We start from the raw sequence: 56,189 nt of genomic DNA on the forward strand, positions 1-56,189 counted from the left end.
GATAATGTATGAAGAAGCACAAAAAGCAAAAGTAAAAACACTCGTTGGTTTCAATTATATAAAAAACCCAACAACCCAATTAGCTCGTGAAATTATATCGAAAGGAGAGATTGGTGAAGTAGTTCATTTTTATGGTACACATAATGAGGATTATTTAGCTGATTCTAATACACCTTTAGATTGGCATTGTATCAAAGAAAAAGCAGGATTAGGTGCATTAGGTGATCTTGGTGCTCATATTATTCAAATGGCACAATTTTTAGTAGGAAGCGATATCAAAAGAGTGATTGGAGATATGGAAACTGTAATAAAAAAACGACCCAATCCAAATGATATAGCAGAACTACTTGATGTTGAAAATGAAGATCAAGCAAGTGCTTTAATTCGCTTTGATAATGGTTGTATGGGGAGCATTGAAACATCTAGGATAGCCTGTGGTCGTAAAATGGGATTAAGTTATGTTATTACTGGTACAAAAGGTAGTATTGTATATACACAGGAAAGAATGGCGGAATTAAAACTTTATTTACATAATGAAGAGCCTGCTCGTCAAGGGTTTAAAACAATTTTAACAGGACCATTACACCCTGATTATAAAAATTTTTGTATTAGTGCTGGACATGGTATTGGTTTTAATGACCAAAAAACGGTTGAAATTCGGGATCTGATCAACGGTATAGCGAGTGATTCTATCATATATCCTGATTTTGAAGAAGGATTTAAAGTATCGAGAGTGCTAGATGCAATTGCATTATCTCATCATAAAAAATGCTGGATTGATGTTGATTCTATAGCATAGTAATTATTCAGTAAAATATGATATTCAGTTGCAAAGTATTTTACTGAATAAATTGAAATTATTTATTTTAAAAATAAAATTAATGAAATTTTTAATCCAAAGTGAGATCTATTTCACAAATATTTAACTTCCTTGTTGTGTATAAATTACCTTAATGTTACATATATAACAGAAGATAAATTTCAAAAATACATCATTTGAAATTTGTATTTCTATTTGTTTTGTTGCCTATTTCTAAGGTAAATAATTAATTCCAATTTAAAGGAGTAGCATTATGAAAAAAACATTATTAGCGGCATTATGTGGAGGGTTATTACTTATCTCTCAATCTTCTATGGCAAAGAATTTAGTTATTGGTGCCCCGATGGTATCCTTTGCAGATAAATGGCAGACCTATGTACAAGATGCTATTCGTAAATTTGATGAAGAGCATGATGATGTAGAAATTAAACTTTCTGATGCTAACGCAGATCCTTCTCGTTTATTAAATGATGTTGAAACTTTTATTGACCAAGGTGTTGATGCATTATTAGTTGTACCAACGGATCCTAATATTGTTAAAGTCATTGGTCGTAAGGCTAAGAAAGCTGGCGTTCCTTTAATTATTGTTAATCGTAAACCAAATGATGAAGATATGAAATATGTAACTAGTTATGTTGGTTCTGATGAAGTTGAAGGTGGAAAAATTCAAGCTAATTACATTGTAAATAGCTTAAATGGAAAACAAGGAAATACCCTTATACTTCTTGGACCACTAGGCCTTGATGCAGTAACTAAACGCACCGAGGGTAATAAAAATATTTTTAAAGATCATAAAAATATTACTGTTGTAACAGAGCAAGAAGGTAAATGGGATAGAGCAAAAGGGATTGAAATTGCAGAAAATGTTTTAGCCGCTAAAAAGGAAATTAATGTGGTTGTGAGTAATAATGATGAAATGGCTATTGGCGCAATATTAGCAAGTCGTAAGTTGGGTCTAAAAGATGAAGATTTAATCATTGTTGGACTTGATGCGACACCTGATGCACTTGAATATCTAGGACAAGGCCTAGATGCTACTGTTTTCCAATCCGCACAGGGACAAGGTTATACTGGTGCTGAAATGGCATATCTTGCTGCTAAGGGACAAAAAGTACCAGAAGTTAAATGGGTTCCTTTTGAATTAGTGACTCCAGAGAATAAAGAAGAATATCAAGCAAAATATAAATAATTTGTGTCTATTGAGAGCAATATAGAACTATATTGCTCTTTGAAATAGTCTCATTTTATTTTTGATGAATTTAAGGAGTTATCAATGAAAGAATTAACCCCTTCTCCCTATATTTTAGAAATGTGCAATGTTTCTAAAACATTTCCAGGCGTAAAAGCCTTAGATTGTATTAATCTAAAAGTTAAACGAGGCACTGTTCATGCTCTTATGGGAGAAAATGGTGCAGGAAAATCTACATTAATGAAAGTGTTGTACGGTATTTATATCCCTGATGATGGAGGAGAGCTTATTCTTGATGATAAGCCTTTTAAACCACGCCGTCCGATTGATGCAATTAATAGTGGTTTAACGATGGTTCCTCAGGAGATTTCTCCTGCTGCTAATCTTAGCATTGCTGATAATTTTTATTTAGGTCGAGAAATTACAAAAAATAAATTTTTTGTTAACCAAGAAAAAATGAATAAAAGGGCGGCAGAAATTCTGGAAGAACTTGGTGTGCCAATGGATGTTACTGTTAAAATGGCAAATGTTTCTGTTGCCAAAGCTCAGCTAGTTGCGATTGCAACTGCTGTTTCTAATGACGCCAAAATTATTATTATGGATGAACCTACTACAGCGTTAACAGAAACTGAGGTAGAGCAACTATATAAGATTATTGAAACGGTAAAGCAACGTGGTATTGCTATTATTTTTATTTCTCACAAACTAGATGAAGTTTTTAAGGTATCTGACGAAATAACCGTTATTCGAGATGGGCAATATGTTGATACAAAACCAACATCAGAAGTAACAAAAGATGAATTAATTTCGATGATGGTTGGTAGGGATATGTCAGAAATGTTCAAAAGAGAGCGTTTTGATTTATCAGATGAAATAATGCTTGAAATAAAAAATTTTACTCGGGAAGGCAAATATTACGATATTAATTTTTCTGTTCGTAAAGGTGAAATTTTTGGCATAGCAGGCTTAGTTGGTGCGGGTCGTTCAGAAATTGTTGAAGGGTTATTTGGATATAAACCAGCTGATTCTGGTGATATTTATGTCAGAGGAGAAAAGGCTGAGATTCATAATCCACTTGATGCAATGAAGTATAAAATTGGTTTTGTAACGGAAGATAGAAAATTAACAGGGCTCTTTTTAAATTTAAGTATTACCGACAATATGATTATGCCTAAGATGTCTCCCTATTTGGAAAATTTACTTGTTTCAGTTACAAAAGCTAAAAAAATAGCAAATTTGCAGAAAGATAAATTAAAAATTAAGACACCAAATGTGGATGTTATCACAAATAATTTATCTGGGGGCAATCAACAAAAAGTTTTACTTGCACGTTGGTTACTTTTGGAACCTGATGTTTTAATTCTTGATGAACCGACTAAGGGGATTGATGTTGGAGCTAAGGCTGAGTTATATAAACTTATGGTGGAGCTATCTAGACAAGGTAAAACGATAATTATGATTACATCAGATATGCTTGAGTTATTGTCTATGAGTGATCGTGTTATGGTAATGCACGAGGGGCATCAGGTAGGAATTATTCCATACAACGAGTTAACTCAAGAACGTGTGCTTGAGCTAGCGTCAGGTTAGTTATTTTGAATTAAATAGTATTTAACAAAAATAAATGAGGTATCTATTATGTCACAGGTTACATTAAGGAAGATATTGAATACTTATGGAATGGTTTTTATTCTTATAGGATTATTCTTAGCATTATCTGTTTCCATTGATGGTTTTTTCTCTCCACGAACAGTATGGAGTATTGTTGAGCAAGTTTCTATGTTTGGTATTATTGCAATTGGTGTTACTTTTGCGATTGTTACTACTGGTATTGATTTATCATCAGGATCAATGGTTGCATTAACTGCGGTTGTATCTGCGTCTGTTGTTACAGGAGGGGATACGGTTAGTGCTGCGATACTTGCTTTTGCTATTTCTATTGCTTTAGGGGCATTACTTGGAGCAGTTAATGGTGGATTGACAGCCCTTGGAAAAATACCACCTTTTATTGCTACTTTAGGTATGATGATTATTGCTCGTGGTGCAGCACAGCTATATTCTGAAGGTCGCCCTATTGATGCTTCTTCAGAGGCATTTACTTGGATTTCGGATGTTGATTTCTTTGGCTTACCAGGTTTAGTTGTTTTATATGTGATTATTGTTATTGGTTCTCATATTCTTCTAAGTCGTTCAACTTTTGGTCGTCATGTGTATGCAGTAGGCGGAAATCTAAATGCAGCTAAAATATGTGGTATTAACACAACCAAGACATTAATTTGGGTTTATGTTGTTGCTGGTGCGTTATCAGGGCTTGCGGGGGCTTTACTCGCTTCTAGAACTTATGCTGGTAATCCTTCTTATGGATTAGCTTGGGAGCTTGATGCGATTGCGGCGGCGGTTATTGGTGGTGTTTCTCTTAGCGGCGGATTTGGTACTATTCCTATGTGTGTAATAGGTGCATTGATCATAGGTACCACAAATAAAGGGCTTAATATGCTAGGTGTAGATCCTTACTGGCAACAAATAGTAAAAGGATTGATTATTGTTGTAGCTGTGTTGTTGGATACATTAAAAAGACGTAAAAAAGCGAGCTAATTGAATAGGAATAGGGCAGCAGATTATGTAATGTTGTCCTATTTTTATATATTTATATCTTATCAAAAATCAATATTTATATTCTATCACTGTTCTTTATTTTCAAAAATGTGATCTATTCCATAAAAATGAAATTTATTTTTCATTTTTGTTTATTTTGAAATTTTTTTGTGATTATATGTTCAAAGAATTAGGATAAATCGGAGAATATAGAAATGAAAACAATCCGTTTAACAGTGGCGCAAGCATTAGTTAAATTTCTAGATAATCAGTATGTTGAATGTGATGGTCAAATTACGAAATTTGTAGAAGGTATATTTGGTATTTTTGGGCATGGAAATGTACTAGGATTAGGTCAAGCATTGGAACAAGATTCTGGAAATTTAATTGTTCGTCAAGGGCGTAATGAACAAGGTATGGCACATGTGGCCATTGGGTTTGCTAAACAAAATTTGCGTAAGAAAATTTATGCTTGTACTTCATCAGTAGGGCCTGGGGCGGCTAATATGATTACTGCTGCCGCAACAGCTACCGCAAATAGAATACCACTTCTTTTATTACCTGGTGATGTGTTTGCGACAAGGCAACCTGATCCAGTTTTACAACAAATAGAACAATATCATGATTTGAGCATTAGTACTAATGATGCTTTTAAAGCAGTAAGTAAATATTGGGATAGGGTTAATCGCCCAGAACAATTAATGAGTGCCTGTATTAATGCAATGAGAGTATTGACCGATCCTGCAGAAACGGGAGCTGTAACTATTTCACTTCCTCAAGATGTTCAAGCTGAAGCCTATGATTTTCCAGAATATTTTTTACAAAAACGCGTTCATCGTATAAATAGAATACCTGCAACAGATACTATGTTACAGGAGGCTATTAGATTAATTCAAAGTAAGAAAAAACCTTTGATTATTTGCGGTGGTGGTGTTCGTTATTCACAAGCTACAGAACAATTGAAAGTTTTTGCTGAAACCTATCATATTCCATTCGCTGAAACTCAAGCAGGAAAAAGTGCGGTTGTTTCTGAGCATAGTTTTAATGTCGGTGGTGTTGGTGTTACAGGTTGTTTGGCAGCAAACCTATTAGCGAAAGATGCGGATTTAATTATTGGCATAGGAACAAGATATACTGATTTTACCACTTCATCTAAGTGGATCTTTAAAAATCAAGATGTCGATTTTTTAAATATTAATGTTGCTCGTTTTGATGCTTATAAGTTAGATGGAATACAAATTATTGCTGATGCTAAAGAGGCATTAGGTCAATTAAATCAATTACTAGCACCAACAAATTATCAAGCTCAATGGGGAAATAAGATTGTAGAAGCTAAAGAAGCGTTAAAACAGGAGTTAGAAAGAATTCATAATGTAACTTATACAGGAAAAGATTTTATACCTGAAATTGATGACCGTTTGGATCGTGAGCGTGTTTATGATGAATTTATCCGATTGACAAATTCTTGTTTAACGCAAACAAAAGTACTAGGTATTTTAAATAAGCATTTAGATAAAAATGACATTATTGTTGCTGCTGCTGGAAGTTTACCTGGTGACTTACAGCGAATTTGGCAAACAAAAGGAGAAAATACTTATCATTTAGAATATGGTTATTCTTGTATGGGATATGAAGTAAATGCTGCTTTAGGGAGTAAGTTAGCTAATCCAGATAAAGAAGTTTATGCTTTACTTGGTGATGGCTCTTATATGATGCTTCATTCTGAATTAGTTACATCTATTCAAGAGAATAAAAAAATCAATATTATTCTTTTTGATAATATGGCAAATGGTTGTATTAATAATTTACAAATTGGTCATGGAATGGATAGCTTTGTAACTGAATTTCGCTTTAGAAATACTGATACGAATCAATTAAATGGTGGATTGATTCCTATTAATTTCGCTATGAATGCCGCGTCTTATGGATGTAAAACTTATCAAGTTACCACAGAGGAAGAACTGCTTTTTGCCTTGAACGATGCAAAAAAACAATCAGTATCAACCTTAATTGATATTAAGGTTTTACCGAAAACAATGGCAAATGGTTATGACAGTTGGTGGCATGTTGGGGTACCAGAAGTATCGGACAAAGAAACGGTGCAACAGGCTTATAGCACATCAGTTGTAGAGATTGATAAAGCTAGACGTTATTAGTGTTAGTCATATGGTTATATTAATTAAGCATTATTATTTTAGTAAAAAGGAAAAAGTATGAAAGCTGAAAATGTAAAATTAGGAATTGCTCCTATTGGTTGGACTAATGATGATCTTCCTGAATTAGGAGCGGAAAATACATTTGAACAATGTGTGAGTGAAATGGCATTAGCAGGCTATACGGGGTGCGAAGTTGGTAATAAATATCCTCGTGATGTTGCAGTGCTTAAACATAAACTAGACGTACGAGGTATTCAAATTTGTAATGCTTGGTTCAGTACCTTTTTTGTAGATGGAAAAAAAGAAGAAACAATTAAAGGATTTATTGAACATCGTGATTTTTTACATGCTATGGGGGCTAAAGTTATTGGTTGTTCAGAACAGAGCCGTAGTATTCAGGGTACATCAAAATCTATTTTTAAAGAAAAAACAATTTTTACTGATAACGAATGGCAACTTTTAGCTGAAGGTTATAATGAATTAGCAAAACTTGCAGCAGAAAAGGATATGAAAGTTTGCTTACATCATCATATGGGAACAGGCATTCAGACACCTGAAGAAGTTGATCGCTATATGAATGTTGTTAATGATGATGTTTATTTATTATTTGATTCTGGTCATCTTTATTACTCTGAAGGTTCACAACAAGCAATGTTAGATGTTTTAGATAAATATATTGACCGTATTGTTCACGTTCATTTAAAAGATGTAAGAGATGAAGTTGTAGCTGAAGTGAAAAATAATGATCTTAGTTTTTTAGAGGGTGTTAAAAAAGGGACTTTCACTGTTCCTGGTGATGGTGTTATTGATTTTAGACCGATTTTCGATATTTTAGAAAAACATAATTATAAAGGATGGATGGTTGTTGAAGCAGAACAAGATCCTGCATTAGCTAATCCATTTGAATATGCTTTAAAAGGCCGTAAATACATTAAAGAAGTAGCAGGAGTTTAATATGATTAAAGTTGGTATTATTGGTGCTGGACGTATAGGTCGAGTTCATTCTGAAAGTATTACTAAATATGTAAAGGGTGCTGAAATTAAAGCAATTTCAGATATTCGTGTTACAGATGAGTTAAAAGATTGGGCTAGAACAATGGGGATTCCAAATGTTTATGATGATTATAAACAGATTCTTCAAGATCCTGAAATTGATGCGGTGTTAGTTTGTTCTTCAACGAATACTCATGCACCAATATCAATTGAGGCCGCTCAAGCGGGTAAGCATATTTTCTGTGAAAAGCCAGTTGATGCAAATGTCGAAAGAATTAAAGAGGTGTTATCTGAAGTTGAGAAGGCTGGAGTTAAATTCCAAGTCGGATTTAACCGCCGTTTTGATCATAATTTTAAGGCTATTAAAGATCATGTCGTTTCAGGTAAAATTGGAGAACCGCATCTTATTCGTGTTACTTCAAGGGATCCAGATGCTCCGCCTATTGAATATGTAAAAGTTTCAGGTGGTATGTTTTTTGATATGACAATTCATGATTTTGATATGATTCGCTATTTATCTGGTAGTGAAGTAATAGAAGTATATGTGGCTGGTGGTGTTTTAGTTGATCCTGAAATAGGAAAGGCAGGAGATATAGATACAGCCGTTATTACATTAAAACTTGCTAATGGAGCTATAGGTGTGATTGATAACAGTCGCAAAGCTGTTTATGGATATGATCAAAGAGCGGAGGTTTTTGGTTCAAAAGGAGCCGTTCAAACAGCAAATGATACAAATTCAACTGCTATTTATTCTAGCGATACTGGTGTAATTGCTGAGAAACCAAAATATTTCTTTTTAGAGCGTTATATGCAATCTTTTGCCGATGAGATGATTTGTTTTGTCGATTCTGTTGTAAATAATAAACCAACATTGGTAAATGGTAATGATGGGTTACAACCAGTTTTAATTGCTATTGCTGCAAAAAAATCATTAGATGAAGGGCGTCCAATAAAACTTAGCGAAATCATTTAATCTTTTCGATAATATAGATAATTAGTATGAAGTCGGATTTAATTATTCGACTTTTTTATTTCTGTTTGCTGTATTAGAAGTGTTAGTCTAAGATAAAATTATTATGATTTTAGGCAAGCAAAGTATTATAGCTATATGTATATTTTATTGATTTAAAAGTTACTATATGGCTTAAAATTTAGAAAAATTTTAGAATTTTGTAAAATTAAGGATTAATTTCGGTTGAATTTTAGGCGGGCGTAGCTTTTTATATGTCATTCTCTCGACTGATAGTAAATGTATCGTTATAATTCAAGGTCTTTAATCTAGATTTATTTAATAACGTGTTCGGTGCGTGTGTTTCGCCGAGTGCAAATTCATTTTGAGGTAACATAATGTCATTTAATATTGAAACAACTCAAGGGCTTGAGCGTCGTGTAAACATCTCTGTTCCAGCTGAAACAGTAGAGCAAGCCGTTCGCGAAGAATTAAAACGTGTTTCTAAAAACGCTCGTGTTGATGGATTCCGTAAAGGTAAAGTTCCAGCTCAAATTATTGAAAAACGTTTTGGGGCATCAGTTCGCCAAGATGTGTTAGGTGATTTATTGCAAAAACATTTTTTTGAAGTAATGTTTGAAAATAAAGTTAATCTAGCTGGTCGTCCAACATTTTCTGTTGAACAATTTGAAGCAGGTAAAGAATTAAAATTTACGGCAACATTTGAAGTATACCCTGAAGTAAAATTACAAGGTTTGGAAGAAATTAAAGTAGAAAAACCAGTTGTTGAAATTGCTGATGCTGATATTGATAAAATGGTTGATGTGTTACGTAAGCAACAGGCTACTTGGGCAGAAAAAGCTGATATAGCTACGGCTGAAGATCGTGTTGTTATTGATTTCTTAGGCACTGTTGATGGTGAAGCATTTGATGGTGGAAAAGCAGAAGATTTCACTTTATTAATGGGACAAGGTCGCATGATCCCTGGATTTGAGGAAGGCATTGTTGGTCATAAGGCTGGTGAACAATTTGATATTGATGTTACTTTCCCTGAAGAATACCATGCTGAAAATTTAAAAGGTAAAGCTGCTAAATTTGCTATTACATTGAAAAAAGTTGAGGTAATGGTATTACCAGAATTGACAGATGAATTTGTTGCTAAGTTTGGTCCAAATACAAAGACAGTCGCTGATTTAAGAGTTGAAATCGCAAAAAATATGCAGCGTGAATTAAAAACTGCTTTAGTTTCTAAAGTAAAACAACAAGTTATTGATGGGTTATTAGCTCAAAATCCGATAGATGTTCCTACTGGTGCAATTGAGCAAGAGATTGAAGTTTTACGTAACCAAGCAGCACAACGCTTTGGTGGTAATAAAGAACAAGCAGCTCAATTACCACGTGAATTATTCGAAGCTGATGCAAAACGTCGTGTGCAAGTTGGCTTGTTATTCGCAGAAGTGATTACTTCTAACGAATTAAAAGCAGATGAAGACCGTGTTAAAGCAATGATTGAAGATATTGCTTCAGCTTATGAACAACCATCAGAAGTTGTTGAATATTATTTGAAAAACAAAGAGTTAATGAATAATATCCGTAATGTTGTGTTAGAAGAACAAGCAGTTGATGCTGTTTTATCAAAAGCGCAAGTTACTGAAAAATCTGCGACATTTGATGAAATTATGAATCCAAAAGCATAATTAATTATTTTTGTAAGTATAAAGTGCGGTCGTTTTATAAATAAAACTGACCGCATTTTTGTTATATAGTAAGTTTTAAGTGCTTTTTAGCGGTATTTTAAGTTAATATAGAAGTAGTGTTGTCTTTATAACAAATAATAATAGAAAGGGGTTAGTTATGAGTGTTATACCTATGGTTGTAGAACAGACATCTCGTGGAGAGCGTTCGTACGATATTTATTCTCGCTTATTAAAAGAGCGTGTAATTTTTTTAAGTGGTGAAGTTGAGGATCGTATGGCGAATTTGATTGTTGCTCAACTTCTTTTTTTAGAATCTGAAAGTCCAGAAAAAGACATTAGTATCTATATTAATTCCCCTGGTGGATCAGTTACTGCTGGAATGGCTATTTATGATACAATGCAGTTCATTAAACCTGATGTGAGAACATTATGTATCGGACAAGCTTGCTCTATGGGAGCATTTTTACTTGCGGGTGGTGCAGAAGGAAAAAGAGCAGCTTTACCTAACGCAAGAGTAATGATTCATCAACCTTTGGGTGGTTTTCGTGGACAGGCATCAGATATTCAAATTCATGCACAGGAAATTCTTAAAATTAAGCATACATTGAATGAGCGTTTAGCTTTTCATACGGGGCAATCTCTTAAGAAAATTGAAAAAGATACAGATCGTGATAATTTTATGTCTGCGGAAGAAGCTAAAAATTATGGGCTTGTTGATAAAGTTTTGGATAAAAGATAAATATTGGACGATATAATGACAAAAGAAAAAGATTTACATTGTTCTTTTTGTGGTAAAGAACAAAAAGAGGTCGATAAATTAATTGCAGGTACTGATGGTTATATTTGCAATGAATGTATTGAACTTTGCCATAATATGTTAGTTGATGTAGAAGAAGATGGGGAATCAGCAGCGATTGAGTCAGTAGAGACAAAAAAAGAAGAAAAATTATTGACTCCTCACGAGATTCGAGCACATTTAGACGATTATGTTATTGGACAGGATTATGCTAAGAAAGTATTGGCAGTTGCTGTATATAATCATTACAAACGTTTAAGAAAAACAGAAAAAACAATTGATGTAGAGCTAGGCAAGAGTAATATTTTATTAATTGGTCCTACGGGAAGTGGTAAAACATTATTAGCTCAGACATTGGCTAGAATGTTGGACGTGCCATTTGCTATGGCTGATGCAACAACCTTAACTGAAGCTGGTTATGTTGGAGAAGATGTGGAGAACGTCTTACAAAAATTACTTCAGAACTGTGATTATGATGTAGAAAAAGCGGAACGAGGCATCATTTATATTGATGAAATCGATAAAATTACTCGTAAATCAGAAAATCCATCAATAACAAGAGATGTATCTGGTGAAGGTGTACAACAAGCATTACTTAAATTAGTCGAAGGTACGGTTGCTTCAATACCACCACAAGGTGGTCGTAAGCATCCTCAGCAAGAAATGTTGCGATTAGATACATCAAAAATTTTATTTATTTGTGGTGGTGCTTTTGCTGGATTGGATAAAATAGTTGAGAAGCGTACAGCTAAAGGAAATACTGGGATTGGTTTTGGTGCAGATGTAAAAACAGAAGAGAATCAAGTTAGTTTAAGTGAACTGTTTAGTCAAGTTGAGCCTGATGATTTAATGAAGTTTGGTTTAATTCCAGAGTTTATTGGACGTTTACCCGTTATCGCACCATTAAGCGAACTTGATGAAAAGGCACTTATTCAAATTTTGACTGAGCCTAAAAATGCTTTGGTTAAGCAGTATCAAGCATTATTTGATTTAGAAGATGTTCAATTAGAGTTTACTCAAAAAGCATTAGTAGCAATGGCGAAAAAAGCACTTCAACGTAAGACTGGTGCTAGGGGGTTGCGATCAATTCTTGAAGGATTATTACTTGATACAATGTATGATTTACCTTCTTTAAACAACTTGAAAAAAGTTGTTGTTGAAGAGAAAACAATTACTAAAAATAAAGCACCTAAATTAGAATATCATTGATAATTTTATAAAAATAAAAAATGTGCGGTATTTTGTCCGCACTTTTCTTTTATTACTTGATATTAGTCACTCCTAACCCAATATAACAATTAATAATAATTTTACTAAAAGAGAGTATATATGAACGCAAAACGGAGTAAACAAAAGGTCATTCCTGTTCTACCATTGCGTGATGTGGTAGTTTTTCCTTATATGGTTATGCCATTATTTGTTGGTAGACCAAAATCTATTCGTAGTCTTGATGAGGCAATGGAAAATAATAAACAGCTATTGTTGGTATCTCAAAAGCAAGCCGAATTAGAAGATCCTACAATAGATGATATTTATAATGTTGGAACAGTAGTTAATATTATTCAATTATTAAAGTTACCTGATGGTACGGTAAAAGTATTAGTTGAAGGACAATATCGAGCAAAAGTTAATTCTTTGAATGAAAATGATGATTTCTTTTCTGCCAATATTGATATTATTAAAACTGAATTTAATGATGAGAAAGAATTATCAGTATTGAAAGATACGGTATTGGCTGAGTTTGAAAAATATGCAGAGTTAAATAAAAAAATTCAACCTGATGTGGTTTCTGCATTACAACGTATTAATGATTTTGATCGTCTTAGCGATACAATTTCAGCTCATATGCCAATTACTGTAAAGCAAAAACAAGAGTTGCTTGAATTACCTAATATTATGGATCGTTTTGAGCATTTACTTACGTTAATGGCGGTAGAAGCAGATATTTTGCAAATAGAAAAACGAATTCGTAATCGTGTTAAAAAACAAATGGAAAAAAATCAACGCGATTATTACTTGAATGAACAAATCAAAGCATTGCAAAAAGAGCTTGGTGGCGAGGGGGATAATCCTTCCGTTGATGAGATTGAGCAGCTAAGTCAGAAAATCAAAGAGGCTAAAATGCCAGTTGAAGCTCGTGAAAAAGCTGAGTCTGAGTTACAAAAATTAAAAATGATGTCTCCAATGTCTGCTGAAGCAACTGTTGTTCGTAGTTATATTGATTGGATGTTACAAGTTCCCTGGTATAAACGTAGTAAAGTAAAGAAAGATCTTGTGAAAGCAGAAGCGGTTTTAGATGCAGATCACTATGGTTTAGAACGTGTAAAAGAGCGTATTTTAGAGTATTTAGCGGTACAGGCTCGTTTGAATAAATTAAAAGGCCCTATTTTATGTTTAGTGGGACCACCAGGGGTAGGTAAAACATCATTAGGTCAATCTATCGCAAATGCGACAGGGCGTAAATATACTCGAATGGCGTTAGGTGGTGTTCGTGATGAGGCGGAGATTCGAGGACATCGTAAAACTTATATTGGTGCTTTACCAGGTAAGTTGATTCAGAAAATGGCAAAAGTAGGCGTAAAAAATCCATTATTTTTGCTTGATGAAATTGATAAAATGGGAGCCGATATGCGAGGAGATCCTTCTTCTGCTTTATTGGAAGTTCTTGATCCTGAACAAAATACTAAATTTAATGATCACTATTTAGAAGTTGATTATGATTTATCAGATGTGATGTTTGTTGCAACTTCTAACTCGATGAATATTCCAGGACCATTGCTTGACCGTATGGAGATAATTCGTCTTTCTGGTTATACGGAAGATGAAAAATTGAATATTGCTTTAAAACATTTGTTGAGCAAACAAATGGAACGAAATGGTTTGCAAAATGGGGAGTTATCAATTAAAGAAAGTGCAATTCTTGATATCATTCGTTACTATACTAGAGAAGCTGGTGTTCGTGGGCTTGAGCGTGAAATATCCAAAATTTGCCGTAAAGCTGTGAAAAATTTACTTTTAGATAAAAAATTGAAATCTTTAAAAGTTGATTCAAGTAATTTACAAGATTATTTAGGTATTAAACGCTTTGATTTTGGACAAGCTGACTCTAAAAATCGAATTGGTGAAGTGACAGGACTTGCTTGGACAGAAGTAGGTGGAGATTTATTAACTATTGAAACCGCTTCTGTCGTAGGTAAGGGAAAATTAACTTATACTGGTTCACTTGGTGATGTGATGAAAGAATCTATTCAAACTGCAATGACTGTTGTCCGTTCTCGAGCTGAAGGGTTAGGTATTAATAATGAGTTTCATGAAAAACGTGATATTCATATTCATGTTCCTGATGGAGCAACGCCAAAAGATGGTCCTAGTGCGGGGATTGCAATGTGTACCGCTTTAGTTTCTTGTTTAACTGGAAATCCAGTTAAATCTGAGGTGGCAATGACAGGGGAGATCAGTTTGAGGGGTAAGGTATTACCTATTGGTGGGCTGAAAGAAAAGTTATTGGCTGCACATCGTGGTGGAATTAAAACAGTTATTATTCCAAAGGAAAATGTTAAAGATTTGGAAGATATTCCAGATAATGCTAAAAATAATCTTGTAATTCATGCAGTGGAAACTATTGATGAAGTTTTAACGATAGCATTAGAAAATCCACCGTTGGGTGTAGAGTTTGTTAAATTATCACCAATTAAGAAAGTGAAAACTTCTACTGCCCGTAAGCCAAGTTCTAGAACTCGTTCTATTAATTAAAGTGCGGTTATTTTTTTAGCCAGATTTTTAATTTGGCTTTATTTTATGGTGCGATATATTCAATTTTAGATTATAATTCATCAAGTTAAACTTAACCTAAATTTTGTAGGGTAACAACAATGTTAATGGAAAAAATTCATGCTGCTTCAAACAGCATTATAATTAAGATTATTTTTGGTTTTATTGCAGTATCATTTGTACTGAGTGGTGTTGCGGGATATATGTTCACCCAAATAGATACTTCAGTGGCAAAAGTTAATGGGGAAGAAATTTCACAGCAGACTTTTTCACAGCAATATAATAATGCTTATCAGAATGCGAGTCAGGAATTAGGCTCTCAGTTTGCCGCCGTTGCCGATAGTCCCGAATTTATTAATTCATTAAGAATGCAAGTCTTAAATCGCTTAATTGATGAAGAATTATTGCGTCAATATACTAATGAATTGAAGTTAGGGATCAGTGATGATCAAATTAAGCAAGAAATTGTTAAGATTCCTTCTTTTCAAAAGGATGGAAAATTTGATAATGATCTTTATAAGCAGTTTTTACAAATAAACGGTATATCATCTAATACTTATGCTAGTTATATTCGTGAAGCATTAAAGGTCTCACAAATTCAATCGGGAATCGCACAATCTGATTTTTTAGTTCCTTCACAGTTTCAAAATTTAGAAAATCAATTTTTTCAAAAACGCCATGTTCGTTTAGCTACCTTACCGATAGAGCAGGAGATTGACAAACAAGTAGTATCAGACAAAGAAATTGAAGATTATTACAATGCAAATAAAAATGCATTTTCTGTACCTGAATTGGTAAAAGTACAATATCTTGATTTAACACAAACTGTGGCAGAAAAAAATGTTAAGGTTTCAGATGTCGAAATTGCACAATATTACCAAGATAATAAGCCACAATTTATTACTCAACACCTTTCTCATATTCAAGTTGCAACAGAAAATGAAGCAAAGGATATTTATAATCGTTTACAAAAAGGTGAAGAGTTTGAAAGTTTAGCTAAGTTATATTCAATAGATAAATTGTCAGGTAAAAATGGCGGTGATCTTAACTGGATAGTATCGGGTATGATGCCAGCTACATTTGAGCAAGCGGCAGTAAGCTTATCTGTAGGGGAGTATTCTCAACCTGTAAAAGTTGATAATGCCTACCATATTATTAAAGTAAATGAAGTAAAAACACGTGACTTAGATGAAGTTAAAAGTGAAATTGAACAAATTGTTAGGAACACATTAGCAGTGAATGAGTTTTATTCAATGGAAAAAATTGCTAATGAAAAAGCATTTGAACATCCTGAATCTTTGTCTGAAGCTGCAAAAGCTGTTGGTGTGGATATACAAGAAACAGATTACTTTTCTCGTAAAGATTTACCGAATGCATTGAACTATGCTAATTTAATTAGTACTATTTTTGATTCAGATATTTCTCAAGGTGGCGTTAATTCAGAGGCTATTAATGTTGGAACCCAGCATTCAATCATAGTGCGAGTTTTGGAGCACAAGCCTCAAGGTATTCGTAGTTTAGAAGATGCTAAAACAGATATAATTACTTATTTGAAAAAACAGAAAGCTGAATTGATGCTTTTGAGTCAAGCAAAAGAAATAGCAGATAAACTTACATCAAATTCTAAAGATTCAGCCGTTAATATTCAGTTTGGTGAATTGGAAACTTGGGTATATGCAGAAAATAAAGATAGTTTATTAAATCAAGCTATTTTCTCTATGGTTAAGCCAATCAATAATTCGGTGTTCTCTGTTTCAAGAGATTCTTTAGGCAATGTGGTTATTATTGAATTAACTAATGTTGAAGATCAGATCAGTGTTAGTGAAAATGATTTGCTTGCTTTTAGAGAGCAATTAAAGAGAGTAAACCAATTAGAGTTGGTCTCCACCTTGTCTAAAGCATTAAGAGAAAAAGCAAAGGTAGAAATTAATGAAGATTTTATGAAAGATCTTCAAGAATAATTATTTTTGTTCATAAAAATTTAGGTGCTAGCATTGTTGGCACCTTTTTTCATAAAATTTTCTAGTTTTTGAGTCTATTTTATGATATAAAACGCAAGTTATTTTGAGTCTTTCAAGATAATAAATTTTAATACTAAATCACACACATACTCTTTAGAGTAAATCGGGGTGCCAAACGGTCGATTTACTTAGTATGTGGAGGCTAAACCCAAAAAAAGGAAAACATATTATGGCACAAGTTTCAATGCGCGATATGCTACAAGCAGGCGTTCACTTCGGTCACCAAACTCGTTATTGGAATCCAAAAATGAAACCATTTATTTTTGGACCACGTAATGGTGTTCACATTATCAACTTAGAAAAAACAGTTCCTATGTTTAATGAAGCATTAGTTGAATTAAACCGTATTGCTAGCAATAGAGGAAAAATTTTATTTGTTGGTACAAAACGTGCAGCGTCAGAAGCAGTAAAAGCAGCGGCATTAGATTGTAAACAATTTTATGTAAATCACCGTTGGTTAGGTGGTATGTTGACAAACTGGAAAACTGTTCGTCAATCAATTAAACGCTTAAAAGATTTGGAAGCTCAATCTCAAGATGGTACTTTTGATAAATTAACCAAAAAAGAAGTATTAATGCGTACTCGTGAGATGGAAAAACTTGAGTTAAGTCTTGGTGGTATTAAAGATATGGCTGGTCTTCCAGATGCAATTTTTGTTATTGCAGCAGATCACGAGCATATTGCTATCAAAGAAGCAAATAATTTAGGCATTCCTGTATTTGCAATTGTTGATACAAACTCAAATCCAGATGGTGTTGATTTCGTTATTCCTGGTAACGATGATGCGGCTCGTGCGATTCAACTATATCTTTCAGCAGCATCAGCTGCCGTTAAAGAGGCGAGTAATCAAGAATCCGTAACTGAAGAAAACTTCGTTGCAGTTGAAGAATCTGCAACTGCAGAAGTTGTTGCAGAATAATTCAGGTAAATAAAGGCGTGAGCCCTTATTAATCATAACGATTAATTAGTAGCAGGGGGCTCTATATGCTCCCTGTTTTTTTATGATATAAGTAAAAGTGCGGTAGTTATCGTACGAGATTAAATGGATAGAGGATTTTAATATGGCTGAAATTACAGCAAAATTAGTAAAAGAACTTCGTGATCGTACTGGTGCAGGTATGATGGAATGTAAAAAAGCATTAGTAGAAGCGAATGGAGATATTGAATTAGCAATTGATAATATGCGTAAATCAGGTCAAGCGAAAGCCGCTAAAAAAGCAGGGCGTGTAGCTGCTGAAGGCGTGATTATTTCTCGTTTAGCTCAAGGTTTCGGTGCTTTAGTTGAAATGAACTGTGAAACTGATTTCGTTGCAAAAGATGCTGGATTCTTAGAATTAGCAAATGAAGTTGCAGATTATGCTGTAGCAAATAAAGGTGTAACGATTGAAGCATTACAAGCTCAGTTTGAAGAAAAACGAGCTGCACTTGTTGCTAAAATTGGTGAAAATATGACAATTCGCCGTGTTCAATTTTTAGATGGTGATGTTTTAGGTGCATATTTACATGGTGCCAAAATCGGCGTTTTAGTTGCTGGTGTAAATGCTGATGAAGATTTATTGAAAAAAGTTGCTATGCACGTTGCTGCAAGTCGTCCTGATTATGTTAAACCTGAAGATGTGCCAGCTGATGTTGTTGCTAAAGAACGTGATATTCAAGTAGCGATAGCAATGGAATCAGGTAAACCTCGCGAAATAGCAGAGAAAATGGTTGAAGGTCGTATGAAAAAATTCACTGGTGAAGTTTCATTAACTGGCCAACCGTTTGTAATGAATCCTTCTGAATCAGTTGGTGATTTCTTAAAAGCAAATGGTGCTGATGTTACTAATTTCATTCGTTTAGAAGTTGGTGAAGGTATTGAAAAAGCAGAGTCTGATTTTGCTGCAGAAGTCGCGGCAATGACAAAATAATGATCTGATTATTTAAATTAAAAAACAGGCTTTAAGCCTGTTTTTTATTGGGTTAATTTATATCTAAAATGTGCGTAAATTAGTATTTATAGATAAGTCTTTATATTATTGTTGTGGATTATATCCTATATCTGGCTGTGTTGGATGTTCTGCGCCTTTTCTTGCAAGTTGATCGCAGATTTCATTCTCCTTATGCCCATTATGCCCCTTTACCCAAATCCATTCTATTGAATGTAGGCTAGTTAATTTATCTAATTGGAGCCATAAATCTTGATTTTTAACTGGTTTTCCATTGCTTGATTTCCAGTTATTTTTTTTCCAATTAAAAATCCATTTTGTGATACCATTTTTCATATATTGACTATCACTATGTAAATGGATTAAACAAGTCTCTTTTAAACTATTTAGTGCCTCTATTACAGCCAATATCTCCATTCGATTATTTGTCGTTTGAAAATAGCCTTTTGAAATTTGTTTCTCATGTTTTTGATAACGTAATAAAATACCTATCCCCCCTGGTCCAGGATTACCTAAACAAGAGCCATCAGTAAAGATTTCAACATTTTTTTGCATATTTTTTCTATTCTTTTTTATTAAATGAGGCGATAATACCTTAAATTCTACAAAAGAGATAGTATGAGAATATGACAAAAGAAAAAGATATTCAAAGACAAATTGTATTGGATACTGAAACCACAGGGATGAATGAATTCGGTGCTCATTATGAGGGGCATTGCATTATTGAAATTGGTGCGGTAGAGATTATTAATCGTCGCTATACTGGAAGAAAATTACATTTATATATAAAACCAGACCGATTAGTCGATCCAGAAGCCATAAAAGTACATGGAATTACAGATGATTTTTTAAAGGATAAACCAACATTTTTGGAAATTTCGGAAGAGTTTATTGAGTTTATAAAAGATGCTGAACTCATTATTCATAATGCTCCATTTGATGTGGGTTTTATGGATTATGAATTTAAAAAGAATAATATTAACTTAAGAACGGAAGATATTTGCTTTGTTACCGATACATTACAAATGGCAAGAAAAATGTATCCAGGAAAGCGAAATAGTTTGGATGCACTCTGTACAAGATTACATGTAGATAATACAAAAAGGGAATTACACGGTGCTTTACTTGATGCGGAGATCTTAGGTGATGTTTATTTGACAATGACAGGAGGTCAGAAGAGTTTATTTGATGAACATGATGTTCATCAATCTTCGGAATTAGATGTAAATAAAGTGAATGGGATATCACGTACAGATGTAGTCGATAGCGTTAAAGATATTATTATAGAAAGTCGGGAAGATATAAATGATTCGCTTGTGGAACATAATATTATGGATCTGAAATTAATTCTACCCACATTAGAAGAACAGGAGGCACACCAGAAACTCTTGAAAGATATTAATAAGAAAAGTAAAGGGAATTGTTTATGGGTGAATTTGTTAGAGGAAGAGAATATACATTAATGACTAGCAATTAATCAATTAAATAGTAAAATAAAAAAATGCCTTGACCTTTGGTCCATTCAACATTATTATTCGACACACAAAGCGGAGTGGTAGTTCAGCTGGTTAGAATACCTGCCTGTCACGCAGGGGGTCGCGGGTTCGAGTCCCGTCCATTCCGCCAATCAATTCTAATTCGGAGCGGTAGTTCAGCTGGTTAGAATACCTGCCTGTCACGCAGGGGGTCGCGGGTTCGAGTCCCGTCCGTTCCGCCATTTTTCTTTTAAATTCTTTATTTTACAATAGTATAAATAAGAGCTTTTTTACCTAAAGAACAAAATTATTTTTTAAATGGTAGTGTTTTATTAATTACTACATGATTTTGTTTTTTTATTCTCTATTGTTATGTATTTAGGTACTTAACAACCTCTTCATATTAAAATACCCCTTTAATTAAATCAACAATAATAACTATTTTAAATTCATTATATTCATTATTTTGAGATATTTTTTCCTTAAAATTAGACATTAAGTGCTAATTAAGGATAAATATAGTCTTTTAAGTGCATTGTATGACAGTGATTCATTCCTTTAAAAAATGTTTTACTTTAAATTTATTTTAATTTTTATCTATTAAATTTTATGTAGTTAATAGTATTTATAAAAATGTATAGGTCAAATTATGAGTACAGCTAAAATCATCTCTTTCATTTCCACAAAAGGTAGCGTAGGTAAAACTTCACTTACTATTCATATGGCTGGTTACCTTGCTTCTTTAGGTAAAAAATTCTATTGATTGATGCTGATTCTCAGCAATCACTATCTCGTTTTTTCGATATAGACAACCACTTAGAATCTAATAACGGATTTTCATTATTTCTTATGGGTAAATTATCTGCTGATGAGGTTATTCATAAAACAACGAATCATCAGAATATCGATATTATTATTAATGATGATCCTAATAAGCTATTGGTTGCTCATTTTTAAGGAATAGTTCTGATGGTGTTTTTAGGTTGGCTTTTTTATTAGAGCCTTTAAAAGATAGGTATGATTATATATTTATTGATACAGAAGGTACTGATGGTCGTTCTGTACAAAATGCAGCATTACTTGCACGTCCAGATTTAGTCCTTTCTGTCACTAAACTTAAAATGCTTTTTGCAATGGAAACAGCAAGAGTTGTTGATGTATTTAATTCAGCGATTAAAGAATATGAAAATATTGGTAATCCTTATCCTCCTTCTTTAACCTTTATCATTAATGATTTTGATCGCAGTTTAACAACAGATAGTTTATTACTTAAAGAATTACAGACTGCTTTTATTAATGATGAAAATTTAAAAACGACACATTTATTACAAACCGTTGTACCCACCAAACGTAAATTTTTTGAATCTTATTTTTTAATGAAAACATTTGCACATCAATACAAAGATCCTAATAAGTATGACCATTTAAATATTGTTATCCAATCTTTATATAAAGAAGTCTTTCCTGAATTAGTGGAGAAGAAAAATGAGTAGTGGTTTTCTCAGTTTTCATAAAAATAAAGCATCACTTTCTACAGATGAGATTAAGAATACACCTATTGATGGACAAGTATTTATGCTTGATATTCTAAGTATATTACCCTCTCCGCCTTAATCCTAGACAAACATTAGGAATGAATTATCAAGAACATTATGAAAATCTTAAAGAGTCTATAAGGAATATTGGATTACAGTCTATCCTTACAGTAACAAAGTATCCTAATAACGATAAATATGAGTTATATAACGGTGGAAATACACGTCTTAAAATTCTGACAGAACTTTATCAAGAGTATCAACAGCAAGGTGAATTAGATAAGGCTTGAGCAATTTTTAGATCAAAGAATTGTATTTACAGCAATATAGTAATGATGATATTTCAAATAGAAAGCTTGCTGATCTGATTAGCCAACTAGGTTGGTCGAGTGTTAAGCATCAGGTAATAACAGAGTTAAGTTTTGCTTTTGAAAAATTGGATTTGGTTATACCACTTGCTTTAAATAATGGAATGGGAAGACCTAAAGTTAAGCAGTTACGACAGTGGCTTAAAAGTAATAAAGGGTACGATATCGATTTTAATGAAGTGGAAACGCTTTATTTTCAGCTTCTAAAGCAATTTGATGATGATATTGATCCAATTAATTTAGACATTTTTTATCAATTATTTCTTTTTCAACTATCAGATTATTTAGCTAATTTTGATGCAACTATTAAAGCAGAACCTACTACATTTGTAATAAGTAATCTTAGTGAATTTGGTTATATTCCAAGTTCTGTATTACCTAAAGAGAATACCTCTGTAATATTTGATACAGAGAAAAACATTCAAACAAAACAAGATACATCCAATCATTTAGATGCTCCTATTAATAGAGGAACTGAGTCTTGGGAAGATTTAAAAGACTTTTAACTCCCCCCCCCTCCAAGCCTAAATAACTATTTAACCCTCCTCATGAAAACCTAATTAAGTATTATTTGACTTCTTGTAAAATGAACTGCGAAATAGATCACAAATTTAAAAACCTCCTCTTTCCCAAATTTATTAGATATGCTATAGATAAGAAAAATTTTAACGACCTATTCACATTGTAATTAACCTATGAAACTTGATAAAAAGAAAATAACAAAGATTGGGCTATTAAAAGCTGTTGTTTTATTAGTCTATATCGCTCTTATTTTTCTTATACAAGACGATAATCCATCAATTGTGGAAAGAAGAAAAATGCACTGCGAAAGAATTGAAAGAGACGAAGAATATAGATTAAAAGCTGCGATTAATTATTATTTTAGAGATATTTTTTTGAAACTCAAAAAAGATAAAGACAGCTATCAATGTAGACTCAGCCCCAACAATAAATTTCCTGAACTTATGGATTGTGAATTATCTATTACCAGAAAAAATATTGATGAAAATGTGCTTAATAGCTTTATTGGAAATCTTATTTTACAACATCATATGATGGCATCATCAGCAGATTTAGATGATACTTTTGTACAATATAGTGAAAATATATTATCTCAAATGGATCCTGTTGAATTTTGGAAACTAGATTTTATGGAGATTCTAAAGAATCATAATATAATGTATCTTTTTTATGGTACAGAACTTTCTTTATATGAAAAATCTTCCTTTAGCTTAGGAGGAGAACAAAAAAAACAGTTGATTATTCATTCGAAAGTTGGAGGTTTCTCTGATAGTCAATATATGTGGAATACGATAAGAAGAACTAGAGTAGATAGATATAAAATAGAAGAGTGTGGCGTATTGACTTATTTATTTAATCTAGATTAAGTAGGAGATTAATATGAGTGAAAAATTTATTAAACTAAATGTAAATGATGAAAATTTGGTTGCTAAAGTTTTAGATATTAGAGAACTAGGTCATCATGTTGAAATTTCTCAATCTGATTATTTTAAATACACTGCAGCTAAAAACATTACTGCTGCCTCTTTTCACAAGCCTTGAAACGGTTTTAAGTGCGAATTGGAGATAATTTACTTCTTGCAATAAAAAAACGTGAGGCGAATCACAAATTTAAAAACCTCCTCTTTCCCAAATTTATTAGATATGCTAAAGATAAGAAAAATTTTAACGACCTATTCACATTGTAATTAACCTATGAAACTTGATAAAAAGAAAATAACAAAGATTGGGCTATTAAAAGCTGTTGTTTTATTAGTCTATATCGCACTTATTTTTCTTATACAAGACGATAATCCATCAATTGTGGAAAGAAGAAAAATGCACTGCGAAAGAATTGAAAGAGACGAAGAATATAGATTAAAAGTTGCAGTTAATCGTTATTTTAATGATATTCTCTTAGACATCAAAATGGATAAAGACAGGGATTGGTGTGATCCTGATCCTAATGATAAATTTCCCAACCTTATGGATTGTGAGTTAGCTATTACTGGAAAAAATATTGATGAAAATGTGCTTAATAGCTTTATTGGAAATCTTATTTTACAACATCATATGATGGCATCATCAGCAGATTTAGATGATACTTTTGTACAATATAGTGAAAATATATTATCTCAAATGAATCCTGCTGAATTTTGGAAACTAGATTTTATGGAGATTCTAAAGAATCATAATATAATGTATCTTTTTTATGGTACAGAACTTTCTTTATATGAAAAATCTTCCTTTAGCTTAGGAGGAGAACAAAAAAAACAGTTGATTATTCATTCGAAAGTTGGAGGTAACTCTGATAGTCAATATATGTGGAATACGATAAGAGAAACTAAAGTAGATAGATATCAAATTGAAAACTGTGGTAATTTAAGATATTTATTTAACTTAGAATAAATAAGGAATTAATTATGACAGATAAATTTATTAAACTAAATGTAAATGATGAAAATTTGGCTGCTAAAGTTTTAGATATTAGAGAACTAGGTCATCATGTTGAAATTTCTTAATCTGATTATTTTAAATACACTGCAGCTAAAAACATTACTGCCGCCTCTTTTAAAATTCTGTCTCGTTTTTTCTCAGGAGTTGATACTGAGGGTAATAAAATAGACTTTTCTGCTTATAAAGGAAAAGAAATTAGTTATGAAAAAATAGTCAAGCTTATCTATAAATATCCATCAAATCCTCTGTCAGTAAAAAATATACAGACTGGCTATGAATTTGCAGCTATAGCTAATCAAAAGGAATATAGAGGCTATTTAGAGAAAAAATCTTTGCATGATAAAGCCCTGAAGGGAGAACTAGCATTATCTCACTACGAAACAAATACTAATGATGATAAATATGCAACTAATGCTTTGATTTTTGGTTCTGCTAGTATTGCAATTGAAAAAGAAATGGTTAAATTTTATATTGATGAAAATGGAAGACCAAGTGAGGTTCGCAACTTTTCATTTAAAGCTCAAGAAGATAACTATGATTATAGCAGTAAAAACATATCTTGGTTAACCAATAGAATAGTTAAGTATACTCTAAGGGATACCTCTGATGCGACAACAAAAATTCATATTACTGAAGACAGAGGTAATACTCGTTTTACTACGGTAAATCGCACAGAATTTGACAAGCTTAAACGCAATACGCCTCAAATTAATAATGAAAGCATGAATATAGATAAATTTATTACTGAGGCAGATAAAATAGTTAATGCTAGATTTTACACAGGCTCAAGTATTATCCCTGCAGTTGGATATATTAGAAAACCCAATATGTTTAAGAATTTTTCAGAGCATACTTCTGATACGCCTACTGTAACGTTCAAACCGACAACTTTAGCTGAAATATCTCGTAAACAAGCTAGATTTATCATTGATCAATTAAGTAGATCTCATATAGAAAATACTGATGAAAACAAAACCCCAACCAATAAATTCAACATCTCCACTACCCCAATCCTAGATAAAAACTCTGATAATGACGCTGTTTCTCTTTCTCCTGCACTCTATGCTTTACTAAATAAAGATATATTAAATAAACATAACGATCCGTTTTCAGTTTCCATGTCACATATTACCACTAATGGTTTTAGAGCATCTAACTATAATCTCTCCAAAGGTATTTTTGACAATGATAATAAATCCGTTCTTAATGAAAAATTTTCTTTTATTAAAGATCCAAAACTGCTTAATAAAGTAAAAGGTTTTGGCTATTCTCGCTTACCTGTCGATCCGCTTATCTTAGATTTAAACGGCGATGGGGCAAGAGCGGTGAGTTATAACGAAAAATCGGTGTTATTTGATATTGATAATGACGGGGGGGCTTTGGAGGAAACCGGTTGGGTAAATAATCAAGATGGTTTGTTGGTGAAGGATTTAAATAACAACGGCAAAATCGACAATATGTCAGAAGTGTTTTCTGAATATTATGCTGGCAAAGCAGGACGTAATGGCGAAGCGGGAGAAAAACGTTTTGCTAATGGTTTTGAAGCATTAAAAAGTTTAGACAGCAATAAAGATAATGTATTTGATAAAAAGGATAGGGATTTTAATGCTGTACGAGTATGGCAAGATAAAAACCATAATGGCGTGACGGATTCTGGGGAGTTAAAAACCCTTAAACAATTAGGTATTACTGCTATCAAATTAGATTATGAAGAGAAAGGCGGACAACTTTTTAATGGCAATGAATTATTAGCAAAGGGCAGTTTTACTCGTAAGGGGAAACAACAAGAAGTGGTGGCGGTGAACTTTTTAGCCAATCCAAGAGGGCATCGTATTAGCAATGCTAATGGGGGTAAGAAAACAGTGACGGAAGCCTCTGGTTTAATTGAGAGCACGACAGGTTGGACAGCTGTTGATGATGTGAATCGGGATTTAAGTGTGGCTAAATTAGGCGTTGAAAATATCCAAGCTGGTAATGGTAACGACACGCTACGAGGCGATGGGCGAGATAACTGGCTTGCTGGTGGAGGCGGTGCCGATATTTTCTTTGGCGGCGATGGTAATGATGTGTTACTGATTGATGGTGATGATTTGCCAGAGAATATTCACGGTGGCAAAGGCGATGATATTGTACAAGTGGTGGGCAATAAAGGGGTCAGTTTAGACCTTGGTGTCGCTGAAATTGAAATCGCTCACGGAGGAAGGGGCAATGATGTATTTGTTTCTTCAGGCAACAGCTCTATTTTTGTGCGTGGAGGCGATGGCGACGATGTGATTGTAGGCAGTATTGCTAATGATGCCTTATCGGGCGAAAATGGCGATGACTTTATTTCAGGTAATGCAGGTAAGGATTTAATCCGAGGACATCGAGGCAATGACCGTTTATTTGGTGATGAGGGCGATGATGTGCTTTTCGGTGGCTCTGATGATGATATGTTATACGGTGGCGAAGGGACAGATACCTTGCTTGGCGAGGGGGGCGATGATTATTTAGATGGCGGTGAGGGTGAAGATATTGCTGAGTTCTCAGGTAATTTTGCCGACTATAAAATCACTAAAATGGGCGGTGGTTTATTAATTAGCGACACCAAACAAGGACGAGATGGCACGGACTTTTTACGCAATATTGAGAAGTTGAATTTTAAAGATTTGACTAACTATGCTGCACCTTCAACAGAGACAGAATGGGAAAACCCAATGCCTGTAGAGGATATTCTTTATCAAGACAGCAAAGGGCGACGTTTTGACGGCTCACGCCCTTACATTATTAAACAATCTCAACTCTTAAAAAATGATATTGATGTTCAAGGCGATAAAATTAGTATCTATCAAGCTTTCAATATTCGAGGTGGTTCGTTAAGAGTATTAGATAATGGTGATATTGAATTTACGTCGACCAAAGGGTTTAAAGGGATTGCCAGTTTTGAATATTCCATTCGGGATGCCAAAGGTATTAAGGCAATTAGCACCAATGGTAAGGGAGAGCTAACAGGAAAAGTCTATTTAGTCCCACCGCACTTACCGCAAGACCCCGATATTATTCGTCAATATTATTTGGAAGCAGATAATATTCTGCCTGTTTGGACAAATTATACGGGTAAAAATATCCGCATTGGGCAGTTTGAACCTAGCGGGCCTTTTTCTGTGGCAGAAGAAGTAGCGGATTATCGTCACCCTGAATTACGCCACCAAATGGATAAGCAGTGGTTGCACGATTACGAATATAAACGCCAAGAAGATGATAAGGTGTTCAGCAAGCATGCCACGGAAGTCGCGGGTATTATGGTGGCGGAGCGTAATGGTGAAGGTGGAGTGGGTGTTGCCTATGATGCGAGAGTGGCTAGCCATTGGGTCGGAGAAAATATCACCAGCTTAAATAAAATGAAAAACTATGATGTAGCCAATCACAGCTGGGGGCATAAACAAAACTTCGTTCAACAAATCAACTTTACTGATAAAAGTAAAACCCTGTTTGATATTTATAAACCTGCTTTAATGGAAGGACGTAATGGACTCGGCACGGTAATTGTTAATTCTGCTGGTAATGAACGAAGTGCGGGCGGAAATACCAATTATTCTGAACTCACTAATGTACGTTATGGTATTGCGGTTGCCTCTGCTCAACAAAATAGTGCGTTTAAAACCACTATTGCACCTTATTCAAATCAAGGTGCTAGCATTTTGGTTACGGCACACGGTTCCAATACTTACTCAAGCTCTCGTGAAATTGTCAATGAAAATGGCTCAACATTAGGGAATGAATATGCTCGCAATAATGGTACGAGTTTCTCTGCCCCTGTTGTTTCAGGCATCGTTGCCTTGATGTTAGAAGCCAACCCTTATCTTGGTTATCGTGATGTACAGGAAATTCTTGCCCTCACAGCTACCACAAAAGACATTACCGACAGTCAATGGCAACGTAACGGGGCGAAAAATTGGAATGGTACAGGGATGCACGTCAGCCACGACTATGGTTATGGTGTTGTTGATGCACAAGCAGCGGTGAGATTAGCCCAAGATTGGCATACGCAACACACTTATGAAAATGAAGTGAAATTAGAGGATATTTATCAATCTGGTAATATCAACCAAGCTATCGAGGATAATAATGGTAGACAGTTCTCTGTTAATGTTGAAAGTGCCACTTTACAGCTTGAAAATGTTTCTGTAAAAGTCAATTTAACCCATTCTCGTGCTAGTGATTTAATCATTAAGTTGATTTCCCCCTCAGGAACAACCTCTTTATTAATGAATAGACCTGGAAAAAATCCAAATGAAGAGAAGGCTCATGGGGATATTAAATTCGGTGAATCCAATACCTTAGATTACCGTTTTAACACAGCACTTTTAAAAGGTGAAGACCCTAATGGGCAATGGAAATTACAGGTTTTTGATGTAGCAACAGGGCAAACAGGGACATTAAATCATTGGTCATTGAGTTTTTATGGACGGGTTTATGGCACAGGAGATACTTACGTCTATACTAATGAATTCCATAATCATCAAATGGGTAATACGCTTAATGATACCAATGGAGGAATAGATACTATTAATGCTGCAGCAATGAATGGTGTGATTGAAGTTAATCTTTCCACTGGCAAAGCGAATTTAGCGGGAAAAGCCTTAACCATCAATAATCCAGCACAAATTGAAAATGTTACAGGGGGCGATTATAACGATAAGCTGACTGGGAACAATGCTATTAATGTGCTTATTGGTGGACGTGGCGATGATACATTATCTGGACTAGAAGGGAATGATATATTGGCGGGAGGTTTAGGGAATAACCGCTTAACGGGTGGTCAAGGTAGCGATACTTTTATTATTGATAAGAAATCAAATAGCCAAGATGTGATTACGGATTTTACGGTGGGGCATGACCGCCTTGTTTTCACAGGCTTTAACGCTTTTTCTTGGACTAAGCAACAACAGGGATCTGATACCCTGATTTCTTTAGGTAGTGGGCAAACAGTTAGATTAAACAATATTCAAGCCAGCCAGCTTACTGATAACAATATTGTTGTTACTGCGGAAGTATTTAAACCTTATTGGTTAAATCAAACGGGTGGCTATGGATTTTCGAATAGCAATGAAGAGGTTGCGTTACCTGACTTTGGGGTAGCTTTCTGGGGAACAAGAGGGGAAGATAGGATTTTCGGTGGTAATGGTAATGATATAGTTAAAGGTGGGGCGGGTAATGATGTTATTGTGGGAGAACACTCATCAAATTCAGTAACTGGCGGAGACGATATTTTGTATGGCGGTAGGGGGAATGACCAGCTTCTAGGGGGAGGCGGTAATGATACACTCTATGGCGGTGAGGGTGCGGATTATCTGTCAGGCGGTGAAGGCAATGATGTACTTTATTTAGAAGGTGATGAATCTGCAGAGTCCACGAGTTATCATAACCAGCAATATATAAAGTTAAATCAATACCATAATGTCAAAGTCAATGAAGCAAGAGCTGAGGGTGGCAAAGGTAGTGACCGTTTTGTGGTGGTAAAAGATAGCTCACCAAATGCCTCTCAAGGTCTATTGAAAAATCTGATTTGGGACTTTGATATCAATGACAAAAACGAGAAAATTGATATCTCTCAGTTTAATGGTGTGAATACTATCAACTTCTCTAGTTTCTCAGTCAATAATGAACTTTACACAAGAGTTTGGTTAGGCGAAGCTAAAGCAGGTACTCAGTACATCACGTTAAAAGGTGTGAGAACTGATAAGCTAAAAGCTGATATGTTTATTTTCTCCAAAGAACAAGCGGATTTACCGCAGCTTAAGCAAGTGATTTTAGGTAGTAATAGCAATGACAGATTAAGAGGTAATGCGGTTGGCAATCTGATTGATGGTAAAGTCGGTGCTGATACAATGTCAGGTGAGTTTGGTGACGACACCTACATTGTGGACAACGCAGGCGATAAGGTCATTGAAATCAAAGATGGTGGCTATGATATTGTGAAATCTTCCGTCAGTTATACCCTATCAGCACATACCGAAGAGCTACAACTCACAGGCTCAGCCTCAATCAATGCGGTAGGTAACAGTGAAAATAACCGATTGGTAGGGAATTCAGGTAATAACCGTTTAGACGGTAAAGCAGGGTTTGATACCATGATTGGCGGTTCCGGAAATGACACCTATATAGTCGATTCTCATCTTGATAAAGTGATTGAGAAAGAAAATCAAGGTACAGATAAAGTAATTTCATCGGTTTCCTACACCTTACCTGAAAATGTAGAAAACCTCCAACTTAACGGCAGTAATCCTATTTCAGGAACAGGTAATGATGGCAATAACTCATTGAAAGGAAATGCTGCTAATAACCGTTTAATTGGCTATGGTGGAAATGATACCTTAAATGGAATGAAGGGTAATGATTTCTTGATGGGGGGTAAAGGTAACGATACTTATCTGTTTAATCGAGGGGACGGTATTGATAGCATATATGATGAACAGGGTACAGATACCTTACGCTTCAGCAATGTTAACCATAACCAACTTTGGTTCCGTAAGCTAGATACTGACTTAGAAATAAGTGTAATTGGCACCGAAGATAAAACGATTATTACTGATTGGTATGGTAAAAACTACAAGCTCGAAAAGATTGTAGCGTTCAATAATAAATCCTTAACGCATAGTAATGTGGATAAATTAGTGAGTGCGATGGCAGCATTCTCGCCACCTGCGGCAGGGCAGATTTCATTACCAGCAGCACTTAACACAAGCCTTGAAACGGTTTTAAGTGCGAATTGGAGATAATGCCTCGGTTCTTAAAGCCTCACTTTTCATCATAGATGAGTGAGGCTTTTGAGTGTTATATAGTTGCGACGTAATGATTAAATGACGAAGTTTTGTAGGGATACCACGCTGGTATCCGCATTTCTGGTATTTATTAATAGGTTTATGTTATGGATAGACAAGATTTAGCCCTTTCTGCTTTGAATATATTTGCTCAGTTACACCAAATTCCAATGAGTATTGAGCAAATTAAGCATAAATTTGCCATACAAACCCTAATGAGTAAAACACAGCTTTTACTGGCAGCAAAAGAAATTGGCTTTAAGGCAAAAGCCACCGAAAAGCCAATATCACGTTTGGCATTTGTTCATTTGCCTGTATTGGTTTGGTGTGATGATGGTCAGCATTTTATTCTAGCTAAAATTGATAATGAACATCGTCGCTTTTTGATCCACGATTTGGCAACAAATCAGCCTTTAGTTCTCTCAGAAGCAGATTTCAACGCAAGATATTCGGGCGAAATTATTCAATTTGCTTCCCGTGCGAGCCTAATGGGACAACTGGCTAAGTTTGACTTTACATGGTTTATTCCTGCGGTAGTCAAATATCGTAAGATTCTTGTTGAGGTGCTATTTGTTTCTGTTATTTTGCAAATTTTTGCCTTAATCACACCGCTCTTTTTTCAGGTTGTTATGGATAAAGTCCTTGTCCATCAAGGTTTTAGTACGTTAAACGTAGTGGCTGTGGCACTTTGTATCGTCATTCTTTTTGAAATTATCCTTTCCGCTATTCGCACTTATGTGTTTTCCCATACAACCAGCCGAATTGATGTTGAACTCGGTGCAAAATTATTTCGACATTTGCTTTTACTGCCAATCGCCTATTTCGAAGCAAGACGTGTTGGTGATACAGTAGCAAGAGTGAGAGAATTAGAGCAAATTCGTAATTTCTTAACTGGGCAAGCATTAACCTCTGTATTAGATTTGCTCTTTTCATTTATCTTTTTAGCGGTAATGTGGTATTACAGCCCTTGGCTAACCTTGGTTGTCCTGATCTCATTGCCTTGCTATGCACTATGGTCAGCATTTATTAGCCCTATTCTCCGTCGACGGTTAGATGAAAAATTTGCTCGAAATGCAGATAATCAAGCATTTTTGGTAGAAAGCGTGGCGGCGATGAACACTATCAAATCTATGGCAGTTGCCCCTCAAATGACAGAACATTGGGATAAACAGCTTTCTGGCTATGTGCAAGCGAGCTTTAAAGTAACAAAAATTGCAACTATTGGTCAGCATGGCATTCAGCTTATTCAAAAAATTGTGATGGTGGTAAATCTATGGCTAGGTGCTCATTTAGTCATTAGTGGCGATCTCACTGTTGGTCAGTTGATCGCTTTTAATATGTTAGCTAGTCAAGTGGCTGCACCTGTTATTCGTCTAGCTCATCTTTGGCAAGATTTTCAGCAAGTAGGTATTTCGGTAAGTCGTTTAGGCGATATTTTAAATACTCCAACAGAAAACCCACAAAATAAATTAGTGCCACCTGAAATTAAGGGGGATATTAGCTTTAAAGAGGTTAGCTTTCGTTATCGTCCTGAAGGTAAAAATGTATTAAATCATGTTTCATTATCCATTAAGGCTGGTGAAATTATTGGCATTGTCGGGCGTTCTGGTTCAGGTAAAAGTACACTAACAAAATTGATCCAACGTATGTATGTCCCCTCTCAAGGTAATATTTTTATTGATGGTAATGATATTACATTGGTAGAGCCATCTTGGTTACGTCGTCAAATTGGCGTGGTGTTGCAGGATAATATTCTGCTTAATCGCTCAATTCGTGACAATATTGCACTTACCAATCCAGCGATGCCAATTGAACGAGTTATGCAAGCCGCACAGCTTGCTGGTGCTCATGATTTTATTTCCCAGTTACCTGAAGGCTATGACACCTTAGTAGGAGAACATGGAGCCAATCTATCTGGTGGACAAAAGCAACGTATCGCTATTGCTAGGGCTTTAATCAATAATCCTAAAATCCTTATTTTTGATGAAGCAACTAGTGCTTTAGATTATGAATCTGAGCATATTATTATGAAAAATATGCAACATATTTGTCGTCACCGAACAGTGATTATCATTGCTCACCGCTTATCCACAGTAAGTCAAGCTCATCGTATTATTGTCATGGATCAAGGGGAAATCGTTGAACAGGGAAGTCATCAAGCGTTACTAGAGGCGAAAGGGCTTTATCACTATTTGTATCAACTTCAGGCGACGACAGGGAGGGGATAATGCATTGTTTGACTGGACTTTGTGGATTAATTAAAGGCTATATTCGAGTATTTCGAGAAACGTGGGAAGTAAGAAAATCACTAGACACACCTTATCGGCAAGAAGATGAACATGCCTTTTTACCTGCTCATTTAGAATTAATTGAAACGCCCGTTTCTGCTTTACCAAGATGGATCGGGCGGTTGATTATTTTATTTTTATTGACCGCTCTTTGTTGGTCATATTTTGGAAAAGTTGAAATTGTAGCTGTTGCAACGGGGAAAATTTTACCTAGCGGGAGAAGTAAAATTATTCAACCGATAGAAACGGCTATTGTTAAGCAATCCTATGTAAGAAACGGGCAGGTAGTAAAAAAAGGAGAACTGTTACTTGAATTAACCACCTTAGGGGTGGAATCTGATTTATCTAAAGCCAAATCAGCACTGAAATTAGCTAGTCTTAATCAGCTACGACAAGAAGCGATACTGTTAGCCATTCAGGAAAACACTGTTCCGCAACTAAAAAATAGTAATGAACAAGTTACTTTTAATATTGAAGATAGATTATTCAAAGGTGAGCAACAGTTAGCATTGAGTCAATATCTGACATGGGTTGCAGAAAAGCAAAAATTGTCAGCGACAATTCTCCAAAAAGAGACGGAGAAAAAGACGATTAATATCCAAATTCAAAAGCTCATCGCAATGCTAAAACACGAAAAAGAACGTCGTAATGATATATATGGCTTATACAAAAAGGGACATGTTTCAAAACATGAATATTTTTCTCAGGAAAATCGGGTGATTGAGCTAGAAAATGAGAAGAATATTCAACAGAGCAAAATCTATGAATTGGAGGCTCAGTTAGAACAGGTGCACAAAGAATATAAAGTCTTTGAGCAATCTTTCCAACGCAATGTGTTAGATGAGCTACGCAAAGCTAATGAGCAAGTTGAGCAATTCATCTTAGAGGTAGAAAAAAGTCAGCAACGTCAAACATCAAGTAAAATTTATGCGCCTGTAGATGGAACCGTTCAGCAATTACAAACTTATACTATCGGTGGGGTTGTTACTACTGCTCAGCCACTAATGACGATTGTTCCACAAGGAGAACAGTTCGAAATTGAAGCGATGTTATCAAATAAAGACATTGGCTTTGTAAATGAAGGGCAAGATGTCACTATTAAGGTAGAGGCTTTTCCATATACTCGTTATGGATATATCAAAGGTAAAGTCAAATATTTCAGTTTTGAAGCTATACAGGATGAGAAATTAGGATTGGTATTTCCAGTAACTATTTTGATGGATAAAAGTTACTTAAATATTGATGGGAGGAGTGTAGAACTTATCGCAGGGATGGCTGTATCGGCAGAAATTAAGACGGGAGAAAGACGAGTAATTGATTATTTATTAAGTCCATTAAAAACAACTTTGGATGAAAGTTTTAAAGAACGGTAAAATTTAAGGGCTAATGGAGTAGATAGGATCCTATCCAACATTCTGTGTAAACACTCATTTCAACTTAGAGACTCCACAACGTAAAAACTATAAAGAGCGTTTTTTACTAAAAATTAGCTGTAGAAGATCAAACTCATCTAATAATCCATCAGGTAGCTCACTTTCTGGTTTTATAGATAAAGTTTTATGATTTTTAGGTTTTGGCTCTTTAATTAACCTAATCAGTTTCGTCAATTTTTCGATATATTCGTTGGATACATTAATTACTTTAGATAGAAATAATATGTATTCTGAAAGCCTTATTAGTCTATTATATTGATGACTACGAGATACAGAAGAATAAATATCAATAAATTGAGTTCCGTCCTTCATTAACACACTTTTTTGTATTGATTACATTCTTTTGCTTTTTTACATTTATTCTCATATGTCGAATAAGAGATTCCAATTGGTTTTCTGTTAAGAGTATTTCTCCATGAATTAGATCACTAATAACAAGATTATTATGTTTTTCCCAATTCATTATCCATTGTATAGTTCCCAGCTTATTTCTAATTGTATTTACTGCGGGTTGATTACGTAGTTATACAGTTACCCATAATGTTGAATAAAAATCAAGAATACCAGTTTCCTCATTAACTAATAGAGGAAAACGTTCTCCATTTGAAAAAAAGGATTGTTTCTAGTCTATGCATACCTATTTAGTTTTACAAAACTTCCATATATAAATACTAACAAATTAAGTTTTTAGCGTTAAAAAAATGTAAAAAAAGAGAGACCTTAAAATAAGGGACTCTCTGTATTATAGAGGTTTATATTTTACATTTTTAAATTATATGTAACTCAAAATGGAATATCATCGTCCACATCAAATATTGCAGGCTCGGATTGTTCCATTTTTGGTGCTGGCTTAGGTTGATTATTATATGATGGCGTAGGGTTTGGATTTACTTGTGTATTGTAACTACCAGTATTACTATAATTATTTGCTTGGTAGTTATTAGCTGTACGTTCTGCTCGACTGTCTAACATTTGCATCACATCACCGATAATTTCGGTAGTATAACGATCTTGACCACTTTGATCTTGCCATTTACGGGTTCTTAAACGACCTTCCACATATACTTTTGAACCTTTGCGTAAATATTCACCAACAATTTCAGCTTGACGACGATAGAATACGATTCTATGCCACTCAGTAATTTCACGGCGTTCATTTGTATTCTTATCTGTCCAACTTTCACTCGTTGCAACGCTAATATTAGCTACGGCTTCACCATTTTGCATAGTACGAATTTCAGGATCATTACCTAAATTTCCAACAATAATAACTTTGTTTACTCCAGCCATAATATTCCTCTAGCTTATTTTATATAAAATGTTTATTTATGATGTTTATTTTGCCTTAAATTTTTAGAAAAATCTATATATAAACTGGATATTTGCACAGTTATTTGAGAATGTGCGATAATGATCGTATATATTAAATAATGGTACTTAATTTTAGAAATTTATGGAAAATATTGATGTTCGTGGGGCGAGAACTCACAATTTAAAAAATATAAGTTTAAAAATTCCAAGAGATAAACTTATAGTAATTACTGGATTATCGGGATCGGGAAAATCTTCTTTAGCATTTGATACGTTGTATGCAGAAGGCCAGCGTCGTTACGTTGAATCTTTATCGGCGTATGCTAGACAATTTTTATCTTTGATGGAAAAACCAGATGTGGATCATATTGAAGGATTATCTCCAGCAATTTCTATTGAACAGAAATCAACGTCGCATAATCCACGTTCTACCGTAGGGACGATTACGGAAATTCATGATTATTTACGTTTGCTGTTTGCTCGAGTTGGAGAGCCTCGTTGTCCTACGCATAATGTACCACTATCGGCACAAACGATTAGTCAAATGGTTGATAAAGTATTAACGTTGCCGGAGTCCAGTCGGATGATGATGTTAGCACCAATAGTGAAAGAGCGTAAAGGTGAGCATATTAAGGTATTGCAAAATATCGCGGCACAAGGTTATATTCGAGCAAGAATTGATGGTGAAATTTGTGATTTGTCCGATCCTCCTACTTTGGAATTACAAAAAAAACATACTATAGAAGTTGTTGTTGATCGTTTTAAGATTAGAGATGATGTAGCTACAAGATTAGCTGAATCCTTTGAAACCGCTTTAGAACTTTCTGGAGGAGTGGTTGTTGTAGCCTCTATGGATGATCCTAATGCTGAGGAATTAATGTTTTCAGCCAATTTTGCTTGCCCTCATTGTGGTTATTCTATTCCTGAATTAGAACCTCGTTTATTTTCGTTTAATAATCCTGCTGGTGCTTGCCCTACTTGTGATGGATTAGGGGTTCAACAGTTTTTTGATGAAAATAGGGTGATTCAAAATGCTTCCGTTTCTTTAGCTAGTGGGGCAATAAAAGGATGGGATAGACGTAATTTTTATTATTATCAAATGCTTACCTCTTTAGCAAAACATTATAATTTTGATATTGAAACACCATTTGAGGATTTACCTAAGAAGATTCAAAAAATTATTTTACATGGTTCTGGTAAAGAAGAAATAGAATTTCAATATGTTAATGATAGAGGTGATGTTGTATTAAGACATCATACTTTTGAAGGTATTTTGAATAATATGGCTCGTCGTTATAAAGAAACAGAGTCAAATTCGGTGAGAGAGGAGTTAGCGAAAAATATTAGTAACAGACCTTGTGAAGATTGTTGTGGATCGAGATTACGACCTGAAGCAAGACATGTTTACATTGGTGAAACGAATTTACCTGAGATTTCAGAAAAAAGTATTGGGGAAGCTTTAGAGTTTTTTGAGCATTTAACGCTAACAGGACAACGAGCCAAGATTGCTGATAAAATTTTAAAAGAAATTAAAGAAAGATTACAGTTTTTAGTTAATGTTGGATTAAATTATTTATCTCTTTCTCGATCGGCCGAAACATTATCGGGGGGAGAAGCACAGCGTATTCGTTTAGCAAGTCAGATTGGTGCTGGATTAGTTGGTGTAATGTATGTGTTAGATGAGCCTTCAATTGGTCTACATCAGCGTGATAATGAAAGATTATTAAATACTTTGGTTCATCTTAGAAATTTAGGTAATACTGTCATTGTTGTAGAACATGATGAAGATGCGATTAGAGCGGCAGATCACATTATTGATATTGGTCCAGGTGCAGGGGTACATGGTGGTGCGATAGTTGCGGAAGGAAATGCTGAGGAAATTATGGCAAATCAGTCTTCGTTAACTGGAAAATATTTATCAGGTGAAGAGAAGATAGAAATTCCGAAAAAAAGAACCGCACTTGATAAGAAAAAAATTCTAAAATTAAATGGTGCAAAAGGGAATAATCTTAAAAATGTTAATCTTGAAATTCCAGTTGGCTTGTTTACTTGTGTTACTGGAGTATCTGGATCGGGTAAATCGACCTTAATTAATGATACGTTATTTCCTCTTGCCCAAAATGCATTGAATCGAGCAGATAATACGCAATATGCACCTTATGAGTCTATTGAGGGATTAGAATTCTTTGATAAAGTAATTGATATAAATCAAAGCCCTATTGGACGTACGCCACGTTCTAATCCTGCTACTTATACAGGATTGTTTACACCTATTCGTGAATTATTTGCAGGAGTGCCAGAATCGAGAGCTAGAGGTTATAATCCAGGGCGTTTTAGCTTTAATGTTCGAGGCGGACGTTGTGAGGCTTGCCAAGGTGATGGTGTTATCAAGGTAGAAATGCACTTTTTGCCTGATGTGTATGTGCCTTGTGATCAATGTAAAGGGAAACGTTACAACAGAGAAACCTTAGAAATACGTTATAAAGGTAAAACAATTCATCAAGTATTGGATATGACGGTAGAGGAGGCAAGAGAATTTTTTGATGCTATTCCAGTTATTGCTAGAAAACTCCAAACCCTTATTGATGTGGGGTTATCTTATATTCGTCTTGGTCAGTCTTCGACAACATTATCTGGCGGTGAAGCACAACGAGTAAAACTTGCAACTGAGCTTTCTAAACGAGATACAGGAAAAACCTTATATATTTTAGATGAGCCTACTACAGGGTTGCATTTTGCTGATATTAAGCAATTATTAGCCGTGTTACATCGTTTACGAGATCAAGGTAATACAATAGTTGTTATTGAACATAATTTAGATGTAATAAAAACAGCAGATTGGATTGTTGATTTAGGTCCAGAAGGGGGCAGTGGAGGTGGAAATATTATTGCTGTTGGAACACCAGAAAAGGTTGCTGGAGCAAAAGGATCGCATACAGCGAGATTTTTAAAATCTATATTAAATAAATAATTTTAATTATTGTTTTTTTATATAGGATAAGGATTTTTTCTATTTTTTACTTAGATGTCTAAAAAAATCTGTTATAAAGTGCTTTTTTTTGTTACATTTAACACAATTTTCTGGAACTCAATACTGAGTTTTTTATATACAAATTATTTTATGGAATTCCTATGTTATTTAAAAAAATTCGCGGTTTATTTTCTAATGATCTTTCTATTGATTTAGGTACAGCAAATACACTGATTTACGTGAAAGGGCAAGGTATTGTTTTAGATGAACCATCTGTTGTCGCTATTCGTAAAGATAGAAGCGGTTCATTAAAAAGTATTGCTTCTGTCGGTCGAGATGCAAAATTAATGTTAGGGCGTACACCAAAAAGTATTGAAGCGATTCGTCCTATGAAGGACGGCGTAATTGCTGATTTCTTTGTAACAGAAAAAATGTTGCAATATTTCATTAAGCAAGTCCATAGTGGCAATTTTATGCGTCCTAGTCCGCGTGTTCTAGTTTGCGTACCTGCTGGAGCGACACAAGTAGAGCGTCGTGCTATCCGAGAATCAGCTATTGGAGCAGGGGCTCGTGAGGTGTATTTAATTGAAGAACCTATGGCTGCTGCTATTGGTGCAAAACTTCCCGTTTCAACGGCAACAGGATCAATGGTTATTGATATTGGTGGTGGTACAACAGAAGTTGCGGTTATTTCATTGAATGGTATCGTATATTCTTCTTCTGTTCGTATCGGTGGCGATCGTTTTGATGAAGCGATCGTTTCTTACGTACGTCGTACGTTTGGGTCGATTATTGGCGAGCCAACAGCAGAGAGAATCAAAAAGGAAATAGGTCTAGCTTACATTCAAAATGATGATGAAGTGCTTGAGATGGAAGTACATGGACATAATTTAGCTGAAGGCGCACCTAGAACTTTTAAATTAACATCTCGCGATATTTTAGAGGCATTAAAACAGCCGTTAAATGGTATTGTTACGGCAGTTTCTACTGCGTTAGAAGAATGTCAACCAGAACATGCAGCGGATATTTTTGAGCGTGGTATGGTATTAACTGGTGGTGGAGCATTATTACGCAATATTGATATTTTATTATCTAAGGAAACAGGGGTTCCTGTTATCATTGGTGAAGATCCACTAACTTGTGTAGCAAGAGGGGGCGGAGAAGCTCTTGAGATGATTGATATGCATGGTGGTGATATCTTTAGTGATGAAATTTAGTAATAACATTGTTTATGATATATCTGTTATATCATCATGATTAAGTTAGTATAAGCTATTATGAAACCCATATTCGGCTCGGATTCACCCTTAGGGCTTCGTTTAATTATTGCCGTTATTTTTTCTATTTCATTAATTATATTTGATGGAAAAAAGACTGACACAATGATTAAATTACGGAGTTTTTTGGAAACTTCGGTAAGTAGTTTATATTACTTTGCAAATGCACCAAGAATAGTATTAGATGGTTTGTCAACTAATTTAGTTGATACTAATAAATTACAAATTGAAAATGAAGTATTAAGAGAGCAGTTACGAAAAACAAATGCCGATCTTTTAATTCTCGATCAACTAAGTGTAGAAAATCAACGTTTACGTTTATTGCTTAATTCCCCTTTAAGAACAGATGAATACAAGAAAATAGGTGAGGTTTTAACTGCTGAAACAGATATTTATCGTCAACAAGTTATTATCAATCAAGGGGAAAAAGATGGGGCTTATGTTGGCCAGCCAATTATTGATGATAAAGGGATTGTCGGACAAATAATCTCGGTAGGACGTGATACAAGCCGAGTGCTTTTATTGACCGATATTACCCATTCTATTCCAGTACAAATATTACGTAATGATGTACGAGTTATTGCAAGTGGTACAGGTCGTAGCGATGAATTAACATTAGATAATGTTCCGCGTTCTGTTGATATTGTTAAAGGAGACCTTTTAGTTACTTCTGGATTAGGTGGACGCTTTTTAGAAGGTTACCCTGTCGCTATTGTCCAAAGTGTTTCTCGTGATGGTAATAATTATTTCGCAACAATAGTGGCAAAGCCTTTAGCTTCTCTTGATAGATTGCGTTACATTCTATTATTATGGCCGACTAAAGAAGATATGCATAAAGCTCAATCTATTACCCCTGAAATGGTACGTGAGGCCGTTCAACAGCGTTTGGAGCTTCAAGGTTCAGAGGGAAATAGGGTTAAAAAAACGCTAGTTTTAGAGGAAAATAAAACGAATGTGCCACAAATTTCAGACTCTAAAGAAAATAATGATACAGAATTTACGCCAGTAGAAGATATTATACCTTCTAATATTGATAATAATATACAACAATATAGAGAGGAAGATTAGTGAAAGGGCATTCTTTAATTCAACTTTTTGTTGTTGTAAGTCTTTTTATTATTACCTTAGTTCTTGAAATTGCACCTTGGCCTATTTCTTTGCATAATTTTAAACCATCTTGGTTGATATTAGTTTTAACTTATTGGGTATTAGCTATTCCTAATAGGCTAAGCATTGGTACTGGATTTATTTTAGGTATTCTTTGGGATGTAACATTAGGTTCTGTTCTTGGCGTTCATGCTTTAGTTTTATCTATTTTTACATATTTAATCGCAAAAAATCATAGAATATTACGCAATATGTCTTTATGGTTTCAAAGTTTATTGATGATATTATTTGTTTTTATGCTTCGTTTTAGTATTTTCATGATTGATTTGTTTTTAAATAACGCATTTTTTGAGTGGCAAATTATTTGGGGAGCAATGATAAGTGGGCTTCTCTGGCCTTGGATTTTTCTACTATTAAGAAAGATTAGACGTTATTTAAATTTAAGATAAATTAATCCTATGTAATTTTCTTGTTACATATATTCCGATAATATGCTGTATTATCCATATCACTATTAATAAATATAATGGAATATTGCCTAGTACTGAATAAGGCGTTTTTCCCTTTGTTGTAAAGATCTCATGAGTTAAACTTGTTTCGATAAATTGTGGTGCTTGAGATATTATTTTTCCTTGGGCATTGATAAATGCAGTAATTCCTGTATTTGTTGCTCTAATTACTGGTTTCCCTAGTTCTAAAGCACGCATTCTTGCCATTTGTAAATGCTGCCATGGACCAATACTGTCACCAAACCAGGCATCATTGGATAAGGTTAGAATAAAATCGCTATCTTTTGTGATATTTTCTTGTAATTGTTTACCAAAAATTATTTCATAACAAATAGCTGGGGTAAATTTAAAGTTTTTAGCTAAGAAGTGCGGTTGAATTTCACTACCACTTTGAAAGTTTGACATCGGTAAATTAAAGACATTCCCTAATGGTCTTAGGATTGTTTCAATAGGGACATATTCTCCAAATGGCACAAGGTGATGTTTGATATAGCGATTTTCTGTTGTTAAATTATAAGGTAAGTCTTGTTTGCCAATATTTATCATGGAATTAAATAATTTATTAGTTGTTGTATTATGATAAATAGATCCAATAATTATTTCGGTGTTAGACTTTTCAGCTGCCTCTTGTAATCCAGTTAAAAAAGGCTGAATATTATTTTCAGTTGTTGGAAAGGCTGCTTCGGGTAAAATGATGATATCAGTCTTTCCGAGTGAATTGGCTATCAATCTTTGATATATATCCATTGTATTAAAAAAGTATTCTGGATCCCATTTTAGTTGTTGCGCTATATTGCCTTGTAATAGTGTTACCTTAGTACTTTTTTGTTGATTTTCTTCTGTAAATTTTATTGAAGAAGAAAAATATGCACTTGTTACCACCAAGAATAAGATAACAATATGTGTTAAAATAATAGGATGTGTTTTAGGATTACTTATTATAGAGGTGCAAAGTTGTAATAGGACAGCACTGACCCATACAGTAAAAAATGTTAATCCTTCTACACCAAAAATTGGTGCGATACCATTGAAAGGACTATCAATTTGTGTATAACCAAATTGTAGCCAAGGAAATCCTGTAAATATTGTGCCTCTTAGGTATTCTGTAATAATCCAAACAGAAGGGATAAGAGCTAAGTTATTTATTTTAAATTTTTGGATGATATAGGTAAATAACAGAGGATATAGTGAGAGATAAGCAGAAAGCAGTATTACTAACGCATAACTAATAAAAATAGGCGTACCACCAAATTGATGGATACTAACATTTAGCCAATTTATACCGATACTAAAGTAGGCAAGTCCCCAGAAAAAACTACCGATAAGTGCGGTCTTTTTATGAGGATTTTTAGCAATCCAAATTAACCCGCATAATGATATATAAGCAATTATCCAAATATCAAAAGGGGAGTAAGCAAAAACGCCAATTCCCCCTGTTATTAGGGCAAGAATATAAACTACGTAGGATCTCATTTATGCTTCTTTTGATTCATCAGAATTATTTTTATCTACTGCTATATCAGTAATATCGGGAATTGTTACCCGTAATTGAATAATACGGCGACTATCGGCAGCTGTAACCTTAAAATGAAAGTTTTGTATGATTATTTCTTCCCCTCGTTTTGGTAAGTAGCCAAAAGCTTGCATAATTAATCCACCAATAGTATCAACTTCTTCATCTTCAAATTGGGTATTGAATTGTTCATTGAAATCTTCTATATCAGTTAATGCTTTGATAGCGTAAGTGTGACGAGATAGTTGTCGGATATCCATTGTATCTTCTTCGTCAAATTCATCTTCAATATCGCCTACAATTTGTTCTAATATGTCTTCGATAGTGACTAAACCTGAAACTGCACCAAATTCATCAACAACAATCGCCATATGAAAACGCTCAGAACGAAAATCTTTTAGCATTCTATCGACACGCTTACTTTCAGGAACGATAACAGCAGGGCGTAGTAATTGTAATAAATTGAATTCTTCTGCATTTTTTCTTAAGAATGCAAGAAGTTCTTTAGCATGTAAAATTCCAGCAACATTATCTCTCTCATCAGTAATAACAGGGAAACGAGAATGGGCTGAAGTTATAATTGTATCAAGGCAAGAATCTAAATTCTGATTCATTTCAAGAAATACTATTTGGGAGCGTGGTATCATGATGTCCCTTACTCGTAATTCAGCAATTTCCATGACACCTTCAATCATTTCTCGGGTATTTTGATCGATAAGTTCATTCTGCTCAGAATCACGGATAACCTCAACCAGTTCTTTTCTGTTTTTTAATTCGCCTTGGAAAAATCGTCCAAAAATTGATTGTAGAAAAGATTTGTTATGATGTGATTTGTCTTTTTCAGTTGATATATCAGTTAAATTTTCTTGAGTATTCATATTTAAATATTTTCTATTTTATGTATTAAATTATTTTCAGCGAAAAATTAGCATATTTTCAAGCTAATGACTAGCATATGTTCTGCTTTTATAAAAATAATAGCGTTAATTTGTTATCTTATCGTGTTAATTCATAAAAATTAAAAGTTAATTAAAATAAATGAACTTTACTTGATGAATATCTGATAGCTCGTCCAATGGTGATATTTTTCATTTGCTTTGATTATTCCACCAAATTTATACCATTCAGGGTGATTTGGTGTATCAGGCAGTGCTTGTGTTTCTAAAGCAATACCAGAATAATCATAATAATGTTTACCTATACGGTTAATTGTTCCTTCAAGATAATTTCCGGTATAAATTTGAATTGCTGGTTGTGATGTTTTGATACAAAGTGAGATTTTTTCATCTGACGAAGTTAATTTCACACTTGGTTGCTCATGATTTTTAGCCAGTAAAAACGAGTGATCATAGCCTTTGGTAATTGTTTGCTCTTCTTTTAAAAAGTCCTGTCCTATTAATTTTTCTTGGTTAAAATCAAAACTTGTATTTTTAACTAATTTTAATGGTGCGTTAGGAATACCTTGAGAATCAACAGGCAAAAAATAGTCGGCAGATAATTGTAACTTGTGATGACGAATATCTGTTCCTTGCTCAGCGTTATCTAAGTTAAAGTAAGCGTGATTAGTTAAATTAAGTGGTGTATCTTGATCACTTTCCGCATTGAACTCAATTTTGATACCATTTTTTTCCAGTATATAGGTAACAAATACTTTTACATTGCCAGGAAAACCTTGCTCGCCATTAATTGAGAAATGTGAAAATTGTATAAAATTCTCACCGCACTTTTCTATGTTCCAACGAATTTTATCAAAGCCTTTTGGACCGCCATGAAGTTGATGCTGATCTTGATTAGCATTTAATAAATAGCTTTTACCATTTATTTCAAATTGACTATTGGCGATACGGTTTGCATAACGCCCAATAGTAGCGCCCATATAAACAGACTGCTTATCATAATTATTTGGTAAGCAACCTAACAGTATTTCTCGGTAATTTTCTTCTATTTTTACTTTATAAGAGAGCCAAGTGGCTCCCCAATCCATTACTTGAATAGATATGTTATCTAAACTAAGAGTAAAAATATTGAATGGTTTACCATCAGGTGCTATTCCTTGGTTAATTTTTTCTAGCATACAACTACTCCTTGAGATGCGGTGCATACATAGAAATCTTCTTTTAAACCTGTTTGTTTTTCATAGTTCTCGGAGATAATTTGACGAACCGCCTCTACTTTATCTAATGGTGCTAGAGCAACAATACAACCTCCAAATCCACCACCAGTCATTCTTGCGCCACCTTTATTTCCAATGACTAATTGTGCTAATTCAACAAGATAGTCAATTTGTGGAACAGTAATTTCAAAATCATCACGCATAGAATCATGAGATTCACCCATTAACTTGCCTAAGCGAGTAATATCACCTTGTTTTAAGGCTTCAACAGCTTCAAGTACGCGTTGATTTTCAGTGATAACGTGTCTTGCCCGTTTTGCCACTTTTTCATCTAAAGCGATAAGTTCATTTTCTCGTTGTTTAAAGGTTTCAATAGAAACATCTCTTAGGGCTTTTACCCCAAAAAATTTAGCGGCTATTTCACATTGTTGACGACGTTCATTATATTCGCCTGCCACAAGATCGTGTTTTACATGAGAGTTGACAATCATTACGGCAATATTATGAGGAACAGGTGTTGGGATAGTATCAAGGCTACGGCAGTCAATCATTAATAAATGATCTTTTTGACCAAGTGCAGAGATAAGCTGATCCATATTCCCACACTGGCAACCAACAAACTGATTTTCAGCCTTTTGACCAACTAAGGCTATTTCTGTATTGGAAATTGGGAGATTAGCTAATTGTTGACAAAATTTACCGATAGCGACCTCTAAGGAAGCAGATGAGCTTAACCCTGCGGAAAGTGGAACATTTCCACTAATCACTAAATCAGCACCTTGTTTAAAATCTGGACAAGATTCTTGAATAAATTTAACTACACCACGAACATAGCCTGTCCATTTTTCTTTTGGATTAACTGTAATTTCTTCTGCTAAAGAAAATTCATCAAATTGTTTTAAATCAGAAGCATACACTTTGAAAATACTATCATCACGTTTTGCTCCACTTATTGCCGTACCATAATTGATAGCACATGGCATAACAAATCCATCGTTATAGTCGGTATGTTCACCAATAATATTAACTCTACCAGGAGCGTACACATTTAAAGTAGAAGTGCGGTTAAATTTTTCTTTGAATATTTGTTTTGCTAATTCTTGTGGGCTCATACAATCTCTCCAATATAAAATTATTTTCTATAATAAATTAGTTAAGTGATTATGAACGTTCTTTATAGTGAACACCACTTAAATTTCTCAATCTTTCTGCGGCTTGTTCAGCGGTAAGATCTCGTTGACTTTCCCCTAGCATTTCGTAACCAACCATAAATTTACGCACTGTTGCAGAGCGTAATAATGGTGGATAGAAATGGGCATGTAATTGCCAATGGTTATTTTCCTGACCATTAAATGGCGCAGCATGAAATCCCATTGAATAAGGGAAGGAAGTTTCAAATAAATTATCATATTTGGTTGTTAATTTTTTGAGTATAACAGCGAGATCTTTTGCTTGCTCTTTCGTTAAATCAGTTAATCTTTTTATATGTTTTTTTGGTAATAATAATGTTTCAAATGGCCAAACAGCCCAATAAGGAACAACAACAACCCAATGTTTAGTTTCTACAACAATACGCTCTTTTTTCTCTAATTCACGTTGTACATAGTCCATGAGTAAAACAGAGCCATATTTTTGTTGATAGTTATATTGTGCTTTATCTGTACGAGCGACTTCACTTGGTAAAAAACTATTTGCCCAAATTTGTCCATGTGGATGAGGATTTGAGCAACCCATAGCGGCTCCTTTGTTTTCAAAAATTTGTACCCATTGGTATTTTTTTCCTAATTCTGTTAATTGTTCTTGCCATACTTTAATGACTTCATAAATTTCATTTTCAGAGAGTAATGGTAATGTTTTACTGTGGTCTGGTGAGAAACAAATAACACGACTTTCACCTCTAGCTTCGCTTGCTTGAAAGAGTGGATCATCAGAAATTGGTGGCGTTGGTGTATCTGCTAAGAGTGCAGAAAAATCATTTTTAAACACATAAGGTTTTTTATAATCAGGATTTTGTTCACCTGTAATTCGTTTGTTACTAGGACAAAGATAGCAAGTTGGATCATAGTTTGGTTTTTCTTCATCAGAAGTTTTTTCTTGTTGTCCTTGCCAAGGGCGTTTTGCTCTATGCGGTGATACCAAAACCCACTGTTCTGTTAAAGGATTATAACGACGATGTGGATGATCTGTTGGAATAAATATATCTAAAGAATCCATAATATCTCTCCATTTAATGTAAACGATTACAAAATTTTCTAAAATATTAACATAATATAATATATCGGATCTGTTAAGTAGATCACATATTGTAGTTGTAGTAGTAGACAGAGAGAATTTATTATGTAATAAATTGCCAAGTAATTTTTAGAAAACGTTTTCAGATAAAAGTGAATTGATTTCACGGTTTTAGTATGAGGCTAAATAATATGATAACGATACACGATGTCGCCAAAAAAGCAGGAGTTTCTGTTGCCACAGTTTCTCGTGTACTAAATAAGAACAATTCTGTTAGCGAAAAAGCATGTATTGCTGTTAAAAAAGCGGTTATTGAACTGAATTATCATCCAAATGCTAACGCAAAAGCATTAGTTCAGAATAAAACGGATACTGTTGGTGTGGTTGTTACTGATGTAGCCGATCCATTCTTTGCTATTTTAGTGAAATCTGTTGATAAAGTTGCTGATGAACATCATAAAAGTATATTGATAGGTATTGGTTACCATAATGAATTGAAAGAGAGAGAAGCAATAGAAACATTATTAAGAAAGCGTTGCACTTGTCTTGTCGTGCATTCAAAGGCACTAAGCGATCGAGAATTAGGGGAATATCTTGATAAGATACCTGGAATGGTCGTGATCAACCGTATTATTGAAGGTTATGAAAATCGTTGCGTGAGTTTAAATAATAGTAAAGGTAGTTTTATTGCTACAGAAATGTTGATAAAACAAAAACATCAGCATATTGCTTATATTGGCTCTAATCATAAGATAACAGATGAATTTGAAAGATTAAATGGTTATTTATCTGCATTAAAGACACATAATATTCCTATCGTAGAAAATGCTATTGTCCATAATACCCCTGATTTTGAAGGGGGTGAAAAAGCAATGATTGAATTATTAAGCTATAATGCTAATTTAACAGCGGTTGTTGCTTATAATGATACGATGGCAGCTGGCGCTATTTCTATTCTAAATGAAAATAATATACAAGTTCCACAACAATTTTCTATCGTTGGTTTTGATGATATGCCAATTTCTCGTTATTTAATACCAAAATTAACAACTATTCGTTATCCCATTGATTTAATGGCTACTTATGCGGCTAATCTTGCATTAAGTTTAGTTGATGAGGATATTAATACTCCTGTTGTCAGTAAATTCAACCCAACTTTAGTTAGACGTTTTTCTACTGGGATATGTCATAAAGTGTGATCTACTCTACAAATTAATTAAAATAAATGTAATCGTTTACATAAATGTGAAATAGATCACAGACTAAATGATTTTTTTCTTATAGGCTATACGTAGAGTTACTTAGGGATCAGAATTTGATTTTGCTATAGGTAATTGAAAATCACAAATTAATTCACTTTATTAGGAGAATTTTATGAAAAAGACAGTATTAAGTGCAGTCGCATTAGCTGTGGGGTTAGGTTCTATCGTATCTTCTGCTCAAGCAGCGGATCGTGTCGGTGTTACTATTTATAAATATGATGATAATTTTATGGCTCTTATGCGTCAAGAAATTGAAAAAGAAGCAGCAAATCATAAAAGTATTGAATTATTGATGAATGACTCTCAAAATTCTCAATCTGTTCAAAATGATCAAATTGATGTTCTTATTTCTAAGGGCGTAAAAACATTAGCGATTAATTTGGTGGATCCAGCCGCTGCGCCTACAATTATTAGAAAAGCAAAACGTGATGATATTCCTGTTATTTTCTTCAATAAAGATCCTGGTGAAAAGGCGATTGCTAGCTATCCAAAAGCTTATTATGTAGGAACGAATCCTCAAGAATCTGGCGTAATTCAAGGTGATTTAGTCGCTAAACATTGGAAATCTCATCCTGAATATGATTTGAATAAAGATGGCAAAATCCAATATGTATTATTAAAAGGTGAACCAGGACATCCAGATGCTGAAGCTCGTACAAAATACGTTATTGAGCAACTTAATTCATTAGGTATCCAAACTGAAGAATTATTTAATGATACAGCGATGTGGGATGCTGCGATGGCTAAAGATAAAACTGATGCTTGGTTATCAAGTTCAAAAGCAAAAGATATTGAGGTTATCATCGCTAATAACGATGGTATGGCAATGGGTGCTTTAGAAGCGACCAAGGCACATGGTAAGAAACTACCAATTTTTGGTGTCGATGCATTACCTGAAGTACTACAATTAATCCAAAAAGGTGAAGTTGCAGGAACTGTATTGAATGATGGTGTTGGTCAAGGTCAAGCTATTGTTCAGTTATCTGATAATTTAGCCGCTGGTAAGCCAGCAACTGAAGGGACTAAATGGCAGTTAAAAGACCGTGTTGTTCGTATTCCATATGTTGGAGTAGATAAAGATAATCTTTCTGAATTTCTAAAATAATAGTTGTAAGTTAACGGGGGAGAGATATCTCCCCTATTTTATGTGAGGTTGGATATGACTGTACAAACTCCAAATCAAGAGAAAGAAGTTCTGCTTCAGATGACTAATGTTTGCAAGAGTTTTCCTGGAGTGAAGGCGCTTGATAATGCAAATCTTACTGTAAAATCTTATTCCGTTCATGCGTTGATGGGGGAGAATGGAGCAGGAAAATCGACATTATTAAAATGTTTATTTGGTATTTATGCAAAAGATGAAGGTGAAATACTTTTTTTAGGTAAGCCTGTTGATTTTAAAACGTCAAAGGAAGCACTTGAAAATGGTATTTCTATGGTGCATCAAGAATTAAATTTGGTTCGTCAAAGTAGCGTGATGGATAATTTGTGGCTAGGACGTTATCCATTAAAAGCTGGGTTCGTTGATCACGCAAAAATGTATAAAGATACCAAAGCGATTTTTGATGAATTAGACATAAATGTTGATCCTAAAGAAAAAGTATCAAAGTTATCTGTATCTCAAATGCAGATGATCGAAATAGCCAAAGCATTTTCTTATAATGCCAAAATCGTCATTATGGATGAGCCAACCTCTTCATTATCTGAGAAAGAAGTCGATCATTTATTTAAAATTATCGAAAAGTTAAAACAGCGTGGTTGTGGCATTATTTATATTTCTCACAAAATGGATGAGATTTTCAAAATCTGTGATGAAGTAACCATTTTGCGTGATGGAAAATGGATTAATACTGTGTCAGTTCAAGATACCACAATGAATGATATTGTCGCAATGATGGTTGGACGAGAACTAACACAACGTTTTCCTGAAAAAACAAATGAACCAAAAGAGGTTATTTTAGAGGTTGAAAATCTGACAGCACTTAATCAACCTTCTATTCAAGATGTTAGTTTTGAATTACGAAAAGGCGAAATTTTAGGTGTTGCGGGATTAGTTGGTGCGAGACGTACGGATATTGTAGAAACTATTTTTGGGGTTCGTGAACGTCAATCAGGAACAATTAAATTACATGGTAAAACAGTAAAAAATCGTACCGCACTTGAGGCAATAAATAATGGATTTGCCCTTGTTACTGAGGAACGTCGTTCTACGGGTATTTATGCAAATTTAAGTATTGAGTTTAATTCTCTAATTTCTAATATGAAATCCTATTTAGGTAAATTTGGTTTACTGAGTAGCAAAAAAATGAGTAGTGATACTCAATGGGTAATTGATTCAATGAATGTTAAAACCCCTTCTCATAAAACGAATATTGGTTCTTTATCAGGGGGAAATCAACAAAAAGTCGTTATTGGACGTTGGTTATTGACTCAGCCCGAAATTCTTATGTTAGATGAGCCTACTCGTGGAATTGATATTGGCGCTAAATTTGAAATTTATCAACTTATTATGCAATTAGCGCAGAAAGATAAGGGAATCATAATGATTTCTTCTGAAATGCCAGAGTTATTAGGTGTGACAGATCGTATATTAGTGATGAGTAATGGAAGAATAGCTGGTATCGTGGAAACAGCAAAAACTACTCAAGAAGAAATTTTACAGCTTGCTGCAAAATATTTATAAAGAATAGAAGGAAATGTATTATGTCCAGTCTAGGAAAAAATAAATCATTAGATTTTTTTAAACAAAATGCGATTTATTTCGTATTATTAATTTTACTCGTTATCATTGTTGGTCAAGACCCTAGTTTTTTGAGTTTACGAAACTTTAGTAATATTTTGACTCAATCCTCCGTTCGTTTAATTATTGCATTGGGTGTAGCTGGGTTACTTGTGACTCAAGGTACAGACTTATCTGCTGGTCGTCAGGTTGGTTTAGCCGCTGTAGTTTCTGCTACAATGCTACAATCTATGGATAACTTTAATAAAGTTTTCCCTGATTTAGGGGAGGTACCAATCCCTGTTGTCATTTTAGTCGTTGCGGCAGTTGGTGCAGTATTAGGATTACTTAATGGATTAATTATTGCTTATCTTAATGTAACGCCATTTATTGCCACAATGGGAACAATGATTATTGTTTATGGTATTAATTCTCTCTACTATGATGCTGTTGGTTCTTCGCCAATTGCTGGATTTAATGAGAGTTTTTCTGAGTTTACTCAAGGTTTCTTCCGATTAGGTACATTTAACTTATCCTATATTACAATTTATGCGATTTTGGTCTCAGTATTCGTTTGGATTATGTGGAATAAAACTCGCTTTGGTAAAAATATCTTTGCTATTGGTGGAAATCCTGAAGCCGCAAAAGTATCAGGCGTGAATGTTGCTCGTAATCTCGTTGTTATCTATATGATTGCTGGGGCATTATATGGCTTTGGTGGTATGTTAGAAGCAGGGCGTATTGGTAGTGCGACTAATAATTTGGGTTTCTTATATGAATTAGATGCGATTGCTGCTTGCGTAGTTGGTGGAGTTTCTTTTGCTGGTGGTGTCGGTACAGTTATTGGTGTTGTAACAGGGGTATTGATTTTTACTGTTATTAACTATGGTTTAACTTATATCGGCGTAAACCCATATTGGCAATATATTATCAAAGGTAGTATCATCATTTTCGCTGTTGCGATTGACTCATTAAAATATGCGAAGAAAAAATAGTTAGTTTTAACTTAATATTTGAAAACCACCTTAATCGTGATATGCCCCCGCAAGTTGAAACAACTTTTGGGGTGCATATCAAATCGAAGGTGGTTTTTTTATAGATATATTATTGTATTAATGATAATTGGTATAGCCTAGCAATATTCTGAGCAGTGGATATTAAATTAGATTGTGCTGATTTTAACGTTTTTTCAATTGAATTTATTTCAGTAATGATCGGAAATACTGCATCAATACCATAATCATAAACAACTTCATAATCAGACCTTAGGCTACCTACAATCGCAATAACTGGTTTATTAAATTGTTTGGCTGTTTGAGCTACACCGATAGGTGTTTTTCCTTTGATAGTTTGGCTATCCATACAACCTTCCCCAGTGATAACTAAATCAGCATCTTCAATATATTTAGGTAATGCTAATATATCAGTAATAAGTTTTATACCAGATTTTAGTTTAACATTAGGTAGAATAAATAGTCCTGCCCCCATACCACCTGCGGCACCTGCTCCAGATATTTTAGCGATAGCAAAACCAAGTTGTTGTTCAACTTGATTAGCAAAATGTTGTAACCCATTATCAAGCATTTTCACCATTTCAGGCGTAGCACCTTTCTGCGGACCAAAAATAGCAGAGGCTCCCAAACTGCCACAAAGTGGGTTACTGACGTCACAAGCTACCTCAATGCTTACTTGCTTTAGACGTGGATCAAGATTAGATATATCGATACTATCAATCTTTATTAGTGTTTCACCACCAAAACCAATAGTTTGTTGTTGGTAATCTAGAAACTTTGCACCCAATGCTTGTAACATACCGACACCAGCATCATTAGTTGCACTACCTCCAATGCCTAAAATAATTTTTTGAACACCTAAATCAAGAGCTGATTTAATTAATTCCCCAGTACCAAAACTTGTTGTTTTTAATGGATTACGCTGTTCAATCGGTACTAAATGTAGCCCAGAGGCTGCTGACATTTCAATAATTGCAGTTTTCTCATCACCAGAAAGACCAATAAAAGCATTTACTTTATTACCTAATGGAGCAGTTACTTCAATGTCAATTATTTTTCCTTGTGTTGCATCAATAAGCGATTGAACAGTTCCTTCTCCACCATCTGCCATTGGAATACAGATATATTCAGCATTTGGAAATATTTTTTTAAATCCTATTTCAATAGCCTTGGCAACTTCTAATGCGCTTAAACTTTCTTTGAAACTATCAGGTGCAATAATAATCTTCATACATATCCTTAAAATTGAGAGTTATATATTAATCCAAATAAAATATATAATGATTAGAATATAATAAAAGATTATCTCAATTTAAAAATAAAATGAATGCTAATATAGTATGAAATTTTTTGATATGGTTTTCAGTGTTATTAGAAAGTAATAATTCAGATGGGCTTAAAGGAACTTCAATAATGAGAGAATTATAAAAAAGCTAGAATCTTGTAAATTCTAGCTTTAATGAACTTTTTAAAACTTTAGATTGGTGCTCTGAGCGAGACTTGAACTCGCACGTCCTACGGACACTACCCCCTCAAGATAGCGTGTCTACCAATTCCACCATCAGAGCATATTGATTAAACTTGTTTTTTACTGTGGTATATCTGAATTTTTTTGTTGTTCTAATACCGCAGGTGCTTCAGCTGGTTTTGATACGGCTTTTTCTGCTACTTCAGATAAATTATCAAAAGTATCAACTTTCACATTATTACGGTGAGCATTGATATTACCAATGACTAAACTAATAATGAAAAAAGTTGTAGCTAGAAGTGCTGTTGTACGAGTTAGAAAGTTACCAGCACCTACAGAACCAAATACTGTACCAGATGCGCCACCACCAAAAGAAGCACCTGCATTTGCACCTTTTCCTTGTTGGATTAAAATAAAGCCAATCAATACAATTGATACAATTAGATAAATAATTAATAGTGCTTGATACATTATAGCGCTCTCTTTATGTGCGAAAAAATAATTAAAATTAACGTGCGAATGTTAACGAATATCCTAGCAAGGTGCAAGTAATTTTCAAAAAAATAAAATTAATCGTTTTAAAATCAATCAATTTTTTGACCGCACTTTTAAAGAATATTTCTATAATAGATATTTAACGACTTTATCCTAATTTGGAAATCTTTCACTGCTAAATGGACTTATTCAATTTTGTGGATTTAATTATTAGGTACAATAAAAATCCTATATTTCTATATAATTTTATTAAATTTATCTTCTATTATTTTGATTCGTTATAAATATTTTTTATTTTTTTAGCGAGCTGTTTATTATGTAATTTACTTAAACTAATCAAGGCAATTATTGCTCCTAATAAGGCATATCCCATATCAGATTGTGTATCCCAAATATAACCTTGTGTTCCCAGAAAAGCTTCAGCTGAATCGCCGAAAACTATCGTAGACCACCATTCTAGTAATTCATAAAAACCACTAAAGCCCAAACAAAACATAATAACTAAAAAATATTCCCAATTTTTTGAGTTAATAATTTTCTTTCTTATGAAAATTTCTCGCATAATAATTGCAGGGACAAAACCTTGAGCAAAATGTCCTACTTTATCGTAATTATTTCTAGTTAAATCAAATATGTCTTTTAATGTATTAAAAAATGGTACTTCAGCATAAGTATAATGCCCTCCTATCATTAAGATAGCACAATGAATTAAAATTAGTGTATAAGCTAATGTAGTAAGAGGAAAGGATTGCTCTGTTTTCCATAAGATGAATACTGCAATCAGTGCGGGTATAATTTCTAAAAACCAAGTCAAATAATCCTGAGGTTCAATTATTGACCAAGTAAATAGGCTAGAAAATATTATTATCCAAATTTTTTTTAACATATTATGATTTCTTTGCTGATAAAATATTGGGATATTATCCCTATT

Annotated in this window: 45 protein-coding genes and 3 tRNA genes (1 of these 48 running past the window's edge); 36 read left to right on the plus strand and 12 right to left on the minus strand. The window is 34.1% G+C overall.

Going from position 1 to position 56,189, the window contains the following annotated elements; genetic code table 11:
• From EV697_RS01650 to tsf, 14 genes are all read left to right on the plus strand, one after another.
• Nucleotides 1-799: the 3' portion of a Gfo/Idh/MocA family protein gene (locus EV697_RS01650; protein WP_132021885.1), read on the plus strand. It extends 338 nt beyond the left edge of the window; 799 of the gene's 1,137 nt are visible here — the last part of the coding sequence; its start codon lies off the left edge, out of view; the stop codon is at nucleotides 797-799.
• Between the two features lie 274 nt (nucleotides 800-1,073).
• Nucleotides 1,074-2,009, plus strand: coding sequence for a substrate-binding domain-containing protein (locus EV697_RS01655; protein ID WP_132021887.1), 936 nt, complete (start codon nucleotides 1,074-1,076; stop codon nucleotides 2,007-2,009).
• An 84-nt stretch (nucleotides 2,010-2,093) separates the two neighbouring features.
• Entirely contained in the window at nucleotides 2,094-3,599 is a 1,506-nt protein-coding gene (locus tag EV697_RS01660; RefSeq protein WP_132021889.1) for a sugar ABC transporter ATP-binding protein, read from the plus strand.
• 48 nt (nucleotides 3,600-3,647) lie between these two features.
• Nucleotides 3,648-4,604: an ABC transporter permease gene (locus tag EV697_RS01665; RefSeq protein WP_132021891.1), complete on the plus strand. Its 957-nt coding sequence runs from the start codon at nucleotides 3,648-3,650 to the stop codon at nucleotides 4,602-4,604.
• A 215-nt stretch (nucleotides 4,605-4,819) separates the two neighbouring features.
• Nucleotides 4,820-6,760 carry a 3D-(3,5/4)-trihydroxycyclohexane-1,2-dione acylhydrolase (decyclizing) gene (iolD, locus tag EV697_RS01670; RefSeq protein WP_132021893.1) on the plus strand — a complete coding sequence of 647 codons (1,941 nt, stop codon included), beginning with the start codon at nucleotides 4,820-4,822 and terminating at the stop codon, nucleotides 6,758-6,760.
• A 57-nt stretch (nucleotides 6,761-6,817) separates the two neighbouring features.
• Complete coding sequence (gene iolE, locus EV697_RS01675) at nucleotides 6,818-7,714, plus strand: myo-inosose-2 dehydratase (RefSeq protein WP_132021895.1); 897 nt, start codon at nucleotides 6,818-6,820, stop codon at nucleotides 7,712-7,714.
• A 1-nt stretch (nucleotide 7,715) separates the two neighbouring features.
• Complete coding sequence (gene iolG, locus EV697_RS01680; RefSeq protein WP_132021897.1) at nucleotides 7,716-8,726, plus strand: inositol 2-dehydrogenase; 1,011 nt, start codon at nucleotides 7,716-7,718, stop codon at nucleotides 8,724-8,726.
• Between the two features lie 374 nt (nucleotides 8,727-9,100).
• Entirely contained in the window at nucleotides 9,101-10,399 is a 1,299-nt protein-coding gene (tig, locus tag EV697_RS01685; protein ID WP_132021899.1) for a trigger factor, read from the plus strand.
• Nucleotides 10,400-10,556: 157 nt separating this feature from the next.
• Nucleotides 10,557-11,138 (plus strand): ATP-dependent Clp endopeptidase proteolytic subunit ClpP, encoded by a 582-nt coding sequence (gene clpP / locus EV697_RS01690; RefSeq protein ID WP_132021901.1) that lies wholly within the window; start codon nucleotides 10,557-10,559, stop codon nucleotides 11,136-11,138.
• Nucleotides 11,139-11,153: 15 nt separating this feature from the next.
• On the plus strand, nucleotides 11,154-12,404 hold the full coding sequence (gene clpX, locus EV697_RS01695) for an ATP-dependent protease ATP-binding subunit ClpX (protein ID WP_132021903.1): 1,251 nt from the start codon (nucleotides 11,154-11,156) through the stop codon (nucleotides 12,402-12,404).
• Nucleotides 12,405-12,524: 120 nt separating this feature from the next.
• Complete coding sequence (lon, locus tag EV697_RS01700) at nucleotides 12,525-14,948, plus strand: endopeptidase La (protein ID WP_132021905.1); 2,424 nt, start codon at nucleotides 12,525-12,527, stop codon at nucleotides 14,946-14,948.
• A gap of 119 nt (nucleotides 14,949-15,067) precedes the next feature.
• Nucleotides 15,068-16,927 carry a peptidylprolyl isomerase gene (gene ppiD / locus EV697_RS01705; RefSeq protein WP_132021907.1) on the plus strand — a complete coding sequence of 620 codons (1,860 nt, stop codon included), beginning with the start codon at nucleotides 15,068-15,070 and terminating at the stop codon, nucleotides 16,925-16,927.
• 229 nt (nucleotides 16,928-17,156) lie between these two features.
• A complete protein-coding gene (gene rpsB / locus EV697_RS01710) occupies nucleotides 17,157-17,906 on the plus strand; it encodes a 30S ribosomal protein S2 (RefSeq protein WP_132021909.1) in 750 nt (249 codons plus the stop codon).
• 142 nt (nucleotides 17,907-18,048) lie between these two features.
• On the plus strand, nucleotides 18,049-18,894 hold the full coding sequence (gene tsf / locus EV697_RS01715; protein ID WP_132021911.1) for a translation elongation factor Ts: 846 nt from the start codon (nucleotides 18,049-18,051) through the stop codon (nucleotides 18,892-18,894).
• 105 nt (nucleotides 18,895-18,999) lie between these two features.
• Here tsf and rnhA read toward each other — a convergent pair whose 3' ends face one another.
• Nucleotides 19,000-19,467 carry a ribonuclease HI gene (gene rnhA, locus EV697_RS01720; RefSeq protein WP_132021913.1) on the minus strand — a complete coding sequence of 156 codons (468 nt, stop codon included), beginning with the start codon at nucleotides 19,465-19,467 and terminating at the stop codon, nucleotides 19,000-19,002.
• A 71-nt stretch (nucleotides 19,468-19,538) separates the two neighbouring features.
• Here rnhA and dnaQ point away from each other — a divergent pair, with 71 nt between their 5' ends.
• From dnaQ to EV697_RS01780, 14 genes are all read left to right on the plus strand, one after another.
• The gene (dnaQ, locus tag EV697_RS01725) at nucleotides 19,539-20,375 is read left to right on the plus strand and encodes a DNA polymerase III subunit epsilon (protein ID WP_132021915.1); all 837 of its coding nucleotides are present in this window, start codon (nucleotides 19,539-19,541) and stop codon (nucleotides 20,373-20,375) included.
• An 86-nt stretch (nucleotides 20,376-20,461) separates the two neighbouring features.
• A tRNA-Asp gene (locus EV697_RS01730) sits at nucleotides 20,462-20,538 on the plus strand.
• 14 nt (nucleotides 20,539-20,552) lie between these two features.
• A tRNA-Asp gene (locus EV697_RS01735) sits at nucleotides 20,553-20,629 on the plus strand.
• Between the two features lie 407 nt (nucleotides 20,630-21,036).
• Nucleotides 21,037-21,150, plus strand: a complete 114-nt coding sequence (locus EV697_RS01740; RefSeq protein ID WP_132021917.1) for a ParA family protein — start codon at nucleotides 21,037-21,039, stop codon at nucleotides 21,148-21,150.
• 220 nt (nucleotides 21,151-21,370) lie between these two features.
• Nucleotides 21,371-21,880: a ParA family protein gene (locus tag EV697_RS01745; RefSeq protein ID WP_132021919.1), complete on the plus strand. Its 510-nt coding sequence runs from the start codon at nucleotides 21,371-21,373 to the stop codon at nucleotides 21,878-21,880.
• On the plus strand, nucleotides 21,873-22,001 hold the full coding sequence (locus tag EV697_RS10015; RefSeq protein ID WP_257793050.1) for a hypothetical protein: 129 nt from the start codon (nucleotides 21,873-21,875) through the stop codon (nucleotides 21,999-22,001). The genes EV697_RS01745 and EV697_RS10015 overlap by 8 nt, the downstream gene beginning before the upstream one ends.
• 19 nt (nucleotides 22,002-22,020) lie before the next feature.
• A complete protein-coding gene (locus EV697_RS09865; RefSeq protein WP_132021921.1) occupies nucleotides 22,021-22,212 on the plus strand; it encodes a hypothetical protein in 192 nt (63 codons plus the stop codon).
• Nucleotides 22,213-22,232: 20 nt separating this feature from the next.
• Complete coding sequence (locus EV697_RS01755; protein ID WP_132021923.1) at nucleotides 22,233-22,796, plus strand: hypothetical protein; 564 nt, start codon at nucleotides 22,233-22,235, stop codon at nucleotides 22,794-22,796.
• 189 nt (nucleotides 22,797-22,985) lie between these two features.
• On the plus strand, nucleotides 22,986-23,678 hold the full coding sequence (locus tag EV697_RS01760) for a hypothetical protein (RefSeq protein WP_132021925.1): 693 nt from the start codon (nucleotides 22,986-22,988) through the stop codon (nucleotides 23,676-23,678).
• A 13-nt stretch (nucleotides 23,679-23,691) separates the two neighbouring features.
• Nucleotides 23,692-23,853: a hypothetical protein gene (locus EV697_RS09795; protein ID WP_165906456.1), complete on the plus strand. Its 162-nt coding sequence runs from the start codon at nucleotides 23,692-23,694 to the stop codon at nucleotides 23,851-23,853.
• 153 nt (nucleotides 23,854-24,006) lie between these two features.
• Nucleotides 24,007-24,699, plus strand: a complete 693-nt coding sequence (locus tag EV697_RS01765; protein ID WP_132021927.1) for a hypothetical protein — start codon at nucleotides 24,007-24,009, stop codon at nucleotides 24,697-24,699.
• A 380-nt stretch (nucleotides 24,700-25,079) separates the two neighbouring features.
• Nucleotides 25,080-31,508, plus strand: coding sequence for a S8 family serine peptidase (locus EV697_RS01770; protein WP_236824066.1), 6,429 nt, complete (start codon nucleotides 25,080-25,082; stop codon nucleotides 31,506-31,508).
• A 149-nt stretch (nucleotides 31,509-31,657) separates the two neighbouring features.
• Nucleotides 31,658-33,778 (plus strand): type I secretion system permease/ATPase, encoded by a 2,121-nt coding sequence (locus EV697_RS01775; RefSeq protein ID WP_132021929.1) that lies wholly within the window; start codon nucleotides 31,658-31,660, stop codon nucleotides 33,776-33,778.
• Nucleotides 33,778-35,211 (plus strand): HlyD family type I secretion periplasmic adaptor subunit, encoded by a 1,434-nt coding sequence (locus EV697_RS01780; RefSeq protein ID WP_132021931.1) that lies wholly within the window; start codon nucleotides 33,778-33,780, stop codon nucleotides 35,209-35,211. Before EV697_RS01775 ends, EV697_RS01780 begins: the two co-directional genes overlap by 1 nt.
• 87 nt (nucleotides 35,212-35,298) lie before the next feature.
• Here EV697_RS01780 and EV697_RS09925 read toward each other — a convergent pair whose 3' ends face one another.
• Nucleotides 35,299-35,583, minus strand: coding sequence for a hypothetical protein (locus EV697_RS09925; protein WP_236824067.1), 285 nt, complete (start codon nucleotides 35,581-35,583; stop codon nucleotides 35,299-35,301).
• Between the two features lie 471 nt (nucleotides 35,584-36,054).
• Nucleotides 36,055-36,561 (minus strand): single-stranded DNA-binding protein, encoded by a 507-nt coding sequence (gene ssb, locus EV697_RS01790; protein ID WP_132021933.1) that lies wholly within the window; start codon nucleotides 36,559-36,561, stop codon nucleotides 36,055-36,057.
• Between the two features lie 163 nt (nucleotides 36,562-36,724).
• On the opposite strand from ssb, the gene uvrA reads away from it, so the two are divergent.
• From uvrA to mreD, 4 genes are all read left to right on the plus strand, one after another.
• A complete protein-coding gene (gene uvrA / locus EV697_RS01795; RefSeq protein WP_132021935.1) occupies nucleotides 36,725-39,553 on the plus strand; it encodes an excinuclease ABC subunit UvrA in 2,829 nt (942 codons plus the stop codon).
• Between the two features lie 161 nt (nucleotides 39,554-39,714).
• Nucleotides 39,715-40,770, plus strand: a complete 1,056-nt coding sequence (locus tag EV697_RS01800; RefSeq protein WP_132021937.1) for a rod shape-determining protein — start codon at nucleotides 39,715-39,717, stop codon at nucleotides 40,768-40,770.
• 60 nt (nucleotides 40,771-40,830) lie between these two features.
• Complete coding sequence (gene mreC / locus EV697_RS01805) at nucleotides 40,831-41,898, plus strand: rod shape-determining protein MreC (protein ID WP_132021939.1); 1,068 nt, start codon at nucleotides 40,831-40,833, stop codon at nucleotides 41,896-41,898.
• Nucleotides 41,898-42,386, plus strand: coding sequence for a rod shape-determining protein MreD (gene mreD, locus EV697_RS01810; RefSeq protein ID WP_132021941.1), 489 nt, complete (start codon nucleotides 41,898-41,900; stop codon nucleotides 42,384-42,386). Before mreC ends, mreD begins: the two co-directional genes overlap by 1 nt.
• On the opposite strand, the gene lnt is transcribed toward mreD, so the two are convergent.
• From lnt to galT, 5 genes are all read right to left on the minus strand, one after another.
• Nucleotides 42,378-43,919: an apolipoprotein N-acyltransferase gene (lnt, locus tag EV697_RS01815; RefSeq protein WP_132021943.1), complete on the minus strand. Its 1,542-nt coding sequence runs from the start codon at nucleotides 43,917-43,919 to the stop codon at nucleotides 42,378-42,380. The two genes, mreD and lnt, sit on opposite strands and share 9 nt — an antisense overlap.
• On the minus strand, nucleotides 43,920-44,837 hold the full coding sequence (gene corC / locus EV697_RS01820; protein WP_132021945.1) for a CNNM family magnesium/cobalt transport protein CorC: 918 nt from the start codon (nucleotides 44,835-44,837) through the stop codon (nucleotides 43,920-43,922). It lies immediately after the preceding gene.
• Between the two features lie 167 nt (nucleotides 44,838-45,004).
• Nucleotides 45,005-46,033 carry a galactose-1-epimerase gene (gene galM, locus EV697_RS01825; RefSeq protein WP_132021947.1) on the minus strand — a complete coding sequence of 343 codons (1,029 nt, stop codon included), beginning with the start codon at nucleotides 46,031-46,033 and terminating at the stop codon, nucleotides 45,005-45,007.
• Nucleotides 46,027-47,184: a galactokinase gene (gene galK, locus EV697_RS01830; protein WP_132021949.1), complete on the minus strand. Its 1,158-nt coding sequence runs from the start codon at nucleotides 47,182-47,184 to the stop codon at nucleotides 46,027-46,029. The genes galM and galK overlap by 7 nt, the downstream gene beginning before the upstream one ends.
• Before the next feature lie 49 nt (nucleotides 47,185-47,233).
• Complete coding sequence (galT, locus tag EV697_RS01835) at nucleotides 47,234-48,286, minus strand: galactose-1-phosphate uridylyltransferase (protein ID WP_132021951.1); 1,053 nt, start codon at nucleotides 48,284-48,286, stop codon at nucleotides 47,234-47,236.
• A 209-nt stretch (nucleotides 48,287-48,495) separates the two neighbouring features.
• Between galT and EV697_RS01840 the strand changes: the two genes are divergently transcribed.
• The 4 genes from EV697_RS01840 to mglC all read left to right on the plus strand — a co-directional run bounded on the left by EV697_RS01840 (nucleotide 48,496) and on the right by mglC (nucleotide 53,277).
• Nucleotides 48,496-49,503 carry a substrate-binding domain-containing protein gene (locus tag EV697_RS01840; protein ID WP_132021953.1) on the plus strand — a complete coding sequence of 336 codons (1,008 nt, stop codon included), beginning with the start codon at nucleotides 48,496-48,498 and terminating at the stop codon, nucleotides 49,501-49,503.
• 175 nt (nucleotides 49,504-49,678) lie between these two features.
• The gene (gene mglB, locus EV697_RS01845; RefSeq protein ID WP_132021955.1) at nucleotides 49,679-50,671 is read left to right on the plus strand and encodes a galactose/glucose ABC transporter substrate-binding protein MglB; all 993 of its coding nucleotides are present in this window, start codon (nucleotides 49,679-49,681) and stop codon (nucleotides 50,669-50,671) included.
• Between the two features lie 54 nt (nucleotides 50,672-50,725).
• Nucleotides 50,726-52,246 carry a galactose/methyl galactoside ABC transporter ATP-binding protein MglA gene (gene mglA, locus EV697_RS01850; RefSeq protein ID WP_132021957.1) on the plus strand — a complete coding sequence of 507 codons (1,521 nt, stop codon included), beginning with the start codon at nucleotides 50,726-50,728 and terminating at the stop codon, nucleotides 52,244-52,246.
• A gap of 20 nt (nucleotides 52,247-52,266) precedes the next feature.
• Nucleotides 52,267-53,277 carry a galactose/methyl galactoside ABC transporter permease MglC gene (gene mglC / locus EV697_RS01855; RefSeq protein WP_132021959.1) on the plus strand — a complete coding sequence of 337 codons (1,011 nt, stop codon included), beginning with the start codon at nucleotides 52,267-52,269 and terminating at the stop codon, nucleotides 53,275-53,277.
• A 109-nt stretch (nucleotides 53,278-53,386) separates the two neighbouring features.
• On the opposite strand, the gene EV697_RS01860 is transcribed toward mglC, so the two are convergent.
• The 4 genes from EV697_RS01860 to EV697_RS01875 form a co-directional block, all read right to left on the minus strand.
• A complete protein-coding gene (locus tag EV697_RS01860) occupies nucleotides 53,387-54,526 on the minus strand; it encodes a glycerate kinase (RefSeq protein ID WP_132021961.1) in 1,140 nt (379 codons plus the stop codon).
• 251 nt (nucleotides 54,527-54,777) lie between these two features.
• Nucleotides 54,778-54,863: transfer RNA gene (locus tag EV697_RS01865), tRNA-Leu, on the minus strand.
• Nucleotides 54,864-54,883: 20 nt separating this feature from the next.
• On the minus strand, nucleotides 54,884-55,234 hold the full coding sequence (gene secG / locus EV697_RS01870) for a preprotein translocase subunit SecG (RefSeq protein WP_132021963.1): 351 nt from the start codon (nucleotides 55,232-55,234) through the stop codon (nucleotides 54,884-54,886).
• 289 nt (nucleotides 55,235-55,523) lie between these two features.
• Nucleotides 55,524-56,189, minus strand: a 666-nt coding sequence (locus EV697_RS01875; protein ID WP_243694775.1) for a DUF2238 domain-containing protein, incomplete at its 5' end; no start/stop codon positions are given.

The organism is Bisgaardia hudsonensis (genome assembly GCF_004345785.1).
GTDB classification, from domain to species: Bacteria; Pseudomonadota; Gammaproteobacteria; order Enterobacterales; family Pasteurellaceae; genus Bisgaardia; species Bisgaardia hudsonensis.

What these genes read in the sequence shown, in the direction of transcription:
- EV697_RS01655 (WP_132021887.1), top strand. Translation starts at nt 1,074, where the DNA reads ATGAAAAAAACATTATTAGCGGCATTATGTGGAGGGTTATTACTTATC.
- EV697_RS01660 (WP_132021889.1), top strand. Translation starts at nt 2,094, where the DNA reads ATGAAAGAATTAACCCCTTCTCCCTATATTTTAGAAATGTGCAATGTT.
- EV697_RS01665 (WP_132021891.1), top strand. Translation starts at nt 3,648, where the DNA reads ATGTCACAGGTTACATTAAGGAAGATATTGAATACTTATGGAATGGTT.
- iolD (WP_132021893.1), top strand. Translation starts at nt 4,820, where the DNA reads ATGAAAACAATCCGTTTAACAGTGGCGCAAGCATTAGTTAAATTTCTA.
- iolE (WP_132021895.1), top strand. Translation starts at nt 6,818, where the DNA reads ATGAAAGCTGAAAATGTAAAATTAGGAATTGCTCCTATTGGTTGGACT.
- iolG (WP_132021897.1), top strand. Translation starts at nt 7,716, where the DNA reads ATGATTAAAGTTGGTATTATTGGTGCTGGACGTATAGGTCGAGTTCAT.
- tig (WP_132021899.1), top strand. Translation starts at nt 9,101, where the DNA reads ATGTCATTTAATATTGAAACAACTCAAGGGCTTGAGCGTCGTGTAAAC.
- clpP (WP_132021901.1), top strand. Translation starts at nt 10,557, where the DNA reads ATGAGTGTTATACCTATGGTTGTAGAACAGACATCTCGTGGAGAGCGT.
- clpX (WP_132021903.1), top strand. Translation starts at nt 11,154, where the DNA reads ATGACAAAAGAAAAAGATTTACATTGTTCTTTTTGTGGTAAAGAACAA.
- lon (WP_132021905.1), top strand. Translation starts at nt 12,525, where the DNA reads ATGAACGCAAAACGGAGTAAACAAAAGGTCATTCCTGTTCTACCATTG.
- ppiD (WP_132021907.1), top strand. Translation starts at nt 15,068, where the DNA reads ATGTTAATGGAAAAAATTCATGCTGCTTCAAACAGCATTATAATTAAG.
- rpsB (WP_132021909.1), top strand. Translation starts at nt 17,157, where the DNA reads ATGGCACAAGTTTCAATGCGCGATATGCTACAAGCAGGCGTTCACTTC.
- tsf (WP_132021911.1), top strand. Translation starts at nt 18,049, where the DNA reads ATGGCTGAAATTACAGCAAAATTAGTAAAAGAACTTCGTGATCGTACT.
- rnhA (WP_132021913.1), bottom strand. Translation starts at nt 19,467, where the DNA reads ATGCAAAAAAATGTTGAAATCTTTACTGATGGCTCTTGTTTAGGTAAT.
- dnaQ (WP_132021915.1), top strand. Translation starts at nt 19,539, where the DNA reads ATGACAAAAGAAAAAGATATTCAAAGACAAATTGTATTGGATACTGAA.
- EV697_RS01740 (WP_132021917.1), top strand. Translation starts at nt 21,037, where the DNA reads ATGAGTACAGCTAAAATCATCTCTTTCATTTCCACAAAAGGTAGCGTA.
- EV697_RS10015 (WP_257793050.1), top strand. Translation starts at nt 21,873, where the DNA reads ATGAGTAGTGGTTTTCTCAGTTTTCATAAAAATAAAGCATCACTTTCT.
- EV697_RS09865 (WP_132021921.1), top strand. Translation starts at nt 22,021, where the DNA reads ATGAATTATCAAGAACATTATGAAAATCTTAAAGAGTCTATAAGGAAT.
- EV697_RS01760 (WP_132021925.1), top strand. Translation starts at nt 22,986, where the DNA reads ATGAAACTTGATAAAAAGAAAATAACAAAGATTGGGCTATTAAAAGCT.
- EV697_RS09795 (WP_165906456.1), top strand. Translation starts at nt 23,692, where the DNA reads ATGAGTGAAAAATTTATTAAACTAAATGTAAATGATGAAAATTTGGTT.
- EV697_RS01765 (WP_132021927.1), top strand. Translation starts at nt 24,007, where the DNA reads ATGAAACTTGATAAAAAGAAAATAACAAAGATTGGGCTATTAAAAGCT.
- EV697_RS01775 (WP_132021929.1), top strand. Translation starts at nt 31,658, where the DNA reads ATGGATAGACAAGATTTAGCCCTTTCTGCTTTGAATATATTTGCTCAG.
- EV697_RS01780 (WP_132021931.1), top strand. Translation starts at nt 33,778, where the DNA reads ATGCATTGTTTGACTGGACTTTGTGGATTAATTAAAGGCTATATTCGA.
- EV697_RS09925 (WP_236824067.1), bottom strand. Translation starts at nt 35,583, where the DNA reads ATGAAGGACGGAACTCAATTTATTGATATTTATTCTTCTGTATCTCGT.
- ssb (WP_132021933.1), bottom strand. Translation starts at nt 36,561, where the DNA reads ATGGCTGGAGTAAACAAAGTTATTATTGTTGGAAATTTAGGTAATGAT.
- uvrA (WP_132021935.1), top strand. Translation starts at nt 36,725, where the DNA reads ATGGAAAATATTGATGTTCGTGGGGCGAGAACTCACAATTTAAAAAAT.
- EV697_RS01800 (WP_132021937.1), top strand. Translation starts at nt 39,715, where the DNA reads ATGTTATTTAAAAAAATTCGCGGTTTATTTTCTAATGATCTTTCTATT.
- mreC (WP_132021939.1), top strand. Translation starts at nt 40,831, where the DNA reads ATGAAACCCATATTCGGCTCGGATTCACCCTTAGGGCTTCGTTTAATT.
- lnt (WP_132021943.1), bottom strand. Translation starts at nt 43,919, where the DNA reads ATGAGATCCTACGTAGTTTATATTCTTGCCCTAATAACAGGGGGAATT.
- corC (WP_132021945.1), bottom strand. Translation starts at nt 44,837, where the DNA reads ATGAATACTCAAGAAAATTTAACTGATATATCAACTGAAAAAGACAAA.
- galM (WP_132021947.1), bottom strand. Translation starts at nt 46,033, where the DNA reads ATGCTAGAAAAAATTAACCAAGGAATAGCACCTGATGGTAAACCATTC.
- galK (WP_132021949.1), bottom strand. Translation starts at nt 47,184, where the DNA reads ATGAGCCCACAAGAATTAGCAAAACAAATATTCAAAGAAAAATTTAAC.
- galT (WP_132021951.1), bottom strand. Translation starts at nt 48,286, where the DNA reads ATGGATTCTTTAGATATATTTATTCCAACAGATCATCCACATCGTCGT.
- EV697_RS01840 (WP_132021953.1), top strand. Translation starts at nt 48,496, where the DNA reads ATGATAACGATACACGATGTCGCCAAAAAAGCAGGAGTTTCTGTTGCC.
- mglB (WP_132021955.1), top strand. Translation starts at nt 49,679, where the DNA reads ATGAAAAAGACAGTATTAAGTGCAGTCGCATTAGCTGTGGGGTTAGGT.
- mglA (WP_132021957.1), top strand. Translation starts at nt 50,726, where the DNA reads ATGACTGTACAAACTCCAAATCAAGAGAAAGAAGTTCTGCTTCAGATG.
- mglC (WP_132021959.1), top strand. Translation starts at nt 52,267, where the DNA reads ATGTCCAGTCTAGGAAAAAATAAATCATTAGATTTTTTTAAACAAAAT.
- EV697_RS01860 (WP_132021961.1), bottom strand. Translation starts at nt 54,526, where the DNA reads ATGAAGATTATTATTGCACCTGATAGTTTCAAAGAAAGTTTAAGCGCA.
- secG (WP_132021963.1), bottom strand. Translation starts at nt 55,234, where the DNA reads ATGTATCAAGCACTATTAATTATTTATCTAATTGTATCAATTGTATTG.